This is a genomic window from Actinophytocola sp. (assembly GCF_036402745.1).
In the GTDB taxonomy this organism is placed as follows: domain Bacteria; phylum Actinomycetota; class Actinomycetes; order Mycobacteriales; family Pseudonocardiaceae; genus Actinophytocola.
The window spans coordinates 1-56,702 of the sequence record NZ_DASWSJ010000267.1 but is presented as its reverse complement, the minus strand read 5'-3'; the positions used below and the strand labels follow the sequence as shown (position 1 = coordinate 56,702).

The following is a 56,702-nucleotide window of genomic DNA, read 5'->3' as shown; positions in this document are numbered from 1 at the left end:
TCCGCCCACTTGTTGTAGACGCAGGTCATCCGGTCGGTGTCGTACACCCCGCACACCGACGCGGCCCGCACCAGGAACTGCCAGTCCTCGCACACGGTCAGCGTCTCGTCGAACGCGAAGCCCAGCTCGACCAGCGTCCGCGGGAAGGCGAAGCAGTGGAACGGCGTCTCGTTCTGCCGGATGTGGCGGACCAGGTCGAACCGGGTGGCGTAGGTGGGCGTGAGCGGGCTGGTGGCCAGGTGGTCGGCCAGCTCGTCGCCCCGGCCGTGCCGGCGCTGCTGCTCGGCGGCCCACCAGCGCACGATCATGCCGCGATGCGTGCGCGCGTTGGTGCGGATGTTCTCGACCCAGTCGGCGGTGACGAGATCGTCGTCGTCGACGAAGACGAGGTACTCCCCGGTGGCCTCGCGCAGCCCGACGTTGGCCGGCCGGCCGCGGGTGCCGCCGTCGCAGGACACCACCCGGACCCGGTGGGCGATGTTGGTCTCGAACTCGTCGACCAGCTCCCGCACCGGCGTGGCCATGGTCGAGTCGTGCACGACCAGCACCACCTCGAAGTCGAGGCAGGTCTGCGCGGCGAGGCAGCACAGCACGTCGGTGAGGGTCTCCGGGCGCCGGCCCTGGGTGCGCAGCACGATGCTGACGAACGGCGCGTCCCCGTCCGGCGCGGGCTCGACCCGCCGGGGCGAGCCGCGGTGGTAGCGGCGGACGAACTGGTTGACCGCGCCGAACCCGTCCGCGCCCCGCCGCACCTGGTCGAGGAACCCGCCCAGGTTGGTGGCCGGCTCGAACACCGGGTGGCCGGCGCGGTGCTGGTCGGACTCCTCGAGCGGGAAGTCCAGCCGGGCCGACTCGTACCAGCCGGTGCCGGCCATGAGCTCGGTGAGCGTGGTGTCGGTGAAGAACCGCAGGTGGGTGCGGTCCAGCAGGCCGGAGTCGGTGGTCTCCCACTCGCCGACGAGCAGCCGCCGGGCGATGTCGCGGTGGGCGATGTTGGGGATGCTCACCACCAGCTCGACGCCCGGATGGGCGCCGGTGACCTCGGCGAGCGCGGCCAGCACGAGCGCCGGCTCGGTGACGTGCTCGAGCACGTCCAGGCACAGCACCGCGGCCACCGGCCGGCCGGCGATGATCGTGCGCAGCGTGGCCGGGAGCGACCCGGCCGTCAGGTCGACCTGGTGGGCCTCGAAGCCCTGGTCGGCGAGCTTGGCGACGGAGTCGGCGTCGTAGTCCAGCCCGACGTAGTGCGCGCCGAGCCGGCCGATCGGGGTGGCCACCGCCGCCGAGCCGCAGCCGAGGTCGAGCACCACCTTGTCGTGCAGGTCGGTGTCACCGAGCAGCCGGACCGCGGCGCCGTACGGGCCGCGCTCGGTGAATTCGAACTCGTAGTTGCTCACCTGGTGGTCCTTAGAATCGGCGCCGGCCGTACTCGCCGTCGAGGAACTCGGCGACCCGGTCCGCGCCCGGCAGGGTGGCCGGCAGCTCGCAGTGCTTGCGACGGCGTTCGAACTCGGCCACCGCGCGCTGCTGCTCGGTGCTGCCGTGCGCACCCACCAGCTCGATCGTGTCCTCGACGACGTCGGTGCGCTCGTACCGGGTGGCCAGCAGCAGCCGGCCGAGCAGCCCCTCGTACAGCTCGATCTGGGTGGGCCGCACGCCGGCCCCGGCGACCAGCCGCTTGTCGTGGAACACCACGGCGTTGGGCTGGTGCACGACGCGCCCGCCGGCCAGCCGCAGCCGCCAGCTCAGGTCGACGTCGTTGACGTAGGACGGAAACGCGTCGGCGTCGAAGCCGCCGGCCTCGCGGAACCACGGGGTGCGCACCAGCAGGCAGGCGCCGCTGGCCCAGCTCTGCTCGCCCGTCACCGGGTCGAACCACTTCGGGTGCTCGCACGGGATCTGCCGCGCGTCGACCGCGGCCACCAGCGGGTCGCGCATGGCCGACAGCAGCCGGCCGATCATCCGCGGCGAGACGTAGCAGTCCGGGTTGAGGAACAGCAGCGCGTCCTCGGGGGCGTCCTTTGCCAGCGCGTTGCAGCCGGCGCTGTGCCCGAGGTTGCGGCCGAACCAGGTGTAGTCGACCTCCGCCCGGTGCTCGGCGAGCGAGCGCAGCGCGGCCAGATCGGCATCGGTGAGCATCGGGCCGCCGGAGCAGTCGCCGATGCCGATGGCGACCACGTTCGGCGCGACCGGCGAGTCCTCGCCGGCCCGCTCGATGCTGCGCACCAGCGACCGCAGGCAGCGCCACGTCTCGTCCAGCGCGTTCTCGTAGAGCACGACCGCCACCCGGACCGACGTGGGCGTCGCGTCGTCCACCGACCGTGCGGGCACCGCCGCCACCGTTTCCGACATCCGGCGCGGCTACTTCGGCGGGGTGAGCTCGAGCTGGGCCGCCAACGCGGCGTCGAACTGTGCCTTGGCCTTGGCCTGGTCGGGGTCGAACGCCTCCACCCGGATGACGTTGTCGCCGTCGCTGTAGTGCGCGCGGTAGACGTACACCGTGCGGCTCGCGCTCTTCTGCTCCGAGGAGTACACCTTGACGCCGTTCTGCGCGGCCTCCGGCGCCTCCTTGAACCCGAACCGGGCCTGGTCGGTGGTGATGGCGCCGACGAGCGCGGCCGGGTCGCCGGTGGCGAAGGACCACATGCTGATCGTGGTGGACTCGTTGACGACGATCACCGAGCGCGCCTCGCTGAGCCCGGCCTGCTTGAGCAGCACCAGGTCCGGCGTGGGCAGCGCCTTGGACGTCTCCAGCTCGGCGGCGGTGTAGGTCTTGCCGCCGGACGTGGTGCCGTCCGGGACGAAGAGCGGGCCGAACGGCTCCGGCTTCTGCGACGTGGACGGCGGCGCCTCGGAGGTCTGCTGCTGCTGGTCGTTGGGCTGGGCGGTGTTGTCCTTCTTCAGCACGGTGAGGTAAAGCACCCCGCCGGCGATGAGGAGCAGGAGCACGACCACGCCGATGATCGCGAACATCTTGCCCTTGCCGCTGGGCTTGTCGCTCTCGAACAGCTCCGAGCCCTGCGCCTGGTAGCCGGCCCACGGGGAGACCAGCTCGTCCTGGTCCTCCCACGGCGGCTGGTTCTGCTGCGGACCCCAGTGGCCGGGCGGGGGCGGCTGCTGCTGCGGCGGCCACTGCTGCACCGGCATGCCCGGCGGCGGCGAGACCGGCTGCACGACCTGGGTGCGGTCGCCGAAGCCAGGGCCGCCCTGCTGGTTCATGTCGACGATCTGGGTGCTGTCCGCGGAGTTCGAGACCACCTGGGTCTTGTCCGCGTTCGGCGTGTTCGGCACGGCCTGGGTGCGGTCCTCGCCACCGGCCTGCTGGGCGTTCTCGTTGGGCCGCTCGGTGGTCCACTTGAACGGCGGCGGGAACGCGCCCTGCCCGCGGTTCACCGGGGCAGGGGTGCCCTGGCCCGGTGTCTGTGGGCCCGGCGTCTGCGGCGTCTGCTGCGGCCCCTGCTGGGGCGCGCCACCGGTGGCCACGGCGAGGATCCGCTCTCGTTCGCGCCGGTAGTCGTCCGCCGAGATCTGGCCAGATGCGAGCGCACCGTCAAGCTGGCTCAGCTCCTCCTGCCAGGTCACCTGAACAGCCTCCTAGAGAAAGTTTCATAGGCACGGACGAACGCCTGCCCCCGTATGGCACGAGCGCCGGTGACTATCCTACTTTCGGTCTGCCGCCCGCAAGCAGGGCGGGAGGGGGGTACACATGGCCGATCGGGGCGCCAGTCATCGCGTGGACCCGGCACGCCGGACCGCGGACGGCTTCGGCACCCTGCGGCTCGTCATCGCGTGCGGGGTGATCGGCTTCCACGCCATGCCGATCACCGGTGACTACGACGGCTGGGGCTGGGGTCAGCACTGGTACCACTACGGCACGCTCACCGTCGCCGCGTTCATGGCGATGAGCGGGTTCTTCGTGATGAAGACCTGGGAGCGGGACCCGAACCTGGTCCGGTTCTGGGTGCGCCGGGCGCTGCGGATCATGCCGGGGCTCGTCGCGGTGCTGGTGCTGTGCGCGCTGGTGCTGGGCCCGCTGGTCACCACGCTGAGCCCGGGCGCGTACTTCACCGACCCGGGCACGTGGACCTTCCTCACCCACAACACGCTGCTGTTCCCCCAGCAGTACGTGCTGCCCGGCGTGTTCGCGGACAACCCGTACCCGGCGGCGGTCAACGGCTCGCTGTGGTGCCTGCCGGTCGAGGTCCTCGGCTACGCGATGGTCACCCTGGTCGGCCTGCTCGGCATCAACCGGCGGCGCTACCTGATCTTCCTGGTCGCGGTGCCCTTCGGGACGCTGCTCGTGCTCCACGTCAACGGCCTGGTGGACCTGCCGGTGACCATGCTGATGCTGCTCACCAACCCGCTGCTGCAGTACCTGGCGATCTACGCGATGGGCATCGCGGCGTGGCTCTACCGGGACAGGATCCCGCTGTCCTGGTGGGGCGTGGCGGCCTGCGTGGTGATCGAGGTCCTCGTGTACCCCGGCCCGATTGCGGACATCACCCGCGCGGTCACCGTGCCCTACGCGGTGCTGACGATCGGCACCAAGCTGCCGCGCTGGCTGTGCCTGCCGAACTGGCTCACCGTGGCGAGCTTCGGCGTGTTCCTCTACGGCTTCCCGGTCGAGCAGACCTTGGCCTACCTCGGCGTCGGCAACCCGTGGCAGGTCATCGGGCTGGGCGTGCCGATCGCGCTCGTGCTGGGCCTGGGGTCCTGGCACCTGGTGGAGAAGCACGGCCTGCGCCTGCGGACCGCGCTCACGGAACGCCGTTCCGGGTCCGAGCCGCGCACCGAGCGCATCCCGGTGGTGCCGGGATACGACCCGCCGACCGTGGAGCTGCCGGTGACCGCGCCCGGGGCGCCGGCGCCCGCGCGACCGCCGGTCGGCTAGCGCTGGCTTCCGAGTGGCCGGACGGCGCCGCCTATGCTACGGCGCGGCCGGCCTTCGTAGGTCGGCCCAGTCGGCAGGAGGAGCCCGGTAGATGACGACCGAGGGTGGTGGCCGGCGCGCGGCGCCGGACGGGGACACCAGTTCCGGCGGCAGAGCCGGCGCGAGATCCGGCGACGGCTACGGGACGCTGCGCCTGGTCTTCGCGTTCATCGTGGTGGCCGACCACACGCCGGTGCTCACCGGCATCGGCAACAGCTTCATGCCGGTCAAGTCCGGAGTGGACCTCGGCGCGGTGTCGGTGGGCGCGTTCATGGGCCTGTCCGGCTACTTCATCATGCGCAGCTGGCAGCGCGACCCCAACCTCTACCGGTTCTGGGTCCGCCGGCTGCTGCGGATCATGCCCGGGCTGGTGGTCGTGCTCGGCCTGTCCGCCCTCGTGCTCGGCCCGCTGGTGACCACCCTCGGCAAGCGCGCGTACCTGGCCCACCCGGCCACCTGGAGCTACCTCGGCGACAACCTGCTGCTGTTCCCGCAGCAGTACGTCCTGCCCGGCGTGTTCGCGGACAACCCGTACCCCTCGGCGATCAACGGGTCACTGTGGAGCCTGCCGGTCGAGTTCCTCGGCTACGCCCTGATCGCGGTGCTGGGCCTGCTCATCACGTTCAGCCGCTACCGGTTCGTCATGGTGGTGTTCGCGCTGGCGATGGCGGTGCTGCTGCAGCGGATGTCCATCAACCAGCTCACGTTGCCGCCGGTGCTGCTGATGGTGCCGATCTTCCCGCTGCTGCAGTACCTGGGGATGTACGCGGCCGGCGCGGCGATCTGGCTCTACCGCGACCGGATCCGGCTGAGCTGGTTCGGGGTGCTGCTGTGCGTGGGCATCGACTTCACGCTCTACTCCTCGGCGATGGTCGAGGTGGCGCGCATCTTCACGTTGCCCTACCTCGTGATCGCGATCGGCCACCTGCTGCCCCGCCGGCTGTGGCTGCCGGGCTGGCTCACCGTCGCCAACTACGGCGTCTACCTCTACGGGTTCGTGGTCCTGCAGACGTTGCTGTTCCTGGGGCTGCGGACGCCGTGGCTGGTGGCCGCGGCGGCCGTGCCGGTCGCGCTGGTGGCGGGGCTGGTGTCCTGGCACGTGGTGGAGAAGCAGGCGATGAAGCTGCGCCACGTGCTGATCAGGCGCCGCAAGCCCGCCGCCGTCCCCCGCGAGGAGCCCGCCGCGGGCGCGCCACCCGGTTCCGAGCCGACCGAGGAGCTGCCGGCGGTCGGCTCGCCGCAGCCGGCGCCCGCCACGAGCTGACCGGGTCAGGAGACCGGCAGGACCGCGGTCACCGTCGTCACCAGGGCCTCCAGGTCCTTGCGGAGCTGGCCGGGGTCGGCCTCGCGCTGGGCCACGCCGAGGCGCACGGTGTACCTGCCGGACGTGTAGACGACCCGGTACACGGTGCGGCCGTTGTCGCTGCGCTGCAGGATCTGCGGGCCGCCTGCCAGCTTGTCGCCGTCGGTGAACCCGCTGCGGCGCAGGAAGCCCCGCTCGGCGTCGGTCAGCTGGCCGGCCGTCCCCGCGTCCGGGGTGGTGAACACGAGCAGCGCGTTGCCCACGTTGCCGTTGGTGGAGCCGCGGAAGATCACGTCGCTGACGCGGTGGTCGGTGGCGAGCTTTACCTCGTCCAGGGCCACCAGCTTGAGCCCGCCGGCGCGCTGGGCGGTGATCGTGCCGCTGTTCGGGTCGGCCGCGCCGGGCAGGGGCTTGAGCGCGTCGGCCACCGCCGCTGGCGGTGCGTTGGGGTCGAGGCTCGGCTGCGTCTGGCTGGACGGCGCCTGGTTCGAGGGCGCCTGGTTCGAGGGAGCCTCGGACGGGCCCGGGTTCGGCGGGTTGTCCGACTGCTGGGCCTGCGGGGTGTCGGTGCGGAGCACGAATAACCAGACCGCACCGCCCGCGACGGCGAGCACCACCACGAGCGCCACGGCGATGAGCGCGGCGCGCGCGCCACCCCGGCGCGGCTTGGCGTCGGCGAAGACCTCCTCGCCGAGCACCTGCCCGGACCACGGCGCGGGTGGCTGCAGGCCGGTCGTGGGCGGGGGCGGGCCGGCCGGGGTCGGCCGCGGCGGGAAGGTGGGCAGCCGCTGGCCCGACGCGGCCACGGTCGCGGCGGACACGGTGGCGGTCTTGTCCGGGTCCTCGGCCGGTGGCTCGTTCCGGACGGTGGCCGCGTCGTCGGCGGCCGCCGTGCCGTTGGCGGAGACGTCGACGACCTGGGTGTCCTCGGTGGCGTTGGCCTCCGCCGCGGGAGCCGGCGCGGCCGGTGGCGCTGCCGGCGCTGCCGGAGCCGGTGGTGCTGCGGGTGGTGCGGCCGGCGCGGGAGCGTCCGGCCGGGCGCTGGCCCACAGCGAGCCCTTGCCCTGCGCGGGGGCGGAGGCCTCGGCGAGCAGCTCGTCGCGCCGCCGTCGGTAGTCTTGCGCGGAGATCTCGCCCTCGGAGAGTTCCTTGTCCAGCCGCCGCAGCTGGTCCTGCCAGTCCATGTGTACTCCCCGTGTCAGATGCCCTCGACGTAACAGGATGCCGCACGATGCGGAAGGAAATGATCGCAGCCGTCATGTCCGCCGAAATGACCGTCGAACGAATTCGTGATCGCTACCTCGATCTGCTGATCCGCGCGCTCACCAACACGATCTACGAGGATCCGAACGAGGCGCCCTGGGGACCGGCCGGCTTCGACGCCGGCGCCCGCGGCGACGGCTCCGACTGGCCGCGCACCGCGCACACCATGATCGGCCGCAAGCGCCTGGAGAACCTGCGGGACTGCGTCCGCACGGTGATCGCCGACGGCGTGCCCGGCGACCTCGTCGAGACCGGCGCCTGGCGCGGCGGCGCGTCCATCCTCATGCGGGGCGTGCTGGCCGCGCACGAGGAGACCGGCCGCACGGTCTGGGTCGCCGACTCGTTCGCCGGCCTGCCGCCGCCGGACGAGGAGCGCTACCCGGCCGACGCCGGCGACCAGCACCACGAGGTCGAGTTCCTCGCGGTGCCGCTCGAGCAGGTGCGGGCCAACTTCGCCAAGTACGACCTGCTCGACGACCACGTCCGCTTCCTGCCCGGCTGGTTCCGCGACACGCTCCCGGCCGCCCCCATCGAGCGGCTCGCGGTCCTGCGCCTCGACGGCGACATGTACGAGTCCACCTGGGACGCCCTGATCACGTTGGCGCCCAAGGTGTCCCCGGGCGGTTTCGTCATCGTGGACGACTACCACGCCGTCCCCGGCTGCAAGAAGGCCGTCGACGACTACCGCACCGAGCACGGCATCGACGCGCCGATCGAGACGATCGACTGGGCCGGTGTCTACTGGCGCATGCCTTAGGCGGAGGGCACCGGCTGCCCGTGCCGCCGGTTGCGGCGCGCGCGGACCAGGCCGTAGCGCAGCGCCAGCAGCATGTCGGCAAGCGTGTGGGCCACCCGCAGGATCACGCTGACCGTGGTGGCCGCGGCGACCCCCAGCAGCGGCGTGAGCGCGAGGATCAGCACCGCCTCGCGCGCGCCGACGCCGGCCGGGGCGATGAACACGACCAGCCCGACGATCCAGCCCAGCGCGAACGCGCCCGTGCACACCACGGCGAGCTGCAGGACCGAGTCGGTGAACGGGTCGGCCAGCAGGTAGCCCGCGGCGCCGTAGCCCAGCCACGCGGGGAGCATCCACGCCAGCGGCCGCACCAGGTGCGACCAGCGCAGCACCGGCGGCTCGACGCCGGAGCGGCCGGCGAGCTTGCGGGCCAGCAGGTTGACGACCTTCGGGTGCAGCAGCACCAGGGCCAGCGGGACGCACACGCCGGCCCAGCCGAATCGGTTCACCAGGTCGGGCTGGCTGATCAAGAGCAGCGCGCCGACGAGCACCGAGGTGACCGCGTGCACCACGAGGAACACCGAGCCGGCGAGCAGCGCGAGGCCGCCGGGAACGCCGTGCTCGCGGGCGAAGCGCATCTGCGCGAGGAACGGCCAGATCGAGCCCGGCAGGTACTTGCCGACCTGCGCGGGGAAGAAGATCTGCCGCGCGGCGTCGGACGTGACCTTCGAGCCGAGCGCGGCCAGGCAGTGCTTCCACACCTCGGCCGTGGCGAGCAGCCCGGCGACCACGCAGACCAGCGCCAGGACCGCGCGCCACCAGTCGATCCGGCCGACCGCGCCGAGCACGTCCGGCAGCTGCCCGCGCAGCGCCCAGCCGGCCAGGCCGACGGCGATCACCACGAAGACGATGGCCAGCAGGTCCGCCCGCCGGCTCGGCCTCGGCGGCCGGACCGGCTCCTCGGGCGACCCGGCCGGCGCGTCAGTCACGCCAGATCAGCCCGGTGGTGGTCGGGTAGGGCAGCGTGGGCGTGGCGCCCTTGAGCAGCTCGATGCGCAGGCCCGGCAGCGCGGACACGACGTCCCAGTAGCGCTTGCGCCTGATGTTGTCGAACACGATGACGCCGCCGTCGGCCAGGTGGTCCAGCGAACGGCGGAACGCGTCGTTGCGGGCCCGGCCGTCGACCACGATGACGTCGAACGCGCCGCCGACCTGGTCGATGGTGGCCACGTAGTCGGCGAAGTCGAGCTCGGTGTGGCCGACCCGCTCCGAGCGGACCACGGTCTCGGCCGTGGCCGGCGTGGCCGGCACGGCGTGCAGCTTGACCCCGGCGGTGTCGGCGAGCAGCTCGCGGACGTACTCGACCCACTCGTTGTCGTGCTCGACCGAGTCGACCTGGCCGGCGCGGCGGGCGAGCCACGCGGTGCTGGCGCCGGCGCCGTACTCGAAGACCCGCGCGCCCGGCCGGTCGGCGAGGAACGCCTCGACCCGCCGCATGGCCGGGTAGCTCCACCAGGCCAGGTCCATCTGGGCCAGGTCGCCGGCGTCGAAGATCGAGAACAGCGTGCGCAGGTGCCGCACCCGAGGCGACTCGCTGCGCTCCAGCCTGGCCAGCAGCCCGGCCTTGTCCGCCACCTTGCGAACGCTCTTCACGCCCGTCACGTAGGCGCCTCGGATCCCACTCACGACAGCTCCTCGCAGGCTCGGTGCTGCCGCTCGCGGTCGCCCTGTGTGTTTGATGATTCGCTCGCAAGCTCGCTCATGGCGCTCCCACCGAGGTCTTGGGCCCGGCCGCGTCGGCGGGCTCGAGCGTCTTCGTCCGTTCCGAGATCAGGTCCGTCGCCTCACGCCTGTTGGCCGTCCGGTGCAGCACGATCTCCGCGATCAACCCGATGGAGATCATCTGCACGCCGAGGATGACCAGCAGGATGCCCAGCATCAGCAGCGGCCGGTCGCCGATGGCCTGGCCGCCGAAGATCTTCACGATCGACAGGTAGGCCAGCGCGATGAAGCCGAGCAGGCCGCTGGCGAGCCCGAGGCCGCCGAACAGGTGCGCGGGACGCCGGCCGTACTTGGTGATCGTCATGACCGTGAGCAGGTCGATGGCGCCGCGCACGTAGCGCTCGAAGCCGTATTTCGACTTGCCGTGCTCGCGCGGCCGATGGTTGACCGCGAGCTCGCGCACCCGGTAGCCGCTCTGGTGGGCCAGCGCCGGGATGTAGCGGTGGAGCTCGCCGTAGAGCGGCACCCGCTGGTACACCTCGGTCCGGGCGGCCTTGAGCCCGCAGTTGTGGTCGTTGAGCTTGAGGCCGGTGATGACGCCGGTCATCTTGTTGAAGAGCTTCGACGGCAGCCGCTTGCCCAGCGGGTCCTTGCGGTCGGCCTTGTGGCCGGACACCAGGTCGGCGCCGTCGTCGAGCTCGGCCAGCAGCCGCGGCACCTCGGCCGGGTCGTCCTGCAGGTCGGCGTCCATCGTGACGATCCGCTCGCCGCGGGCCTCGTCGACCGCGGCGGCGAGCGCGGCGGCCTTGCCGAAGTTGCGCCGCAGCCGCAGCGCGCGGACGCGCTCGTTGGTGGCGGCCAACTCCCGCATGACCGTCCAGCTGGAGTCCACGCTGCCGTCGTCGACGAAGATCACTTCGTACTCGATCTCGGGCAGGGTCTCGAACATCTCGCCGATCTCGGTGACCAGCGTGGTGAGCGTCTTCTCCTCGTCCTTGACCGGGATCAGGACGCTGACCTGAACTGGGGGCACGGTCTCGATGCTCGCCTCGATGCTCACTGTGCGTCTCCGGTGTCGCTGACCTTCGCCGGCAGCCACCGCATGGCGCCGCTTTCGTAGACGACCACGATGCGTGTCTCGTCGGTGACCGGCCCGATGGCCTTGAAGCCTACGTCGGGCGGCAGACCCCAGTACCTGCCGGTGACGTCACTGCGCGTCAGCCGGCTCACGCCGGCCCCGACGACCGTGCCCTTCCCGTCGACGACCAGCGTGCAGCGCACCTGGTCGGCGCCCCGGCTGGTGCCCCCGGTGGCCCAGCCGGTGATCAGGGCGGCCTCGCCGCGCGGCTCGATCGAGTCGACCATGCCGGAGGGCTTGTCCGGGCTGCGCGTGCCGGGCTGGGGCAGCGCGGTGGCCTTCGCGAGGCTGATCGTGGAGCCGAGCTCCGGGCCGCCGCAGCCGAGGGAGAAGGTCCCGTTGAACGGGTAGTGGTGCAGCGCCACGAGGTCCGGCTGCAGCTCCTGCTCCTTGGGCAGCACCGGGCCGAGCGCGTCGCCGTAGCCGGCGCGGATAGCGATGCCCTCGAGCGGGTGCTCCTTGATCTGGCTGCGCAGGTCGGCCGCGGTGGGCAGGCCGAGGGTGAAGCCGATGACGCCGATGCCGATGGCGGTGACCGCGATCTTCATCGCGTTGCGCGGCACGCCCCGGTAGAGCACGGCGCTCATCAGGACCAGCAGCGGGATCGCGGCCATGACCGCGAGCGAGGAGTACCGGCTGGTGAGGCCGAAGTCGGTGCCGAAGTCGATGCGCGCGGTGGCGATCATGCCGCAGGCCAGCACGCCGTAGGCGCCCAGCGCCCACCAGAACCGGAGCTCCTTGTCGTGTGCGGCCTTGTTGGACATCAGAACCGCGTAGACGATCAGCATCAGCGCGCCGGCGACGACGGCGAAGCCCGCGTTGTTGGCCGTCCACATCTTCCCGACGATGGTGAGGAACGTGTACAGCAGCGAGCCGATGTCGTTGGCGGGCGTGCCGCCGACCCACGTGCTGGGCTTGAGGCCGTACCAGACGCCGACGATGACGACGCCGATGCCGAGCGGGACGAGCCGGGTCCGCCAGCGCTCCTTGTGCAGCGTGGCCAGTACGGCGAGCGCCGGCCAGAGGGCGAACGCGGTGCCGTAGGTCATGCTCGCGAGCACGCCGACGATCCAGGCGGGCACCCACTTGCGCTTGTTGGCCAGCAACAGCGAGCAGACGACGATGAGGTTGGCGGTGAGCCACGCGGAGCCGCTCATCGAGCGGACGAACATGTGCAGGCCCTGCAAGCTGAAGATCAGCGCGGCCGCGGCGACGACGAGGCCGGCCCGCAGCAGCGGCGGCATCGTCTTCGGGAGCGCGGCCCGCAGGAGCAGCACGGTGGCCGCGGCGACCACCACGACGAGGTAGCCGAGCACCCGGTTGTCACCGTCGGCGAGCCGCGCGTCGAGCCAGTACAGCAGCGACGGGATCATCAGCGGGTGCTCGTTCTGCGGCGTGAAGATGCCGCCGAGGTGGAACGAGCCGTCCGGGTTGGTGATCCGGACGAGGACGTACCAGTAGTCGAGCCACTGCAGCTTCCCGGCGCGGGACACCTCGAGCACGATGGCGATCGCCGGGACCAGCGCGAGCAGCTCCACGAGGCGGGCGATGGTGCGGTCGGTGAGCCGGCTCTTCAGCGAGGCGACCCACGCGTCGGCTCTCGAAGCCCGCTCGCCGTCCGGGGTCTCCTCGCTGCCCGGCTCAGGTGGCGGATCCGCCTCCGAATCCTTCTTCAAGACCGTGCTCGTCACCCGAATACCATGTCAAAGCCGTTTAGGCCACCCGCGAGCGGCCTCGGAAAGATGTTGGTCCGCCGGGCCTGATCACGACGAAGTCCCGCCGTCGAGCTTGCCGCCGGTGGTGTCGGTGATCGTCTCGGTGATCGTCTCGGTCTCGACCGTCGTGGTCTCGTCCCGGGTGCCCACGATCTGGGTCATCTCACCGGAGGGCGCCTCCCAAGCCGCGGAGACCGGGATGTGCACCTTCGGCGGGTCCGTGGCCGTCCCGGTGGCCGTCCCTGTGGGCTGGGTGTCCGCCGCTGCCTCGACGTCGGCCTCGGCGAGGATCTCCTCGCTGCGCGCCCGGTACTCGCCGGTGCTGATCTCCCCGGAGATCAGCAGGTCGCCGAGCTCCCGGAACCGGTCCTGCCACCCCATCGCCGCCGTGCCTCCTGTGTCGTCGTGCCGGTGCCGTCCGGCCGGGAAGTTGTTACCACGCGAGCGCGTTCTCTCCGAGTGAGAGCTACGTAGAGTGGAGGCATGGCGTTGTTCGGGCATGACAAGGCACGGATGATCGACCCGTCGCAGGCGTTGCCGGGCCGGGTGAACCGGATGCCGGTGGCCGCGGCCCACGCGGTGTTCACCGACCGGCCGATCGCCCCGCCGTTCCCGGAGGGTCTGCGGACCGCCGTGTTCGGGCTGGGTTGTTTCTGGGGTGCGGAGCGGGTGTTCTGGCAGACCCCGGGCGTCTACACGACGGCCGTCGGCTACGCGGGCGGGCACACCCCCAACCCCACGTACGAGGAGGTCTGCAGCGGCCTCACCGGGCACGCCGAGGTGGTCCTGGTCGTGTTCGACCCGGCGCGGATCTCCTTCGACGCGCTGCTGAAGGTGTTCTGGGAGGGCCACGACCCGACGCAGGGCATGCGCCAGGGCAACGACAGGGGCACCCAGTACCGCTCGACGGCGTACTACACCGACGAGTCCCAGCGCGCCGCCATCGAGGAGAGCCGCAAGTCCTACCAGGCGGCGCTGTCCCGCGGCGGCCACAGCGAGATCACCACGGAGATCGCCCCGCTCGGCGAGTTCTACTACGCCGAGGACTACCACCAGCAGTACCTGTCCGACGCCAAGAACCCGAACGGCTACTGCGGCCTGGGCGGCACCGGCGTCTCCTGCCCCATAGGCCTGCAGACCAAGGAAGCCTGACGAGCAACTGAAGGCTGGTCAACACCAGAGCGAACCACACGGGCCGGTCACACCAGAGCGAATCACAAAGGCTGGTCAACACCAGACGGAACCACGCCGGGTCGGGAGAAGCTCGCACCGTGGGGGCCTGGGGGCTCGGCCCCCAGAGACCAAAAAGGTGAGCGATCCCGGCCCGCGCCCTCCGCGGGCAGGTGACGCCCAATCGCGAGCGGACGACGGGATTCGAACCCGCGACCCTCACCTTGGCAAGGTGATGCGCTACCAGCTGCGCCACGTCCGCAATGCTCGCGGAGAAGTCTAGCCGACCGGTCGATCCGATACCGAACCGCCGCTCGCGGGGCCTTGTTGAGCCGATCAGCCTAATACCTTCGTAGGTATCGCCTTACCGTTCTAAACGTTTGCCGTCCACACCAAACGGTCCTGTGGCATGTTGAGCCAGATTCCCGTGGCGGCCGGGAGGAGGTGTCGGGTTCGATGACCGGCGAGGATACGAGATCAACCGGGGCGAGTAGGGCAGGACGAGCGGGCAGCGGAGACGGAGCCGAACACCAGGCGACCGGGGCAGAGGCGGAGGATCGGACGCTCCTCGAGCGGCTCCGAGCCGGTGAGGACGCGGCCTTCGGCGAGCTGTTCTCGCGGCACTCGACCGCGGTGTTCCGGCTCGCCCTCGGGCTGGTCAACGACCGGGCCGAGGCCGAGGACCTCACCGCGGAAGCGTTCTTCCGCGTCCTCCAGGCGATCCGGCGCGGCTCCGGACCCGTTGACAACGTGCGTGGCTACCTGCTCGTCGTCGCGCGCCGGGTGGCGTGGGAGTGGAGCCTGCGGCGCAAGGACGTCCCGGTCAGCGACGAGGAGCTGACCCACCGCGCGGCCTCGGACCCGGACACGTCGGGCCAGTTCACCGAGCGCAACCTCATCCGCAGGGCGTTCACCAGCCTGCCGGAGCGCTGGCGCAACGTGCTCTGGAAGATGGAGGTCGAGGGCGAGCGCCCGGCCGCCGTCGCCATCAACTTCGGGCTCAGCCCCAACGCCACCGCGGCGCTGGCCCGGCGCGCCCGGCAGGGCCTGCGGGCGGCCTACCTGCAGGCGCACCTCGCCGCGGACCGCAGTGCCACCGGCTGCCGCTCGGTCCTGGAGAAGCTCGGCGCGTACACCGCGGGCAGCACCTCGGGCATCGAGCGCCGGCGGATCCGCGCGCACCTGCAGACCTGCACCTCCTGCACGGCGATGTACGCCGAGCTGCGGGACGTCTGCTCGGGCCTGCGGGCGCACGCGTCCTTCGTCGCGGCGCCGCTCGCGCTGGTCGCGGGCGCCACGCTCGCCACCGAGGCGGGCGGGCTGGTCGCGGCCGTGAAGGGCGTCCTGCTCAGCACCAAGATCCAGGTCGGCATCGCGGCGGGCTCGGCCGCCGCGCTCGGCGTGCTCGGGTTGGTCGTCGCGCCGTGGGGCAGCGGCGGCGGCTCGTCGGCGCCGGTCGACCTCGCCGGCAAGCGGGGCGTGGAGCTGCACATCAGCGAGCCGCCCGCGCAGTCCTCCAGCGAGTCGTCGCTGCAGGTCACCGGGGGTGAGCTGACGACCCATCGGCAGGTGCCGCGGCCGAGCACCGGGAGGGCGGAGGACCCGGCGCGGGCGGCGACGCCCACCGACAGGGTCCCGCCATCGGCCACGACGACGACGGGTGGTGGCGGCCGCGCCGACTCACCGATGCTGACCAGCGACCCGGCGTTCGACGAGACCGCGCCGATCGTCTACCGGGAGACCACGGTCGAGCGGCACACGACGACCTACGAGAGCTACGTCGTGATCTGCGAGACGACGACGATCACCGAGGTCAACTCGCTGGACCAGACCCGGACCACGACCGAGACCACGAGCTACACGCAGCCACCGGACTCCTCGCCACCCCCGAGCGGGGGACAGCCGACCGCCCGAACGGCTGAACCTACTACGTCCTCCGCTGCGCCGGACGGCCCCTGACAGGTGCGTGAGGCCGCCGGGTTAGGCCATCATTAGTGGGATGTTCCCGACCATGCTCGGCGCCGGGAGGCCCCAATGACGCGCGTTGTGCGCGGCGCGGACGGACGGATGTGGACCCTGCGTAGCCAGCTGGAATGGCGGTCGCCGGCTACCGCGGACGACTTCGAGCACGACGTGAGCGTCGGCAACACCGCCGCGATCGTGCTGCTGGTCCTGGTGGTGGCGCTCAGCGGGGTCCTGATCATGTGGACGCCGGCGGACGTCGTCGTGCCGCTCTGGGTCGTCCTGCTCATCGTGCTGGTCATGCTTTTCTTCCCGGCTCGCTGGGCACTGCGCAGGCCGTGGACGGTGGTGGCCGAGACCGGTGACGACGGCGAGGGTGACCCGACCGAGAAGTGGGTCGGCACCGTGCGGGGCGTGTTCACCGTCCGGCAGCAGGTGAACCGGGTGGCCAAGAGCATCGCCCTCGACTCGGTGCCCGGCATCGAAGGTCCGCTGCAACCCGTGGCGTAATCGCCGAAATCCGGCAACACTGGCGAGGTGCCTGAACTCCCCGAGGTCGAGGCGCTCGCGCAGCACATCCGCGAGCACGGCGTCGGCCGCACCGTGGCCAGGGTCGACGTCGCGTCGCTGAGCGTCCTCAAGACGGTCACGCCGCCGTGGACCGAGCTGCACGGCCGGACCGTCACCGCGGCGGGCCGGCACGGCAAGTTCCTCGACCTCGACTGCGACGGCCTGCACCTGATCATCCATCTGGCCCGCGCGGGCTGGCTGCGCTGGGCGGAGAACATGTCCGCCGCGCCGCCCCGGCCGGGCAAGGGCCCGCTGGCGCTGCGCGTGCACCTCGGCCCGCCCGGCAAGGGCCCCGGCTTCGACCTCACCGAGGCAGGCACGAAGAAGGGCCTGGCGGCCTGGATCGTCGCCGACCCCACCGAGGTGCCGGGCATCGCCGCGCTCGGCCCGGACGCGATGGCGGTCAGCCGCGACGAGCTCGCCGCCGTCCTGGCCGGCCGCACCGAGCGGCTGAAGACCGTGCTGACCACGCAGAAGATGCTGGCCGGCGTGGGCAACGCCTACTCCGACGAGATCATGCACACGGCCAAGCTCTCCCCGTACGCCACCGCGGGCAAGCTCTCCGGCGACGCGGTCGACGAGCTGTACGCGGCCGTGCGCAAGGTGCTCTCCGACGCCGTCGGCCGGTCGGTCGGCCAGCACGCGGCGCTGCTCAAGGGCGAGAAACGGTCCGGGCTGCGGGTGCACGGCCGCACCGGCATGCCGTGCCCGGTGTGCGGCGACACGGTGCGCGAGGTGTCGTTCGCGGACAAGGCGTTCCAGTACTGCGCCACGTGCCAGACCGGCGGCAAACCGCTCGCGGACCGGCGGCTGTCGCGGCTGCTCAAGTAGGGCTCGCTTGCTTAGTGAGCCTCATACGGTCGAGCATTGACGGGTGACCGACCTGTTGACCGAGCGTGCCGTGATGGGTGCGTTGGCCATGCTCGTCGTCGGCGGCCTGTTCGCGCTCATCATCCGCAGGCGCAAGTCCGAGGGGTCGGTGGACGACGCGGTGCTCGACGCCGTGCAGCGGCTGTCGAAGGCGGCGCCGGCGATGCGCAGCGGGCTCACCGAGGAGGCGGCCGACCAGGCGGCGAAGCACCTGGTGGAGATGCTGAAGTGCGTGGCCATCGGGATCACCGACGCCTCCGGCCAGCTGCTGTCCTGGGACGGCGGGGCCAACGAGCACTACGAGGACCTCACCGGCGCGGTCGACGTCGCGGTCCGCAACGGCCAGCGGGCGCACATCCACCACACCAACCTCAACTGCGACCACCGGGGCCGCTGCCCCATGCGCACGGCGGTGATCGTGCCGCTGATCCCCGACGGGCACGTCGAGGGCACGCTCATCGTGGTCGGCGGGGTCAACTCGAAGCGGCTGATCCGGGCCGCGGACGAGGTGGCCAAGTTCGTCAGCATCCAGCTGGAGCTGGCCAAGCTCGACGAGTCCAAGCAGGCGCTGGCCAAGGCCGAGGTGCGGATGCTCCGCGCGCAGATCTCGCCGCACTTCCTCTACAACGCGCTGAACTCGATCTCCTCGCTGATCCGCACGGACCCCGAGCGGGCGCGTGACCTGCTCCAGGAGTTCGCCGACTTCACCCGCTACTCGTTCCGGACCTCCGGCCAGTTCACGACGCTGGCCGAGGAGCTGCGCAACATCGACCGGTACCTCACGATCCAGAGCCAGCGCTACGCCGACCGGCTGAACGTGCGGATCAAGATCGCGCCCGAGGTGCTGTCGGTGGTGGTGCCGTTCCTGGTGCTGCAGCCGCTGGTGGAGAACGCCGTGCAGCACGGCCTGTCCCCGAAGCCGGGTGGCGGCACGATCACGGTCGTCGCGCAGGACAACGGCAACGAGGCGCTGATCAGCGTCGAGGACGACGGCATCGGCATGGACGCGGACCGCCTGTTCGCCGACCTGCGGGACGCGCACAAGACGGGCTCGCACGTGGGCATCGGCAACATCAACCAGCGCATGCGCTCGGTCTTCGGCGACGAGTACGCGCTGATGGCCGAGACCGCCCCCGGCGCGGGCATGAAGGTGATCCTGCGGGTGCCCAAGTTCTTCCCCGGCGTGCGCCCCGACCTGCCCAAGTTCGGCGCGGACGACAGCGACATCACCGATACCCCGAAGGGCAACGTCGCGCCCACCCGCTGAGGCCGGCGCGCAGCCGGCCCCACCGCTGTCCCCGCCGCCGCCACCGTCCCCACCGCCGGCGCCGCACCCGCGCCGCGGCGAACACCCGCGAGTCCCAGTCCGCCGGGCTCATCGCTTACCGCCCGGCCGGCGCCAGCTGACCCGCCCGTCCACCAGGTCGGCGTCGAGCATCGCGCCCGCCACCACGTCCGGCGACCACCGCGGTCCCTGGTAGCGCCCCCGGTCGACAGAGCCGAACACCGACATCCCCGGCCGCGACCAGAGGCAGGCCGACGCCACCGTCGCCAGCCGGTCCTCCACCCACTCCCGCGCCGCCCGCAGGCAGTCGAACTCGGCCACGTCGATCTGGTCCATCCAGTCGGCGTCTCCCATGCCGAGCCACGCGCGCCAGGTCACCTCACCCGTTCGATCCATGGCAAACCCCCCGCCAATCAGGAGTCGCCGGCACCCGGGCTGGATACGACCGCGACGCATAGGGTTGGGAACCATGAGCGTCACCGAGAAGCTGGCCGCCAGGCTGCCCAAGAGCCGCGGCAGCAGCGGCCCGGTCGTGGCCGTCCTCAAGCTGCACGGCGTCATCACCCCGACGCCGTCCCCGCTGGCCCGCGGCACCATCAACATCAACACCGTCGAGTCCGCACTGACCAGGGCGTTCGACCACGACCGGCTCCAGGCGGTCGCGCTGGCGATCAACTCGCCGGGCGGCGCGCCCACCCAGTCCGCGCTCGTCGGCGAGCGGATCCGGGAGCTGGCCAAGCGCAAGAAGGTCCCGGTCATCGCGTTCTGCGAGGACGTCGCCGCGTCCGGCGGCTACTGGCTCGCCTGCGCGGCCGACGAGATCTACGCGCACTCCTCCTCGCTGGTCGGCTCGATCGGCGTGGTGACCGCCGGCTTCGGGCTCTCGGGTCTGCTCGACCGGGTCGGCGTCGAGCGCCGCGTCTACACCGCGGGCGCGCACAAGGTCCGCCTCGACCCCTTCCGTCCCGAGAAGGACGAGGACGTCGAGTGGCTCAAGAGCCTGCAGAGCCAGCTGCACGACCAGTTCGTCGGCTGGGTCAAGGATCGCCGCGGCGACCGGCTGGCCGCCGGCGAGGACGTGTTCACCGGCGAGATCTGGACCGGCGCCAAGGCCGTCGAGCTGGGCATCGTCGACGGTGTCGGCAACATGCGCGAGGTGCTCGCCGAGCGGTACCCGGACGCCGAGATCAGCGTCGCCGAGCCGAAGCGGCCGCTGCTGGCCCGGCTCGGCTTCGGCGGCGCCGCCGCGTCCTTCGCGCACGGGCCGGGCGACCGGGTCCTGGCCGCGGTGGAGGCGATGGAGATCCGCGCCACATGGTCCCGGTTCGGGCTATAGGCCCCCGATCCGGGGAGAATTAACGCTGCTCAGAGTTGTGTCCAGCCCGCAAGATCAACCCGCTGCTCACCCGGGCGGGGTAAGCAGGAGGTTGACCATGGACATTTGGTTCTTCCGATCGGCAAGATGCACCTCACCGTGAGTACCTCAGCGAACACCCCTGGTCTCGTCGTCCTGGCCGTTGACGACGAGAAGGACGGGATGGACCTACTGCTGGAACGGCTGGACGCGAACCGCTTCGTGCGGCGGGTCATCCCGGCGTTCGACGCGACCGAGGCGCTGCGCCAGCTGGCCGGCGACGACCCGGAGCTGTCCGCGCGCCGGAACTCGGGCCGCCCGATCGTCGACGCGGTCTTCTCCGACCTCAAGATGCCCGGCCTCACCGGCATGGAGATGGCGAAGGTGCTGGCCGGCTTCAAGCCGTCCCCGGTGCTGGTGTTCATCACCGGCCACGGCGAGGGCAACGACGCGGTCGAGGCGTTCGAGCTCGGCGCGGTCGACTTCATCCCCAAGCCGTGCGACCAGACCCGGATGGACCGCGCGGTGCATCGGGTGATCTCGAAGCTGCGCGGCGACGGCCTGGCCAGCGAGGCCACCGCGGCGGCCGGTCCGGAGCCCACCGACGACGAGGTCATTCCGGTCGAGCTGGCCGGCAACACCAAGCTGATCCCGCGCTCGTCGGTCCGCTGGGTGGAGGCGCAGGGCGACTACGCGCGCCTGTTCACCTCGGAGGGCTCGCACTTGGTGCGCATCCCGCTGGCCCAGCTCGAGGAGCGGTGGGAGAAGGCCGGCTTCGTCCGCATCCACCGGTCCTACCTCGTGCCGATCAACCTCATCACCGAGTTGCAGCTGGGCGGCAACGGCTACCACGTGGTGATCGGCGAGGAGGAGCGCAAGCTCCCGGTCAGCCGCCGCCACACCCGCGAGCTCAAGGACCGGATCACGAGACGCGGCGGCGCATGAGCGAGCTTGCGAGCGAATCATTGATACCGGGCGAGCTTGCGAGCGAATCATTGATACAGGGCGAGCTTGCGAGCGAATTAATGACGCAGGGCGAGCTTGCGAGCGAGTCGATGTCACCGAGCGAGCTTGCGAGCGAACTAATGTCGCGGGGCGAGCGCGAGCGGCGACACCGAGCCCTCGAGGGGCTGTCGTGAGCCGCCACTCCGCCGGTCCGGGTCCCGAGCGCAGGGTGTACCTGGACCCGCCGACCAAGCCGCGCCGCAAGCGGGTGGTGCTCGCCGACTCCCGCGCGCCGGTCACCGTCCTGCGCACGGTCGTCGAGCTGGAGGAGCAGACCAGCTACGGCGAGGAGCTGGTCAGCCAGTACATCCGCACCCAGTTCCGCACCGCGATCCGGTTCTGGGGCATCACGGTCCTCACGCTCGCGGTCATCCCGGCGACGTTCTTCCTTCTCCCCCCGCTCTCGGAGGTCAACTTCGCCGGTGTGCGGCTGCCGTGGCTCGTCATCGGCGTGCTGCCGTTCCCGTTGTTGTTCGGTGCCGGGTACTGGTACAACCTGGTGGTCGAGCGACAGGAGAAGGACTTCGTCGCGATGGTGGAGAAGTAGCCGGCTCTCGTTAGGACCCGAGGCACTCGGTGGACGCAAAGATTTGGGCGCTGGCCGGGATCTCGCTCGTCACGGTGGCGACGTTCTACATCGGCTTCCGGTCCTCCCGGATGGCCAGCACCACCCAGGACTTCCTGGTGGCGCGGCGCACCGTGCGCTCGCGCCGCAACGCCGCCGCGGTCTCCGGTGAGTACCTGTCCGCCGCGTCCTTCCTCGGCGTCGCGGGCCTCGTGCTCAAGGACGGCGCCGACGCCCTCTGGTACCCGGTCGGTTTCACCGCGGGCTACCTCGCGCTGATGCTGTTCGTCGCCGCGCCCCTGCGCCGCTCCGGTGCCTACACGCTGCCGGACTTCTGCGAGGCCCGACTCGGCTCGCGGGCGCTGCGCGGGCTCGCCGCCGCGTTCGTCGTGTTCATCGGGATCCTCTACGTCGTCCCGCAGCTGCAGGCCGCCGGGCTCTCGATTTCCAACATCCTGCCGGTGCCCAACTGGGTCGGCGCGTTGCTGGTCACGTGCGTGGTGATCGTCAACGTGTTCGGCGGCGGGATGCGCGCGATCACCGTCGTGCAGGCGTTCCAGTATTGGCTGAAGCTCTTCGCGATCGCCGCGCCGACGTTCGTCATGTGTGTGCTGTTCATCGGCAACGGCGGCCCGCGCGGCAGCGACGTCACCGGGCTCACCGAGCACCTGCCGCCCACGTTCACCACGGCCACCACGATCGACGTGCAGACCCCGGTGAAGCTGCAGGTCGAGGAGACCGTGTGGCTCAGTGCCCGCGGTTCGGTCAACGGCACCCCGGCGATGGGCACGGTGTACTGGTCGCCCGGCGTGTACGAGGTCGACGCCGGCACCGAGCTGCACTTCTCCAAGGGCTCGACGGTGCCCGTGGTGGCCGGCGCGCCGACCGACAACTCGAGCTGGCTGCGCCCGGCCGCCGACTCCGACGGCCTGTTCTCCACGTACTCGCTGATGCTGGCGCTGTTCCTCGGCACGATGGGCCTGCCGCACGTCCTGGTCCGCTTCTACACCAACCCGGACGGCAAGGCGGCCCGCCGCACGACCCTGCACGTGCTCCTGTTGCTGTCGCTGTTCTACCTGTTCCCGATCCTCATCGGCGCGATGTCCCGGCTGTACGTGCCGGAGCTGCTGGTCACCGGCAAGACCGACGCCGCGGTGCTCATGCTGCCGACGAAGATCGCGCCCGGGGTGCTCGGCCAGATCCTCGGCGCGATCACGACCGCGGGCGCGTTCGCGGCGTTCCTGTCGACGTCCTCGGGGCTCGTGGTGAGCGTGTCCGGGGTGCTCTCGACCGACGTGCTGCGCGGGCGGGTGCGGGACTTCCGGTTCGCCACGGGCATCGCCGGCGGCGCGCCGCTCGCGCTCGCGATCGTGCTGCGGCCGTCGGACATCTCGCTGTCCGTGGGCATGTCGTTCGCGCTCGCGGCGTCGACGTTCTGCCCGGTGCTGCTGCTGGGGGTGTGGTGGAAGCGGCTCACCTGGGTCGGCGCGGCGGCGGGCATGGTCGTGGGCGGCGGGCTCGTGATCTCGTCGCTGGTGATCAACACGGTCAGCGGGTTCACCGGGGGCTGGGCGCCCAGCGTGGCCGGCCAGCCGGCGCTGGTCACGGTGCCGATCGCGTTCCTGACCGTGATCCTGGTGAGCAAGGCGACGCAGAACAAGGTGCCGGCCGACGTCGCACAGATCCGGCTGCGGATGCACGCGCCGGACGGTCTCGGGTTCATCCGCGACCGGGCGATCGCGCGGTTCGGCACCGCGGAGGAACGTGCCCGGCTGGCCGACGGCCGGCACCGGAAATGACGGTCGGGGATCGGGCATTCCGGCCATTACCATTTACCCGAGCCCCGGTCGCCGATGATGGGAGCGCTGATGGCGGTGTCCGCCGACCGAGCGCCTGAGCCGGCGCCGGTCCGGTCCCGGATCGGCCTGCGACCGTGGGCCCGCACCGATCCGGTGGCCGTGCTGAGCATGGCGCGGCACATCGCCGGGGAGCTCAAGGACGGTCTCGGCGGGCCTGGTGTCCGGGCCGCGGCCCGCGGGGTGCGCCGGCTGCTGGACGTCGGCCGGGTGGGCTTGGCGGACCTGTCCGGGCGGCCGGTGTGGGCGCCCACGCCGCCGCCGGACGAGCGGCCTGCGGCCGAGCTGGTCGAGGAGGTCCTGCACACCGAGGGCAAGAGCGGGCGGCCGCCGCTGCTGGCGTTGCCGCTGCACGTCCACCACGAGCTGGCCGGGGTGCTGCTGGTCGAGGGCGCGGTGCGGCGGTCGGCGGCGCGGGAGGCGGCGGGCTGGATCGTCGAGGCGCTGGAGCGTGGCCGGCTGGAGGCGTCGGCCGAGCAGGCCGCGCAGGCGGAGCTGCGGGCGCTGCGGGCGGAGATCTCGCCGCACTTTGTTTACAACGCGCTGACCGTGATCGCCGCGCTGGTGAGCTCCGAGCCGGACCGGTCGCGCGAGCTGATGATCGACTTCGCCGACTACATCCGGTACAGCCTGGCCCGGCACGGCGAGTACACCACCGTCGCCGACGAGTTCCACGCGATCGAGACCTACCTCGCGCTGCAGCGGGCGGTGCTGGGCGAGCGGCTGCAGGTGCAGGTCCGGGTGGCGCCGGAGGTGCTGGCGGTGGCGCTGCCGTACCTGGTGCTGCAGCCGCTGGTGGAGAACGCGGTGCGGCACGGTATCGAGCCGCGCGCCGCAGCGGGGCACGTCATGGTGCGCGGCGAGGCCGAGGGCAACGACTGCGTGATCAGCGTCGAGGACGACGGGCTCGGCATGGACCCGTCGATCGCCGAGGAGATCCTGGCCGGGCGCGGCGGCACGGACAGCGTCGGTCTGGCCAATGTGGACAGACGGCTGCGCAACGTCTACGGCCCGTGGTTCGGCCTGGTCGTGGAGACGGCGCCGGGCGAGGGAACGCGCGTGGTCGTGCGGATCCCGCGGTTCCAGCCGGGGGTGATGCCCGGATGAGCGAGCTTGCGAGCGAACGGCTGACACAAGGCGACCGCGAGCGGCAGCACCGAGCCTGCGAGGTGAGGTCGTGACGGGGCTGTCGGTCCTCGCGGTGGACGACGTGCCGCCGGCGTTGGACGAGCTGTGCCGGCTGCTGCGGGAGTCGCCGGACGTCGCGGAGGTGGCCGGGGCGGGCGACCCGCTCTCGGCGCTGCGGATGATCCAGAGCGGCCGGTTCGACGCGGTGTTCCTGGACATCTCGATGCCCGGCCTGGACGGCTTGGAGCTGGCCTCGCTGCTGGCGAAGCTGTCCGACCCGCCGGCCATCGTGTTCGTCACCGCCTACGAGCAGCACGCGGTGGCGGCGTTCGGCATCGGCGCGCTGGACTACCTGCTCAAGCCCGTCCGCACGGAGCGCCTGGCCGACGCGCTGGCCCGGATCAACCGCGTGGTCCCGGGCGCGCGGCAGGCTCCCGAGCAGACGTCGCCGCTGCCGGACGCGATGGCCGCGCTGCCGGTCGAGAGCGCCGGCCGCACCCGGTACGTGCGCCGCGGCGAGGTGCTGTTCGTCGAGGCGCACGGCGACTACGTCCGGCTGCACGCGACGTCGGGCGTGCACGTGGTGCGGATGCCGATCTCGCGGCTGGAGGAGTACTGGGAGCCGGCCGGTTTCATCCGGGTGCACCGGGGCTTCCTGGTGGCGCTGGACGCGGTGCGCGAGCTGCGCAGCGACTCGATGGGCGGGCTGCTCGCGCACACGGATCTCGGCGACGTGCCGGTGAGCCGCCGGCACGCCCGCGACCTGCGTGAGCGCCTGCTGTCGGCGGCCCGGAGCGGCCGGCTTGACCGCTCCGAGCGGCGGGTCTGATGCCAGGCCACAAGCGGGTTGCGGTGATGAGCCCGCAGACCCGCCTGGCGCATTCCCGCCGGAGGCTGCGTGGCCGCTGGCGGGTGCCGAAGCTGGACCCGGCGGGCGCCGAGCGGGCGGCCGAGCTGTACCGGGCGCAACGCCGGCTCGCGGTCGCGCCGCTCGTCCTGCTGTTCGTGGGGATCCTGGGCCTGCCGCTCGTCTTCGCGCTGTTCCCGGGCCTGGACTCGGTGCGGCTGCTGGGCATCCCGGTCTCGTGGCTGGCACTGGCCGTGCTCCCGTACCCCGCGCTGTCGCTGCTGGCCGGCTGGCAGCTCAAGCGGGCCGAGCACGCCGAGGACGAGACGCCGTGACCACGAGCGGAGCGGGCCTCGGGTGATCATCGCGTTCGCGGTGGCGCCCGTCGTCCTCGTCACCCTCCTCATCGGACTTCGCGGCGTCGCGGCCATGCGGACCACGTCGGACTTCCTCGTCGCGTCCCGCCGGGTCTCACCGCTGCTCAACTCCGCCGCCGTCTCCGGGGAGTACCTCTCCGCCGCCTCCTTCCTCGGCGTCGCCGGGCTCGTGGTGAAGGACGGCATCGGCTCGCTCTGGTATCCCGTCGGGTTCACGGCCGGCTACATCGCCATGCTCGTCCTCGTCGCCGCGCCCATGCGCCGCTCCGGCGCCCTCACCGTCCCCGACTTCGCCGAGGCCCGGCTCGCCTCGCCGGCGCTGCGCCGGGTCACGGCGGTCGTCATCCTCGTCATCGGCGGGCTCTACCTCGTGCCGCAGTTCCGCACGGCGGGCCTCGTCCTGTCCGCGGTGAGCAACAGCCCGTACTGGGTCGGCGTCGTCGTCGCGGGCGCGGGCGTCGCGATCACGCTGGCGCTGGGCGGCATGCGGGCCGCCACCTACGTCCAGGCGTTCCAGTTCGTCCTCAAGCTCGTGCTGTTCATCGTCCCGGCCGTCTGGCTGCTGATCCAGGTCGGCCCGCAGGTCCGCGACGAGGCCGTGCACCCGGTCGAGTTCACCCGGTTCGACCACGACACCCGGGTGGTGTTCCGGGTCGGCACGACGCTCACGATCCCCGAGCCCACCACCGTCCACATAGGAGCCGCCGAGCGGACGGTGGACGGCTCGTGGGACGTTCCCCAGGGCAGCACCGTCGTCTTCCCCAAGGGCGCGCACGTCCCCGAGGTCACCGGCGAGGCCCGGCCCGGAGGCACCGGCTGGGAGCGCCCGCTGCTCGACCTGCAGGGCGCCGGCCACCCGCTGCTCGGCACCTGGGCGCTCGTCGTCGCGCTCGCGCTGGGCACCATGGGGCTGCCGCACGTGATCATGCGCTTCCACACCAGCCCGGACGGCCGCGCCGCCCGCCGCACGGCCGCGCTCACCGTCGGCCTGCTCAGCGTCTTCTACCTCTTTCCGGGCATCTACGGCGTCCTCGGCCGCGTCCTCGTCCCGCAGCTCTACCTCTCCGGGGCCACCGACATCGCCGTCGTCGCGCTGCCCGCCCAGGTCGACGCCGGCTGGCCGGGCAGCACGTTCACCGCGCTGCTCACCGCCGGCGCGTTCGCCGCCTTCCTCGCCACCTCGCTGGGCCTGGTCCTCGTCGTCTCCGGGGCGATCTCCTACGACCTGCTCCCCGGCGGCCTCGGTCAGCTGAGGTTCACCGTGGTCGCCGCGTCGGCGGCCGTCGTCCTCCTTGCCCTGCAGGCGATCCGGCTCGACGCGGGGGTGCTCGTCACCTGGGGCTTCACCGTCGCCGCGTCCACGTTCTGCCCGCTGCTCGTGCTCGGCATCTGGTGGTCGCGGCTCACCGTCGCGGGCGCGATGACGGGTGTGCTCGTCGGGCTTTTCGCCTCCTCCGGTGCGATCGCCGGCACCCTGCTCGGCCTCCCGGTCACCGGCTGGCTCGCGATCCTGGTCGCCCAGCCCGCGCCGTGGTCGGTCCCGCTCGCGTTCACGACGATGATCGCCGTCTCGCTGCGTGGCCGGCCGCCGTCATGGGCCCGCACCGCGATGTTGCGGCTGCACCTGAACGAGGACCGCCTCGAGACCCCGGCCGACCGCCTGCGGGCCCTCCGCGAAGCCACCCGAACGAGCGAAACTAGAACGTGACGTAGGCCACTCGACGCGTCAGGTGTGCCGTTGGTCAACCGTTCGTCGCAGCTCGGCGCGGTTTACCGGCTGACGATTTTGCCCAGACTGGCATCTTCCTAGGGTCATTAGAACGAATTTCACTTCTTCTTGGGCCCCCCAGGAGGCACCGTGAGTAGCACCGAACAGGACCCACCACCGACGCCGGGTCCCGATTGGGTGAAGATCGAGCAGAGCGCCGAGTTCACCGAGCTGCGGCGCCGGTTCCGCGGCTTCGTGTTCCCGATGACCGTGGCGTTCCTCGCCTGGTACCTGCTGTACGTGCTGCTGTCCGACTACGCGCACGGCTTCATGGACACCAAGGTCCTCGGCAACATCAACATCGGCCTCATCTTCGGCCTGCTGCAGTTCGTGTCCACCTTCGTGATCACCAGCCTGTACGTCCGGCACGCCAACCGGAAGCTCGACCCGCTGGCGGACAAGATCCGTACCGACGTCGAGGGCGGCGCCGTCACCGGCACGGACACCGACGTCGAGGGAGGCGTGCGATGAGCCTGAACCTGGCGGCGGGCGTCGAGGGCAGCAACCCCGCGCTCAACATCAGCATCTTCGCCGTGTTCGTCGTGATCACCCTGGTGATCGTGTTCCGCGCGAGCCGCTCCAACAAGACGGCGGTCGACTACTACGCCGCGGGCCACTCGTTCACCGGTGCGCAGAACGGCATCGCGATCTCCGGTGACTACCTGTCGGCGGCGTCGTTCCTGGGCATCGCCGGCGCCATCGCGGTCAACGGCTACGACGGGTTCCTCTACTCGATCGGCTTCCTGGTGGCGTGGCTGATCGCGCTGCTACTGGTGGCCGAGCTCCTGCGCAACACCGGCAAGTACACGATGGGCGACATGCTGAGCTTCCGGATGCGCCAGCGTCCGGTCCGCGCGGCGGCGGCGACGTCCACGCTCGTCGTGTCGTTCTTCTACCTGCTGGCCCAGATGGCCGGCGCGGGTGGCCTGGTGGCGCTGCTGCTGGGTATCGAGAACAAGGCCGGCCAGGCGCTGGTGATCGCGGTCGTCGGCGTCATCATGATCGTCTACGTGATCATCGGCGGCATGCGCGGCACCACCTGGGTGCAGATCATCAAGGCCACGCTGCTGATCATCGGCGCGGGCGCGATGACGGTATGGGTGCTCGGCAAGTACGGCTTCAACCTCTCGAGCCTGCTCGGCGACGCGGTCGCCCGGGTCGGCGAGGGCGGCGAGAAGCTGCTGAACCCCGGCGCGCAGTACGGCCTCACCGGCACCACCAAGATCGACTTCGTGTCCCTGGCGCTGGCGCTCGTGCTCGGCACCGCGGGCCTGCCGCACATCCTCATGCGGTTCTACACGGTGCCCACGGCCAAGGAGGCGCGGAAGTCGGTCGTCTGGGCGATCTGGCTGATCGGCATCTTCTACCTGTTCACCCTGGTGCTCGGCTACGGCGCGGGCGCGCTGGTGGGCGCGGAGACGATCACCAAGGCACCCGGCGCGACGAACTCGGCGGCACCCCTGCTCGCCTACGCCCTGGGCGGCACGGTGCTCCTGGGCATCATCGCGGCGGTGGCGTTCGCGACGATCCTCGCCGTGGTCGCCGGCCTGACGATCACCGCGTCGGCGTCGTTCGCGCACGACATCTATGCCAACGTCATCAAGAAGGGCGCCGTCGACGACAAGGCGCAGGAGGTCCGGGTCGCCCGCATCACCGCCCTGGTGATCGGCGCGGTGGCCATCCTGGGCGGCATCGTCGCGAACGGGCAGAACATCGCGTTCCTCGTGGCGCTGGCGTTCGCGGTGGCGGCCTCGGCGAACCTGCCGACGATCCTCTACTCGCTGTTCTGGAAGCGGTTCAACACCGCGGGTGCGCTGTGGAGCATCTACGGCGGTCTGTTCGTCTGCCTGGTGCTGATCATCTTCTCGCCGGCGGTGTCCGGGAAGCCCGTGAACCCGACGACCGGCAAGAGCCCGTCGATGCTGCAGAACGTGGACTTCCACTGGTTCCCCCTGGACAACCCCGGGCTCGTGTCGATCCCGGTCGCGTTCCTGCTGGGCTACCTCGGGACGGTCCTCTCCAAGGAGCGCAACGAGGCGAAGTATGCGGAGATGGAGGTGCGCGCACTGACCGGGGCGCACGCCGAGAAGGCGGTGGTCCACTAACGACCCCGCCGGAGTGTGGCCCCCGATCCCGAACAGGGGACCGGGGGCCGCACTCGTCCCAGCCCTCGTCCCAGCTGTGGCAGCCCCGCGCGACGGGTGCCGGAAACCAGCGCCGGCCTCGGCATCTCGCCCCGCCTCGCTCGAATGTCGTCCGCCTCGAACCGGGCACCCGAGTGATGCGCCACAAGATCAACGATGTTCGCCGGCCACCCAGCGTCCCGCAGGTAGCGAGCGCCGTCGAGCGGTGGAATCCTGAGCGATCAACCTCGGGTGCGTAGCCGATATCGTGCAGCCAGGCAGCGGCGATCAACGTGTCGCGATCACCTGCGGCGACCGTCGACGACAGCTCCCCAGCGCGCCGCGCTACCGCCTGAACATGCAGCCATCTGCCCGCGCGTGCGCGGGTACGAGTCGCGTTCGAGCACGTGAGGTTCGGTAGGGACTCAGCGGGGCGCCAGGGTGTTCTGCCGGGCCGCTATGCGCCAGCGGTCGTTGTCCTTCACCAGGACGTACAAGGCCACCATCGTGTGGTCGAGGTCGATCAGGTCGCCGGTCGAGGTCGTCGCCCGGGCCTCCTTGTACGCGAGGGCCACGTCCGGGCGCAGGAACCTGACGTCGGTCACGTCGTAGCGGGCGTACTGGTCGCGCAGGAAACCCGCCAGGCCCTCGCGGTTCGCGGCCAGCAGGGCGTCCCAGCCGGTGACCCGCTCGCCCATCGCCGTCACCGCCGTGGCGTCCTTGGCGAAGTGCTCGGTCATCAGGTCGGCGTCGTTGGTGTTGAACGCTGCCTGTACGTCGGCGATGATCCGGCGGATCGCGGCCTCGTCCTGGTCGGTGCTCACCCGGCCAGCGTCCTACCTCGAGTTAGGTCGAGGTCAACGGCCGAACGAGAACCGGCGGACCAGCGGCAGCCACTCCCGGTAGGCGGTCAGCGAGTCGGGCATCCCGCCGATCCTCGACAGGGTGCGGCAGAGCGCCTCGACGTCGTCGTCCTCGCGGTAGCGGTCCAGCAGGCCGTGCCACGACGCCAGCCCCGAGCCCGCCGCGTCGATGCGGGCGAACAAGCCGTGCGCCGCCGCGGGGTCGCCCGCGTGGACGGCCAGCAGCGCCAGCGCCGCCCGCGAGCCGTCGCCCTCGACGAACTCGTCGAGATCGTCGCCGGACAGCCGGGCCCGCAGCAGCCGGTAGAGGTTGATCAGCCGCTTCGCCGCGCGGGGCGAGGACACGAGCGGGGCCAGCCGGTCGAGGAACGCCAGCTCCCCGGCGGAGATGTCGAGCTGCTTGGGCCGCAGGGTGGCCGCGATCATCGCCGGGCCGAGCTCCGTGGTGTCCGCCGTCGGGTCGATGGGCGGGGTCACGCCGGTGGCCCGCGGCGGCCCGGAACCGGCCAGCTCGCGCACCAGGTCCGCGAACCCGTCCTCGTCCATGCCGGACAGCTGGAACGGGATCTGGAAGATCTTCTCGACGTAGTCCGCCGGCGTCAGCACGTCGTCGGGCAGCATGTCGGCGTAGTGCTGCCGGATCGCCTGCAGCAGCCACCGCGAGTCCGCCGCGACCACGACGACGAACACCGGCAGCGCCACGAGCAGGTGGATCGCCTCGAGCATCTTGACGACGACATCGGGCGGGCACCGGTCGAGATCGTCGATGTAGAGCACGATCCGCTCGAGCCCGCCGTCGGCCTCGCGCTCCCTGTCGAGGATCGCCGCGAACGTCTCCAGGTCCCGCCGCAGCAACGACACCACGCCGAGGTGCTGGCGGTAGTCGTCCTGGCGGGACTGGGCGAACGCCGTCGCGTCGTGGCCCGGCGCGAGCTCCGCGACCGCCCGCTCCAGCCGCGCGGTCTCCGCGTCCAGCTCGGCGAGCCGCTGCCCGGTGGCCGCCTGCGCGGTCTGCGCGGCCCGGTTGATCCGCGTCGTGGCCTCCCGCACCTTCGTGATCACGGGTGTCGCGGCCACGATCGCCGACACGACGGCGGTGACCACCGGCCACGCCGGGCTCTGCACCACGAACGCGAGGACCCCGGCCAGGATCAGCCCGGCGCCGAGGGTCACCCACGCGAACGGGCTGCTCTTGAACAGCGAGCCGGCCTGCTTGGTCGCGGCCTTGACGCCGCCGACCTCCTCGGCGAAGCGCCGCACGTCGGCGATCGTCGCGGCGGGTACGCCGAGCTCCTTGGCCACCCACGCGTAGTCGTCCCCAGTGAGGTCGACCGCGACCGGCTGTCGCTGGTGCTGGGCGGCGATCATCATCCGTTCGAGCCGGACGGCACTCAGCTGGGTGAGCAGGGACTGCTCGTTCCTGCGCAACTCGCCCAGCTGGTCGGCTCTTCGTCTCAGGTCGTCCTCGGAGCCACCGGCCGCGAGGTTGTCGAAGATGTGCGCGGCGAGGCTCGCCCACAGGTTGGCCTCGACGTAGTGCCAGGCGTTGAACGTGATCTGCCGGACCGACGAGCAGTACGACGAGACCGCCCGCCCCCGCTGCCGGGCCGCGATCTCCTCGGCGGCGGCCGCGTCGGCGAGCACCCGGACCCGCTCGCGCAGCTGCCGCATGAAGAAGCTCTTGCCCGACCCCCAGTTCCCGAACAGCCCGATCGACAGCGGCGGCTTGATCAGCCGCGACGCCACGAGGTCGGCCAGCATGTCGACGTCGGGCGAGGTGGCGAGCTGGTCGGTGCCGGCGTCGGTGTCGGCCTGGTAGCCCGGCGCGTGCCGCTGGCCGTCGAGCCGGATCACGTGGTGCGGCAGGTCCGCCAGGTCGATGAGCAGCTCCCGGACGGTCCCGGCGTCGCCGCAGCTGACCACCGTGTTCGGCAGCCGCTGGAAGAGCTGGTCGAGCGGGCTCATCCGCTTCGCGCGGGTCAGCAGCTCCTGGGTCTCCGCGGGATCCAGCAGGAACACCGCGTCGTGGTCGTGCCCGGCGAGGTCGTCGGTGGAGATGGGCGCCTCGCCGGTGAACAGGGCGCAGTCCGGGCGGATCCGGCCCAGCGATTCGCGGATGGCGAGCTCGGCCTCGGTCGCCGTGTCGTGGACCACCACCACGAACCCCGGCGAGCCGAGCGCCTTGTCGAGCGGCGCGTTGTGGTCGACCTCGGGCCCCAGTGTGAGAGTCACGCGCACACCTTCTCGCACCGTGCAACCGCAGGGAAGACTTCGGCGTAGATGGGCGGAGGTGGTTGCGGGTGGGGAAGGCACTGGCCGCGCCGGGCAAGTGAGCCGGCGGGCTCACGGGCGCCTGACGGGGGAGCGTGGCAGCATCTTCGGTGTGATGCCATCACAGGTGCCCACCGTGACCGTGCCCGAGCTGCCCGCCGAGCTGCCGCAGGACGTCACCCTGCTCGACGTGCGGGAGCAGGACGAGTGGGACGCCGGCCACGCGCCGCGGGCCCAGCACATCCCCATGAGCGAGCTGGCCGGACGCCTCGGCGAGCTGCCCGCCGACCAGGAGGTGCTCGTCGTCTGCCGCAGCGGCGGCCGGTCCGCGCGGGTCACCGCCTACCTCAACGCCAACGGCTGGGACGCGCGCAACGTCGACGGCGGCATGCAGTCCTGGCACGCCGCCGGCCGCGACCTCGCCTGCGACCAGGGGGAGCCGCAGGTCATATGACCAGGTGGGTGGCCACGAGCCCGCGGACCACGCGTGAGAGGCAGCCGAGACGCCGGCTGCCCTACCTCGGCCCGCCCGCCTACCGCGCCACCCCGCGCTGGGGCTTCCCGCCGCTCGCGTGGCGCTGGCCCACCACCGTCCCCGGCACCCGCACCGGCGAGCAGGAGCCGGTCACCGTCGACCGCGTCCGCGCGGTGGGCGGGCACGCCGCCGCGATGATGTGGACGCTGGCCGCCCTCGCCCTCATGGCCGCCGCCGGGGAGATCTGGCGCTACGTCCTGCTCCTGCGCAGCCGCGAGGGCGCGCTCTCCGACCGGCTCGTCGCCACCTCCGACGCCGTCGTCACCATCGGCTCGGTCCTGGCGCTCGCGTTCGCCGTCCTGGCCGCCACCGTCACGATCTCGTGGTTGCACCTGGCCCGCCACGCCGCCGCCGAGGCCGCCGACCAGACCCTGGGCCGCCGCGACTGGCAGGTGCTCGCCTACCTGCTCATCCCGGGCGTCAACCTGGCCATGGCCGGTGTCCTGCTCACCGAGCTCGAGCACCACGTCCTGCGCCGCCCGGCCGACGAGCGCCCCACCCCGTCCCGCGCCACCACGATCTGGTGGGCGGTCTGGGTTGTCGGCGGCCTCCTCTTCGGCGCCACGATCCTGTGGCGCTTCCGCTCCGGCGTCCAGGCCCAGGCCGACGGCGTGATCCTCAGCGCCCTCACCGACCTGGCCGCGGTCGCGGTCGCCGTCCTCACCGCGCTCACCGTCCGCCGCCTGTCGACGCTGCTGGCCCCGCTGGACCCGCGCAAGGTCCGCTTCATGCGCGTCATCCGCGTCGAGGACGCCCCGGACCCCGAGCTCCGCCCGGTCCGCCTGGCCCACTCCAAGCGCTAGCCGTATCGCCGGGGGACGGTGGTCACCGGGAGCGTGCGCAGGCCGCGGATCACGAACTCCCCGCGGCGCGTGGGCTCGTCGGCCAGTCGCAGATCCGGCAGCTGGGTGACCAGCGCCGACAACGCGGCCGCCACCTCCACCCGGGCCAGCGGCGCGCCAACGCAGTAGTGGATCCCCGCGCCGAAGCCCAGGTGCGGGTTGGGTGAGCGGCCGACGTCCAGCGCGGCGGGCCGGTCGAACACCAGGGGATCGCGCGCGGCGGCACCCAGCAGCGCCGCGACCCGCTCGCCGGGTGCCAGGTCGTAGCCCGCGATCGTGGTCGGCGCGGTGGCGGTCCGCTCGAACAGCTGCAGCGGCGCGTCGTAGCGGATCAGCTCCTCCACCGCGGTCGGCAGCAGCGCCGGCGACGCGACCAGCCGCTCCCACTCCGACCGGTTGCGCAGCAACGCGAGCACGCCGTTGCCGATCACGTTCACCGTCGCCTCGTGGCCGGCCATCAGCAGCAGCACCGCGGTCCCGACCAGCTCGTCGTCGGTCAGCCGGTCCGAGCCGTCGCGCACCGACACGAGGTCGCTGACGAGGTCGTCGCCCGGCGCGGTGGCGCGGGTGGCGGCCAGCGAGCGCAGGTAGGCGACGAACTCGGCGGCGGCGGACTCCGCGGCGGCCGCGAGCGGGGGCGCCAGGTCGTACTCGTACATCTTCACGATCGCGTTCGACCACGGCTGGAGGCGGTGCCGGTCGGCCGCCGGCACGCCGAGCAGCTCCGCGATCACCTCCACCGGCAGCGGCGCGGCGACGTGCGCCAGCAGGTCCGCCGACCCGTCCGCCGCGATCGCGGCGGCCAGCGACGACACCAGCGACGAGGCCACCGACGCCACCCACGGCGACAGCCGGGCCGTGTGGCCGCGGGCGAACGCCGCCGAGATCAGCCGGCGCAGCCGGGTGTGCCGCGGCGGCTCGTTCTCCAGCAGCGAGTTCTGGTGCAGCAGGTTGAACGCCGCGAACGACTCGACCGGCGTGCGGTCGGTCCACAGCCGCCCGGCCGAGCGGTCCCGCAGCACCGCCGAGCACGCCGCGTGCGACACCGCCACCGCCAGCCCGAGCCCCTCGTGCCACCGCACCTCGCCGCCGGCCCGCAGCGAGTCGAACACCGGATAGGGATCGGCGAGAAACGCCTCGTCCCGAGGATCGAACAGCACACGGCGACGGTATCCGTTCTGTGCGATGATCCGCGCCGTGCAGCCCGCAGTCGTGGCACACCGGGGAGCTTCCGCACACCGGGCGGAGCACACGGTCGCCGCCTACGCACTCGCCCTCGAACAGGGCGCCGACGGACTCGAATGCGATGTCCGGCTGACCCGCGACGGTCACCTCGTGTGCGTCCACGACCGCAGGGTCGACCGCACGTCGACCGGCCGCGGCGTGGTCAGCACGCTCACCCTGGAGCGAATGTCCGAACTGGACTACGGCCGCTACGACGCGGCGATGCCGGACAGCGCCGACGACCTGGTGCGCGAGCCCGTGTGGACGCCCGACCCGAACGACTACGGCGTGCTCACCCTGGAGTCGCTGCTCGACCTCGTCGCGGACTCGCCGGGCACCACGCTGTTCGTCGAGACCAAGCACCCGGTCCGCTACGGCGGCCTCGTCGAGGCGAAGCTGGTCGCCCTGCTCAGCCGCTACCGCCTCGCCAACCCGAAGTCCAAAGAGGACTCACCGGTCGTGATGATGTCGTTCTCCGCCATGGCCGTGCGCCGGATCCGCCAGCACTCGGCGCGGCTGCCCACGGTCCTGCTGCTGAACCAGCTCTCCGCGGTGCGCTGGGACGGCACGCTGCCCCGCTCCGCCGACTACACCGGACCCGGCGTGCACCTGCTGCGCACCGACCCGGACTACGTGGCCCGCGCGGCCGCGGCCGGCCACCCCACCTACACCTGGACGGTCGACGATCCGGCCGACCTCGAGCTGTGCCGCCGCCTCGGCGTTCGCTACGTCGCGACGAACTCCCCGGCCACCACCCGGTCACTGCTCAACCGGTAGCGTCGTGCCCATGGCCAAGCGATCCGCCGTGAAGCAGCGCACCGACGGCATCAACCCGCGCCAGCCCTGCCCGTGCGGCTCCGGCAAGCGGTACAAGGCATGCCACGGCAGCTCCGGCGGCCCGGTCGAGCTGCCTGTCGCCCGCCCGCTCGGGGGTCTCGCCGGGGAGTGCGAGCTCATCGCGCTGCGCGAGTTCGTCCCGTCGGCCACCGCGCCGCTCGCGCTCGCGAAGCCGGCGGAGCGCGAGGTCACGCTGGCCACCGTGCTGCCGATGGCGTCCGCGGCGCTCGTCCGCGCGGACGGGACGGCCCTGGTGGGCCTGCAGGTGCAGACCCGCTCCAGCGACGTCAGCCGGGACATGGCCCGCGCGCTGCGCTGGGCGCTGGAGGCCGAGGCGGGCGCCGTGCTGCCGGTCATCGGCCCGGAGACCGACGAGTCGGCCGACCGCGAGCGCTTCCAGGACCTGGTCGACGTCGAGCAGGTCCTCGAGCCGGCCGTGCACACGGACTTCACGTGGTGGATGCCCGAGGGCGAGGAGCCGACCGGCGAGGTCGCGCTGTCGCTGGAGCGGGCCAACGCCGCGATCATGCCCACCGAGCGGATCGGCCCGGCCGCCTACTGGGTCGACGCCGGCGACCGCTGCCACCTGCGCTGGGTCCGCCCGGAGTCGGAGGAGCAGCTGCTGTTCGCGCTGGCCCGGCTGTCCGCCCGCGGCGAGCTCGGCCTCGGCGAGGGTTCCCGCTACGCGGGCTCCTTCCGCGCGCACGGCCTGCTGGTCCCGGTGTGGGACCTCGACAGCGAGAAGCACGCCCGCGAGTGGACCGAGCCGGCCGAGCAGCTCGGCGAGCGGCTCGCCGCCGCGCTCGCGTCCCTCGGCGACGAGCCGCTCACCAGCGAGGAACGCCGCGCCCGCGACGGTCTCGTCGGCCGCCAGATCACCATCCGCTGACGTGATCCTGCACATCACCACCCGCGGCGCCTGGCACCCCGACGCGCCCTACCGCGCCGACTCGCTGGACACCGAGGGCTTCGTCCACTGCTCGGACTTCGGCACCGTGCACCTGCCGGCCAACCGCCTCTACGCCGGCCGCACCGACCTGGCCCTGCTGGAGATCGACCCGGCCAGGCTGGACGTCCCGCTGCGCTGGGAGCCCGGCGCCCCACCGGACCCGAACGGCGCCTGGTTCCCCCACGTCTACGGCCCGATCCCGCCCGCCGCGGTCGTCGCCGTGCACGACTTCCCACCCGGCCCTGACGGCCGCTTCCAGCTCCCGGCCGCGCTGGCCCGTTAGGTCACGGTTCGCCAGCTGGCGCCCGGGTACGCGAACCCGTGGCACGAGAACGCCGCCCCGGGCCACGCGGTCCGGGGCGGCGTTCGTCTGGTCGTCAGTCGGTGGTTGTCAGTCGGTGGTCGTCAGATCCGGCCGCCGGCCGTGCGTGGGGCCAGCGGGTCGTCGCCGGACTCGCCGACGGACTCGCGGGCGAGGAAGTTCTCCACGTCGAACAGGTTGCCGCCGGCTCGTCGAACCACGTTGAGCAACGTGGTCATCTGCGCCACCTCCTCGACCTGCTCCTTGAGGAACCACTGCATGAACTGCTCGCCCTTGTAGTCGTCCTCGTCGCGGGCGATCTTGGCGAGGTTGATGATCTCCTCGGTGACGTTCTTCTCCTGCTGGAGCGCCAGGGACACCAGGTCGGCCGCCTCGGAGAAATCGGTCCGCACATTGTCGATGCCGGGAATGATAGGCGCGGCGTCATTGTCGAGCAGGTATTGCACGATCATCATCGCGTGGTTCCGCTCCTCCAGCGACTGCCGGTAGAAGTGCTTGGCGAGCCGCGGCAGGTCCTGGCCGTCGAACCAGACAGCCAGGGCCACGTACTGCTGCGACGCGGTGAACTCGTGCCGCACCTGCTCCTGCAGCATGGAGAGGAACTTCGAGAGGTTGCCTGTCTTCGACATGAATTCGATAATACGCAGAGCCTGATTCCCGCGCCAGGCGGCAGCCTTGCCTGACAATTTCCACACAATTAGGCAAGCCTATGGAAACGCAATTCAGGTAAGGCATTCCTAATCGCGCCCCGGTGTCGTACGCTCGTGACGTTTCTCCTCCACTCATGTTCGGATCTGTCCGAAAATGAGCAACCACGACAGATGGGAGCGAGATCATGACAGCCTTACGTCGGTCCGTGCTGATCACCTCGATGGTCGGCACGATCCTGCTGGCCGGCGGGGCCACCGCGAGCGCGGACAGCGAGCGGTGCACCTCGGGCAGCGGATGCGCCGGCCGGGTCACCTTCCAGTCCTACGGGGAGGTGTTCAAGGTCTACGACCAGGCCGGGGACGGCCACTCGGCGGTCGCCCTCTACTGGCTGCCCGACGGCAGCGGCCCGCACCTGGTGTGGAACGCGAACGGCAACGGCACGAACGTCACGGCGGACCTCGAGTTCGCCGAGGGCAGCTGGGTCACCTACCGCGCGTGCCTCGGCGAGTACGGGACCAGGGCAGTTCTCCAGAGCACCTGCGGCGCCACCATCACCGACATCGCCTAGGAGGCCGGCATGACCAAGCTCAACCGACGCCTGTTCCTCGTGGCCGGCCTGGCCGCCGCCGGTGGTGCGGTCGCGCTGCCCGGCCTGGCGGGCGCGTCCGGCCCGCGGGCCGTCGCGGGGGACCCGTTCCAGCTCGGCGTGGCCTCCGGCGACCCGCGGCCGGACGGGATGGTGCTGTGGACCCGGCTCGCGGCCAAGCCGCTGGACATCGGCGGGGGCATGGGGACCGCCAACGTGGCCGTGGACTGGGAGATCGCCACCGACGAGGCGTTCGCCACCGTCGTCCAGCGCGGCACCGAGACCGCCATCGCCGGCGAGGGGCACAGCGTGCACGCCGAGCCGCGCGGGCTGCCGGCCGGTGCGGAGTTCTTCTACCGGTTCAGGAGCGGCACGTTCATCTCACCGGTCGGGCGTACCCGGACCGCGCCCGCCGCGGGCAGCGACCCGGGCTCGGTGAAGGTGGCGATGGCGTCGTGTCAGCACTTCGAGGAGGGCTGGTACCACGCGCACCGGTTCATGGCCGCCGACGAGCCCGACCTGATCCTGTTCCTCGGCGACTACATGTACGAGAAGCAGTCCGGCCTGGGCACCAAGGTGCGCGGGTACGTCGACTTCGACGAGGTGGACAACCTCGACGAGTACCGGCTGCGCTACGCCCAGACCAAGCTCGACCCCGGGCTCAAGGCCGCGCACGCGGTGGCGCCGTGGCTCGCGGTGTTCGACGACCACGAGCTCGCGAACAACTGGTGGGGCAACGGCACGGGCTGGCCCGCGGCGCGCAAGCAGGCGTCGTTCCAGGCGTACTGGGAGAACCTGCCGCTGCCGAGGTCGATGAAGCCGACCGGGCCCGCCATCCCGCTGTACCGGCGGGTGCCGTGGGGGACGCTGGCGCGCTTCCACATGATGGACACCCGGCAGTACCGCTGGCAGCAGGCGCCGAACAACAACTGCACCGAGATCCGCCGGACCGACCGCACGCTCACCGGTGCGGCGCAGGAGAAGTGGCTGCTCGACGGGCTGGCCGCCGGCGGCTCGAAGTGGGACCTGCTGGGCCAGCAGGTGTTCTTCGCGGGCCGCGACGTCGACGGCGCCACCGGCACCTGCGACGTCAGCGAGGACGCGTGGGACGGGTACGACGCGTCGCGCAAGCGGATCACCCAGGGCTGGATCGACCGGCGGGTGCGCAACCCGGTCGTGCTGACCGGCGACGTGCACCGGCACTGGGCCAACGACCTGCGGCTCAACTACTTCGACCACGCGTCGGCCATCGTCGGGACGGAGCTGGTGACGTCGTCGATCACCTCCGGCGGCAACCCGGGCAGCAGTGACCCGCCGCCGGCGGAGGTGGCGAAGAACCCGCACGTGCACTACGTGGGTAACCAGCGTGGGTACGTGCGGGCCACGGTCACCGGCACGGAGCTGACCGCGGAGTTCACGAAGGTGTCCTCGATCGTCGAGCCGGATCCGGCGAAGGTGACGATGGCGGTGAGTCGCCGGTTCGTGGTGCAGGACGGGCGGCCGGGCCTGCAGGCAGGGTAACCACGTTGCACGCGAGGGTGCCGGCCGTCGACCATGGGCGGATGGCCGGCACCTTTCCCGATGACGTTCCCACGCTCACCGACGGCGTGGTCACCCTGCGCGCCCACGAGCCGTCCGATGTGGACGCGATGGTCGAGCAGTGCACCGACCCGCTGTCGATCGAGTGGACCAACGTCCCCGTGCCGTTCGCGCGTGCGGACGCGGTCCACTACGCCACCGAGTTCATGCCGGCCGGCTGGCGTTCGGGCAGCGAGTACGGCTTCGCGATCGAGGCCGAACACCCCTGCGGCGAGCCGCGGTTCGCCGGCTCGGTCAGCCTGCGCACGCTCGCCGGCGGGGTGGCCGAACTCGCCTACGGCCTGCACCCGGCGGTGCGTGGCCGCGGGGTGTGCGGTCGCGCGGTGACTTTGCTGCTGGACTGGGGCTTCGAGGCGCGGGGCTTCGACGTCGTCGTCTGGTACGCGCGGGTCGGCAACTGGGCCTCCCGCCGGGTGGCGTGGGCGAACGGCTTCAGCTTCGACGGGACGGTGGCCAAGTTCCTGCTGCATCGCGGCGTCCGGCACGACGCGTGGCTGGGCTCGCTGCGTGCCGGCGACACCCGCGAGCCGAAGAGCAGGTGGAACGTGGAGCCGGTCCTCGAGTCGGAGCGGCTGCGCCTGCGCCCCAACCGCGAGTCCGACGCCACCCGGTTCGGCGAGATGTTCGCCGACCCGCGGAGCCGCCACTTCAACGGCCGCGTGAAGGCCGTTCGCGACGTGCCCGACGGGGCGGCGCTGATCCGGCGCAACCTGGAGGGCTCGGCCCGCGGTGATCGCTACAACTGGTGCATCGCCGACCGGGACACCGATCTCATGGTCGGCCACATCCAGCTGTTCGACCTCGAGGGCCTGGACGACACGGAGGCCAAGCTGGGCTACGCGGTCCACCCGGACGCCCGCGGCCGCGGCGTGCTCACCGAGGCGCTGCGGTCGGTGGTCGAGTGGTCCTTCCGCCCGGCGGCCGACGGCGGCCTGGGCAAGCGCCGCCTGAGCCTCACCACCGCGGCGAGCAACAAGGCCTCCCGCCACGCGGTCGAGCAGGTCGGCTTCATCCACATAGGAACCGAACCGAAGTCCTTCACGACAGGCGAGTCGGACTTCGACGACATGGCGATCTACCACCGCCTGAACCCGGCCTGGAACCCGTGATCGCGCTCCACGGCTGAGGCGGCGCGGTGCTCGACACGAAGGTCAGCTACGACCGCGGTCGGGCGATGAGCCAACTCCCCGCCAGGGTTCACCTCCGTTGCCTCAGAGCGAGTCCCGGGTGATCGGGCACGACATGCAGCGCGGGCCGCCCCGGCCGCTGCCCAGCTCCGAGCCGCGGATTCGCAGCACCTCGATGCCCGCGGCCTCCAGGCGCTCGTTCGTCTCCACGTTGCGCTCGTAGGCCACCACGACCCCGGGCGCGACGGCGAGGGTGTTGTTGCCGTCGTCCCACTGTTCGCGTTCCGCGGTGACCGGGTCCAGGCCCGTGTCGATCACCCGCAGCCGGTCGATGCCCATCGCCTCCGCGGCCGCGGTGAGGAACGGCACCGGGCCGGACACGACGACGCCCTTGCCGTCATCGGGCCGCAGCGGGTACGCGACCAGCGTGTCGCGCACCGCCGGGTACATCACCACCGCGTCCCGGTCGACCATCGTGCACACCGTGTCCAGGTGCATCGTCGCCCGGTCCTGGGCGATCGGCACCGCCAGCACCGTGTGCGCGAGCCCGTCGGCGAACGCGGAGCGGGCCAGCGACTCCGCCCCGGCCGGCGTGGTCCGCTCACCGACGCCGATGGCCAGCACCCCGGGCGCGAGCAGCAGCACGTCCCCGCCCTCGACCGGCGCCGAGTGCGCGCCGTACGCGCGCCCGGCGGCGCGGAACCGGGGGTGGTAGGCGTAGATCAGGTCCAGCAGCGCGGTCTCCCGGTCGCGCGCGGGCATCGCGAGCGACGCGATCGCCACCCGGTTGCCGATCCACACCGACGAGTCGCGGGTGAACAGCAGGTTCGGCAGCGGATCGACCACGAAGTCGTGCGGGTGGTGCATCTTGCGCACCAGCGACGCGCCCTCCGCGGCCGGCAGCTCCTCGAACGTCATGCCGGCCATCAGCACGTCCGCGAGCTCGTTGTTGTCCATCGTGGACAGGTGCGAGCTCAGCGCGTCGGCGAGCTCGTGCCCGACCCGGCGCCGGTCGACGGCCGTGTCCGCGGCCGCGGCGTGCGCCCGCTCGTCGCTCAGCGCGGTCACCAGCGCGTCGGCGAGCAGCAGCACCTCGACCTCGCGCGAGACGAGCGTCTCGGCGAACGCGTCGTGCTCCTCCTGGGCGCGGTCGACCCACGGGATGCTGTCGAACAGCAGCTGGTCGTTGTTGCGCGGGGTCAGCCGCTTGAGCTCGGCGCCCGGCCGGTGCAGCAGCACCGCACGCAGCGGGCCGACCTCGCTGTCGACCCTCGGCGTCGGCTGCTCGTGCACGGCCAGGTCGGATGCTGGTTGAGCGGTCACTCAGCGAGCGTAATGACTCGGTAAGGAGGTTGTCGCGACCAGTCCCGCCACGTTGGGCCCTTGAAAGGCCCGCAGAGCGCCGTCATCTGGTGCGACCGCGTCGACATCGCCTTCGGCTCGGCCCCGCTGGCGGCTCAGAGCTCTGGCAGAGCCGGGCGGTCCTTCGTGAGCAGTGGCTCCAGCAGGTCCCCGAGGTCGTCCACGCGGTCCAGGACGTCGTCGGCGGTGAAGGTCAGGTCGTTCGGGTGGCGGCAGCTCTCCACCTCCGCCCACGTCAGCGGCGTCGACACGGTGGGGGAGGGGCGGCCGCGCAGGGAGTACGGGGAGATCGTCGTCTTGTACTGGTTGTTCTGGCTCCAGTCGATGAACACCTTGCGCGGCCGCAGGTTCTTCGCCATCCGCGCCACGATCAGGCCGGGCTGCTCCCTCGCCAGCTCCTCGGCCACCGCCTTCGCGTACGCCGACGTGTGCTCCGCCGCCGTCGTCGTGATCGGCGCGTACAGCTGCATCCCCTTCGAGCCGCTCGTCTTCGCGAACGACAGCAGGCCGTGCGACGCCAGCAACGTGCGCAGCCGCAGCGCCACCTCGCAACACTCCACGATCGTCGCCGGCGGGCCCGGGTCCAGGTCGAACACGAGCAGGTCCGGCGTGCGGCGCTCGCCCGACGCGTCGACCTTCCACTGGGGCAGGTGCAGCTCCAGCGCGGCCATGTTCGCCGCCCACACCAGCGACGGCAGGTCGTTCAGCACCACGAAGTCGAGCGTCTCGTAACCCCGCGTGCTGCCCGGCGTCTCCACCCGCACCGTGCGGATCCACTCCGGCGCGTGCCGGGAGGCGTTCTTCTCGTAGAACGGCTGCCCGGTCACCCCGTCCGGCCACCGGCGCAGCGTCACCGCCCGGTCGGCCAGGTGCGGCAGCAGCACCGGCGCCACCCGGCTGTAGTAGTTGATCACCTGGCCCTTGGTGAAGCCGGTCTCGGGATACAGCACCTTGTCCAAGTTGGACAGCCGCAGCCGCCGGCCGCCGACCTCGACCAGCACGTTCTGCGGCGCGGGCTCGGCCGCCGGCTCCTCGGGCGAGGCGTACGGCTCGCCGGGGTCCGCCGGCTCGGCGTCCGGCGCCACCTCCACCTCGAGATCCGCCGGGTCCTTGTCCGACCGCAACCCCCGCCACGACGGCGCCCGCAGCCGCCCGTCCGGCGTCCAGTTCCGGAACTCGACCTCACCGACCAGCGTCGGCGACGTCCAGTGCGCCCCCTTCGCCCGGTCCGCCGGCAGCTCGTTGACGAACGGGGAGGTCTTGCGTTCCAACGGTTTCAGCTGCTCGCCGAGCTCGGCCAGCGCCTTGTCGGTGAACCCGGTGCCGACCTGGCCGACGTACCGCAGCCCGCCCTCGGTCGGCACGCCGAGCATCAGCGAGCCGATCGCGCCCGAGCGCCGGCCCTCGCCCGGCCGCCAGCCGCCGATCACCACCTCGATCGTGAGCACCTCGGTGATCTTGACCCAGTCCGCGCTGCGCCGGCCGGGGAAGTACCGCGACGACAGCCGCTTGGCGATGACGCCCTCGAGCTCCTGCTCCCGCGCGGTCTCGACCATCGCCGCCCCGTCGGCGGTGTAGCTGGGCGAGGTGTTCCAGTGCGGCCCGCGCACCTCCAGCCCCTCCAGCAGCTGGCGCCGCTCGCTGTAGGGAAGGTCCACACAGGAATTGCCGTCGAGGTAGAGCACGTCGAACACGAGGTAGGTGACCGGCACGGCGTTGGCGAGGTTGCGGGCCTGCCGGTCGTTCTGGACGTGCATGCGCTGCTGCAGCGCGGAGAAGCTCGGCCGGCCGTTCTCCATGGCGACGATCTCGCCGTCGAGCCACACCTGCGTCGAGCCGAGCTCCTCCCCGAGCTCGCGCAGCTCCGGGTAGGTCACCGTGATGTCGTTGCCCTTGCGGGAGTGCAGCCGCAGCCGACCGCCCTCGACCCGGGCCAGCGCCCGCACGCCGTCCCACTTGAACTCGTAGGCCCACTCGTCGTCCTGGTCCGCCGGCGGCAGCGTGCCCGGCGAGGCGAGCATCGGCTCGATGAGCTCGGGCAGCCGGGTGAAGCCGGGCTCCCGCGGCGGCTCCGAGCGGCGGACCATCCAGTCCTTGGCGTCCTTGCCGCTGCGGAAGAACGTGTACCGGCCCTTGGCGCGCTCGCCGTCGAACACGACCGCGACCTCGCGGTCGGACCACTTCAGCGTCTCGTAGTGGCCGCGGTCCCAGATGAACATCCGCCCGCCGCCGTACTCGCCCCTGGGGATCTCGCCGGAGAACGTCGCGTACTCCATCGGGTGGTCCTCGGTGTGCACGGCGAGCCGGATGTCACCCGGCACGTCCGGCAGGCCCTTCGGCACCGCCCACGACACGAGCACGCCGTCGCGCTCGAGCCGCACGTCCCAGTGCAGCCGGCTGGCGTGGTGCTCCTGGATGACGAACGTGTCGTTGTTGCCGGTGGGCAGCGCGCCGTCGGCCGGCACCGGCTCCGGGGTGCGGGCCGGGTCACGCTTCTTGCGGTACTCGCCGAGGTCGCCCATCGGGGTCCATTGTGCCCGCTACGACAGCCAGGACACCTTCCCGCGCAGCAGCGCGTAGCCGACGAACGCGACGACGTCGAGCAGCGTGTGCGCGATGACCAGCGGCCAGAGCCGGTTGGTGCGCTGCCAGACCCGGCCGAACACCAGGCCCATGGCGACGTTGCCGAGGAACCCGCCGAACCCCTGGTAGAGGTGGTAGGACCCGCGCAGCACGGCGGCGGTCAGCAGCGACTTGTTCTCGTGCAGGCCCAGCTGGCGCAGGCGGGTGATCAGGTAGCCGACCACCAGCACCTCCTCGGCCCACGCGTTGGCCGCCGCGGCGATCGTGAGCACGATCGGCCGCCACCACGTGTCGCCCAAGGTGGACGGCAGGACGGTGAGGTTGGCGCCGAGCGCGCGGGCGAGGAAGTAGAGCCCCAGGCCGGGGATGCCGATGAGCGCGGCCAGTCCCACCCCGCCGAGCGCGTCCTTGCCCAGCCTGGCTCGGTCGAGGCCGATGGCCTTCAGACCGACGCCGGCCCGCCACAGCAGGTAGAGCCCGAGCGCGCCCCAGGCGAACAGCTGCGTGGCGGACAGCAGCTGGCGCAGCAGGTCGATGAGGCCGACGGTGGCCTGCGGGACGTTGATCGCGACCTGCTGCTGGGCGAGCGGCTCGGGGCGCAGCAGCGCGTCGAGCAGGGAGAGCAGGCTGCGCAGCCCGGACATGCCGAGCGTCACCGCGAACACGATGACGACCTCGACGACGACCGCGCGGCGCTCGCCGGGGTCGGCGATCAGGTCCGTCCGGCGCTCCGGCGCGAGCCAGGCTCTCAATGACACGCCGAAACGCTACCGTTAGCCGCGTGCCAAGGATCGCTACCTCGGACCGGGTCGACGCCGACGCCCTGTCCGACTTCATCCGTCCACGCCACCACGCCGTCCTGGTCACCACCAGGTCCGACGGTGGCCCGCAGCTCTCCCCGGTCACGTGCGGCCTCGACACGGAGGGGCGGATCGTGATCTCGACCTACCCCTCGCGCGCCAAGGTCGTCAACGCCCGGCGCGACCCGCGCGTGTCGGTCCTCGTGCTGTCCGACGACTGGAACGACGCTTGGGTCCAGGTCGACGGCACCGCGGAGGTCCTCGACCTGCCCGACGCGCTCGAGCCGCTGGTGGACTATTTCCGGGTGATCTCCGGCGAGCACCCCGACTGGGACGAGTACCGCGCGGCGATGCGGCGTCAGGGCAAGAGCCTGATCCGCGTCACGATCGACCGCTGGGGCCCCATCGCGACCGGCGGCTTCCCGCCGGAGCCGGCCTGACGGCGGCTAGTCCGCCTCCCCGGGATTCAAAGTGTGCGTCGCGTCCCGGCGAATAGTGCGGGTATCGAGGTGGATGGTGGCTGGGTGCCGTCACGGTCCCCTGAGGTTCCGGTGGTCGGCGCAGGACTAGTCTGCCGGCTCCTCGCCGGTCAGGGTGAACGAGGAGATCATCTCGGTCAGCACGTGCTCGTCGATGTCGGCGCGTTCGGTGAGGCAGCTGCCGACGAGGGCGTACACGCTGCGCACGCCGGCCGGGGAGCGGTCCGTCCCCTCGGTGGTGACCGCGAGCTGGCGGACCATCCTGCCCTCCAGCACGAGGTCGGTCCGCCGCGCCGCGCTGGGCAGCTGCTCGTCGCTGTCCGCGCCGTCCACGCCGATCGCCACGATCTCGGTGGCGCCGGCGTTCAACAGCGCCTCCTCGGCGAGCTCACCGAGATCCCTGTCCGTGGGGACGCGTTCGCCGAACACGACGAGGTTCACCCGGAAGCCGTCCCGGGGCGGGGCGAGGAAGGCGATCAGGCCGCCGGTCGGCTCGGTCGCCGACCAGTCCGACGGCACGTCGATCCGGAAGGCGCCGACGCCGGGGGAGACCGAGTTCGGCCATCCCACGTTCCGCATCGACTCGCTCATCGCCGCCAGCCTAATCGTGGAGACGCAGGCCAAGGCAGGTCACCGGGCCCGCGGCCGGGACCGGGATACGGCGGCCCGGCCCGGCGGCCGGTACGAGCGGATCACAGGGCGGTGAGGACGACCGGACCCGCCTCGGTGACGGCGATCGTGTGCTCGATGTGCGCGGCCCGGCTCCCGTCCGGCGTGCGCAGTGCCCAGCCGTCCGGGTCGGTCACGTACCGGTCCCGGCCGCCGGCCATGAACATCGGCTCGAGCGCGATCACCAGGCCCGGGCGCAGCGGCAGGCCACGACCGGGCCGGCCCTCGTTGGGCACCGACGGGTCCTCGTGCATCGCGCGCCCGACGCCGTGGCCGCCGAAGTCCGCCGGGATGCCGTAGCCCGCCGACCGCCCGATCCGGCCGATCGCGTGCCCGACGTCGCCCAGCCGCGCGCCGACCACGGCCGCCGCGATGCCCGCGTCCAGCGCGGCCTGGGTTTCGGCGATCAGCGTCAGGTCCGCCGGCCGCGGCGTGCCCACCGGGAAGCTGACCGCCGCGTCGCCGTGGAAGCCGTCGACGCACGCGCCGAAGTCGATGCTCACCAGATCGCCGTCGCGCAGCCGGTAGTCCGACGGGATGCCGTGCACGATCACGTCGTTCACCGACGCGCAGATCACCGCGGGGAACGGCGTCGGCGCGAAGTGCGGGTGGTAGTGCTGGAACGACGACTTCGCGCCGGCCGCGGCCAGGACCCCGGCCGCCACCTCGTCCAGCTCCCACAGCGACACCCCGACCGCCGCCTCCGCCCGCACCGCCGCAAGCGCTTGCGCCACCACCCGGCCGGCCTCGCGCATCACGGCCAGCTCGGCGTCCGTCTTCAACTCGACCACTGGAAACCTCCAATAACTATCCCGGTATTCATATCACGGTATTAGTATCGGAGTCATGGTGCGACCACCGTTGAGCCAGGAGGACCGGGACCGCGGCATCCGTCTCGGCGAGATCCTGCGTGCCGCGCGCGGCGAGCGCACCAGCGTCGAGGTGGCCCAGGCCGCCGGCGTCTCGGTCGAGACGCTGCGCAAGATCGAGCACGGCCGGGTGCCCACCCCGGCGTTCTTCACCGTGGTCGCGATCGCGCGCGTGGTCGGCCTCCCGATCGAGGCCCTCTGCGTCGACGTCGAGCCGCTACCGGCCTGACCCCAGCGCCAGGAACGGGCAGCCCACCATCCGCCGCAGCTCCGCGGACAGCTCGTCCAGCGTGCTGATCGGCCGCTCGAACGCCAGCCGCACGTCGTGGTCGCCCTCGACCGCCTCCACCCGCAGCCGCAGGCCGTAGCGGTCGAGCCCGAGCGGCCGCACGTACCCGCCGCGCAGGTGGTCGGGCAGGTGCCGGCGCAGCGTGTGGATCACGTCGGTGTGCGACACGTCGAGGTGCCGCAGCCAGCCGGCCTCCTGGTGGCAGAACGGGTCCTCGCCGGCCTGGGCGAACTCCTCGGGGGTGAGCGGGTGGGTGCCGTCGGCGTCCGCGATCACCATCGACACCGGCGCCAGGCGCACCATCGCGGCGCCGTACCCGAGGTCGAGCAGCCGCGGGTCCGGCCGCTCCTCGGCCAGTTCGAGCGCGATGTCGCGGGCGGTCCCGAGGCCGACGGCGTGCAGCCGGCCGGTGATCCACAGCAGCCCGCGCACCGGCTCCCGCAGCGGGACGGGCGCGACGTCGACGACCTCGACCATGGTGGTGACCGTCGCGGACCCGGCGAGCTCGTGGTCGTCGGGCAGCAGAAGGGTCACCGTGCCGTCGTCGTGCACGTGGTGCAGCAGCGGCGCGATCCGGTCCGACTGGCGCTCGGCGGCGACCGGCGGCAGGGTGGGCGGCGGCGGCAGCAGGGTCGCCGGGCCTCGCGCGGCGATGGTCCTGGCGCGCTCACCCGGTCCGGGAATCGGCGGTCGGTCACTCACGCTAGTTAGGCTAACCTAAGTTGAGGGAAAAGTGGTAGCCCGTCGTGGGTAGCCTGACCGGGTGACCGTGACCCAGCTGCTGGCCCTCGGAGGCGTGATCCTCCTCGCCGCGATGTCGCCCGGCCCCGACTTCGTGATCGTCACCCGCAACGCCATGCTCTCCGGCCGCCGCGCCGGCATGGCCTGCGCGGCCGGGATCGCCGCCGGTGTCTTCGTCTGGGCAACGGTGACCGCGCTCGGCATCGCCGGCCTGCTCGCCGCGTCGGCGGTCGCGTTCACCGTGGTCAAGCTCGCCGGCGCGGCGTACCTCGTGCTGCTGGGCATCCGCGCGCTGCTCGCCGCCCGCCGCGGTGGCTACGACACCCTGGAGGTCGCCGAGGGCCGGTCCGCGGGCGCACCCGCGGCGTTCCGCCAGGGCCTGGTGACGAACCTGCTCAACCCCAAGGTGGCCGTGTTCTTCACCGCGCTGCTGCCCCAGTTCCTGCCGACGTCCGCGACCGCGCTGGACCACCTGGCGCTGGCCGGCGTCGCCGCCACCGTGTCGCTCGGGTGGTTCGTCGTGCTCACCAACGTGGTCAGCGCCCTGCGCCGCTTCCTCACCGCGACCCGCGTCCGCCGGGCCATCGACGCGGTGATGGGCACGCTGCTGGTCGGCCTGGGCGTCCGCATAGCGGTCCAGTAGCGACCTGGAAGGGGCCCGGCGCGGTTCCGCACAGTCCCGCGCCGGGCCCCAGGTCACCACGCGGCTAGCAGGTGAACAGGCAGAGCTGGTAGTTCGCCCGGTACGTCGCCGCCGTGGCGGGGGCCACGACGTTGTGGCTCTGCGCCCCGCCGTCCGACCAGCTCGCGTACCGGTACTGCAGGCCCAGCGTCAGGTTCTGCCGGCTCGGCGCGCTGATCGAGTTGTTCGACCCCACGATCACCGTCCGGGTGAACGGCGCCACCTGCGTCACCGTGCCCACCGTCAGCTGCGCGCCGCTCGGGTTCGACTGGAACGTCAGCACCACGGTCCGCGGGTTCAGCCGCACCGTCGTCGAGCCCGTGTTGCCGTCCGAGTCCGTCGCCGTGAGGGTGAGGTCCAAATAGGACGGATACGGGTGGTCCGGGGCGACGAAGCTGCCCGACGCCACCCCGGGGAAGGACTGCACGTTGTGCGCGTGGCAGCTCGTCGACGTGGTGCAGTGCTGCAACGTCAGCTGCCACGTCAGCGCGGACGCCGGCAGCGTCCCGTCCTGCGGGTCGGACGCCCGGCCCGCGAACGGGACGTTCTGCCCGACGCTCCACTGCAGCGCCGCGGTCGGGTTGTCGATCGTGACCACGGGGTTCACGCTCGGCGGGTTGTCCACCGCGATGGCCACGGTCGCCGTGTCGGACAGTCCACCCGGGTCGGTCACCCGCAGCCGCGCGGTCACCGCCTGCTGCGTGAGATACGTCCACTGTGGATTGTCGAGCGTCGAGTCGTCGTAGGCGCCGTCGCCGTCGAGGTCCCACGCGTAGGACAGCGTCGTGCCGAGGTCGGGGTCCGACGAGCCGGAGCCGGTGAACTGCACGGTGAGCGGTGCCGCGCCGGACGTCGGGTTGGCCGTCGCCACCGCGGTCGGCGCGTGGTTGGTGCCGGTCGGGTAGCTCACCCGGCGCAGCTGGCCCGCGCCGAGCGCGAGGTAGAACAGGTCGCCGCCGGGGCCGATCGTGAGGTACACGGGAACGTTCGCCCCGGTCACGAGCGGCACGATCTGCGTCGGGTCCGGCTGGCCGTTCGCGCCCTGGCGCATGGCCCAGATGCAGCCGCGCGAGCTGTCCGCGAAGAACAGCGCGCCGTCGTAGGCGGCCGGGTAGGTGCTGGTCGTCTCGAACGCGATGCCGCTGATCGACGAGCCGCCGGTCGGGCAGCCGTCGCCCGGCGCGACGTTCGCGCTGTGGTTGTACGCGTGGTACGGCGCGGTCTGCCCGGCGCCGGTGTAGAGCGTCTCGCACACGTTCAGGTTCGCGCCGTCGTAGCCGGACTGCCGCGCCGCGCCCTCGTAGCAGGGCCAGCCGAAGTTCTCCGCCACCGCGTCGGTGGCGTTCGGGATCCGGTTGATCTCCTCCCACGTGTTCCAGCCGACGTCGCCCGCCCACAGCTCGTTGGTGCCGGGCCGGAAGCCGAACCGGAACTCGTTGCGCATGCCGTAGGCGATGATCCTGCGGGCGTTGAGGTTCGCGCTGGCGGCGAACGGGTTGCCGGGCATGCCGGCCCCGGTGTCCGGGTTGACCCGCACGATCGAGCCGTCGAGGGTGACCGGCTCGCCGGCCGGCCGGCGCACCGACTGCGCGCGCAGCGCCCCGCCCTCCGCGGTGGGCGGGGACAGGTTCACCCCGGCCGGGCTCGGCGGGTCGGCACACGGGTTGCCGCGCTGGCCCCAGTCGGCGAAGTTGAAGCTCGCGCCGTCGCCGCCGCCGACGTAGAGCGCGCCGTCCGGGCCGAACGTCACGGACCCGATGGAGTGCGACGGGTACTGCTGGCACCAGTCGGTGAGCAGCACCTGCTCCGCGCCGGTCGCCACGCCGCTCGCGTCGAGCGTCAGCCGGGACAGCCGCCCGGTGATCACGCAGCCGTCCTCGGTCGCGCCGGGCGGGGTCGGGCAGGCGTCGCCCCAGCGCGGCGCGGTGCCGCCGGGTGCCGCGTCGAAGCTGTAGAGCACGTAGAGGTAGGGCCGGGCGGGGTACTGCGGGTCGATGGTCATGCCGAGCAGGCCGCGGTCCCAGAAGTCCTGCACCGCGGTCCGCAGGTCGACGGCCACCGTCGCGGAGGTGTCGGCGAGCGAGTCGAAGGTCTTGACGATGCCGCTCTTCTCGCCGATGAACACCCGCCCGTCGGGCGCGAACGCGGCCACCGTCGGGTTGGTCAGCCCGCTGATCGCCACCGTGTCGGTGAACCCGGTGGGCACGGCGGCCGCCGCGGTGCTGGTCGTGGCCGCGGTGGTGAGGGTGGCCGCGGCGAGCGAGACCGCGAGGAAACCGGCCAGCCGGCCTGATTTTGGACGCGCGGAAGCGTGAGAGTGGCGCACGGACCGACCCCATTCCTGACAGTGACGACCTGTCGCGCCCCTAACACGATCAGGTGACTTGCCAGAGGCATCGGCCGAGGTGGCCGGTCCGTTTCATGAAGTTAGTTCGACTATGACAAACGCTGGGCGGGTGATCAGCCACCTGGCCCACGGCCGGACCACGACCACGCGTACGCGGGGTCCTCGCAGTCGGCCGCGGCCGCACCGAGCTCCAGCGGGCGGAAGGTGTCGACCATGACCGCGGTCTCGTCGAAGTAGTCCGCGCCGATCGACGCCTCGGCCGCGCCCGGCTGCGGGCCGTGGGTGAAGCCGGACGGGTGCAGGGACAGCGAGCCGAGGCCGATGCCGGAGCCCTTGCGCGCCTCGTAGTTGCCGCCGACGTAGAACATCAGCTCGTCGGAGTCCACGTTGGCGTGGTTGTAGGGCACCGGGATCGAGTCCGGGTGGTAGTCGACCTTGCGCGGGCAGAACGAGCAGACCACGAAGTTCGGCCCCTCGAACGTCTGGTGCACCGGCGGCGGCTGGTGGACCCGGCCGGTGATCGGCTCGAAGTCGCGGATGTTGAACACCCACGGGTACAGGCAGCCGTCCCAGCCGACGACGTCGAACGGGTGGTTGGCGTAGGTGAGCCGGGTCAGCCCGGCGCGGTGCCGCACGAGCACCGGCACGTCGGTGCCGTCGGCCTGCAGCGGCTCACCCGGCCCGCGCAGGTCGCGCTCGCAGTACGGCGAGTGCTCGAGGAACTGGCCCTTGGCCGACAGGTAGCGCCTGGGCGGTCCGACGTGGCCGGTCGCCTCGAGGACGTAGAGCCGGGTCTCGCCGTGCGGCAGCACCCGGTAGGTCGTCGATGTGGGCAGCACGACGTAGTCGCCGTCGGCCACGTCCAGCGCGCCGTAGCTCGTCTCCACGGTCGCCGAGCCGGCCTGCACGTAGATCAGCTCGTCGCCGGCGGCGTTGCGGTAGAGCGGGCTCGGCGCGGTGGCGATGGCGAACCCGATCGTCACGTCGCCGTTGCCGAACAGGGTGCGCCGGCCGGTGACCGCGTCGACCTCCTGCTGGCTCTGCGACTTGAGATCCTGGGTGCGGAAGTGCCGCGGCAGCAACGGATGGTTCGGTGTGAGCGGGCCGCGATGGTCGGCCACGACCTCGGCGTTCACGATCGCGGTGGGCAGGTGCCGGTGGTAGAGCAGGGCCGAGTCGGAGGAGAATCCCTCGACGCCCATGAGCTCCTCGGCGTACAGCCCGCCCTCCGGGGAACGGAACTGTGTGTGCCGCTTTCGGGGGATCTCCCCGACGCTGCGGTAGTAAGGCATTACTCCCTCCGGAGTGTCCGCATGTCGAACGTCTTTGTTCAGTTGCCGATACGCTACTAGCGTGTCAGCCGTGTCAAGCGCCGCACCCGTGCCTCCGCCAGGTCAACGCGATGTCCCGCCCCTGCTAGCTCGCCTCGTCGACGACGCCGCCCTGTTCCCACCGGGCAACGCCGCCATGCCCGACGCGGTCCGCCGGCATCTGGACGGCCGAACCAACGATCGGGCCGATCTCGTCGGGCTGTTCCTCTGTCCGGCCTCCCGGCTGCCCGAGCTCATCACCGACCTGATCAAGGTCAAGCCGCCCAGACCCGTGGAGCTCTCCCTGGTCATCGACACCGGGTTGGGCGGTGTGCCGAAGGCGCTGTCGATCGTCGAGTCCCGTGCCGAGATGCTCGCGCTGCGCATGGTCGAGATGCCCGCACCGTCCGATGTGGACGAGGTATGGCTCGAGCGCGTGTCGGAGTTCGTGCCCGAGGACGTGATCCGGGTGATCGAGCCGCGGCGTGGGGGCGCCGGCTGGCTGGACGGCATCCAGCGGGTCATCGAGCACGGCAGCTGGCCCAAGATCCGCTGCGGCGGGCTGTCCGAGCAGAACTTCCCGAGCATCGGGGAGGTCGCCGAGTTCCTGTCGGTGATCAACGCCGGGAACTCGTCGTTCAAGGCCACCGCGGGACTGCACAACGCGGTCCGGCACACCGACCCCGAGACCGGGTTCACCCACCACGGGTTCCTCAACCTGCTGGTCGCGACCGCGCGGCTGATCGCGGGCGGAGCCGGTGCCGGAGCCGTCGACGAGTCCGTGCACGAGGCGCTCGGGTCGACCGACGGCAAGGCGCTGGCCACGGAGGCGCAGGCGCTCACCGAGCACGAGGCGCTGGCGGTGCGTGGCGTGTTCGCCTCCTACGGCTCGTGCTCGCTGACCGACCCGGTGGCCGACCTCGAAGAGCTGGGCCTGCTGTGAGCTGGGTCCGCGACCCGGAGTTCGACCGGAAGAAGCCGTTCGGGCCGCAAACGCTTCCCTACGGCGTTGTCGACGCCGGTGCCGGGCCGCAGGTCGCGGTCCGGGCCGGCGACCACGCGCTGCTCCTGCGCTCGGTCGCCGGCGAGCTGGGCCGGCTCGCCGACCTGGTGTCCGGCACCTCGCTGGACCCGCTGCTGGCCGCGACCCGCGCGGAGTGGAGTGCCCTGCGGGCGCGGCTGACCGACCTGGTGACCGGCACCGGCAGGCCGGCCGGCGCGGTGCTGGTGCCGCTGGCCGATGTGCGTGCCCTGCTGCCGTTCACCGTCGGCGACTACGTGGACTTCTACTGCTCGCGCTACCACGCGGAGAACGTCGGCCGGATCATGCGGCCCGGCGCCGAGCCGCTGCTGCCGAACTGGACCCACCTGCCGGTCGGCTACCACGGCCGGTCCGGCACGGTGGTCGTCTCCGGCACCGACGTCGTCCGCCCGCACGGCCAGCGCAAGGGCTCGCCGCTGCCCCAGTTCGGCCCGAGCGGCCGGCTGGACGTGGAGGCCGAGGTGGGCTTCGTGTGCGGCGGCCCGGTGGCGCGCCGGGTGCCGACGTCCGGCGTGGCCGACCACATCTTCGGCGTCGTGCTGGTCAACGACTGGTCCGCGCGCGACATCCAGGGCTGGGAGTACCAGCCGCTGGGCCCGTTCCTCGGCAAGTCCTTCGCGACGTCGGTCTCGGCGTGGGTGACCCCGCTCGAGGCGCTGGCGGTCGCCCGGATCCCCGTGCCCGACCCCGGCCACCCGCGGCTGCCCTACCTGGTCGAGGACTCGCCGTGGGGGCTGGACCTGCGGCTGACGCTGTCCTGGAACGGCACGGTGGTGTCGCGCCCGCAGTTCTCCGACATGTCCTACTCGTGCGCGCAGCAGCTCGCGCACATGACCGTCAACGGCGCCACCGTGCGGCCGGGCGACCTGTTCGCGTCCGGCACGGTCTCCGGGCCGGACGTCGGCCAGCGCGGCTGCTTCCTGGAGCTGTCCTGGGGCGGCCGGGAGAAGATCACCCTGGCCGACGGCTCGACCCGGACCTTCCTCGAGGACGGCGACACGGTGGTGATCACGGCGACCGCGCCCGGCGAGGACGGTTCCGTGGTCGGCCTGGCCGAGGTCGCGGGCACGGTCCTGCCGGCCGAGGACTGACGTGGCCCGCCCGATCCGCCCGATCTCCGGCCCGGCGTCCCAGCCGGCCCGGACGCCGGGCGCGGCGGGCGGACGGGAGAGTTCGTTGACCCTCGACCGGGGCCTGGCCCTGCTGCAGGCGGTGGCCGACGCCGAGTCCGAGGCGCCGACGATCAGCGAGCTGGCGACGGCCATCGGGGCCAGCCGCGCGGCGATCTACCGGCTGCTGGTGCCGCTGCAGCAACGCGGCCTGGTCCGCCGGGACGGCTCGAAGGTCCGGCTGGGGCTGGGCCTGCTCCGGCTGGCCGCGAAGGTCACCCCGCAGCTGCGCCTGGCCGCGCTGCCGGCGTTGCGCGAGCTGGCCGAGGGTGTCGGCGCGACCGCCCACCTCACGGTCGCCGACGGCGAGGAGGCCCAGGCGATCGCGGTGATCGAGCCCTCGTGGACGACCTACCACGTCGCCTACCGGGTCGGCACGCGCCACTCGCTGGGCCGGGGCGCGGCCGGCAAGGCGATCGGCCTGCGCGACGAGGTCCCCGGCTGGATCGCGACGAGCGGCGAGCTCCAGACGGGCGCGTCGGGCATCGCGGCCCCGGTCCGCGGCGTGCCCGGCCTACGCGCGAGCGTCGGCGTGATCACCTTCCACGAGCTTGACGGCGAGGTCGTCGGCCCGCAGGTCCTGCGAGCCGCCCAGTCCGTGGCCGACGCCCTGCGCTGACCGACCGAGCTCGTCGACCGGGCGAGTTGTCCACAACCCGTCCGGTTATCCACAGCGATCGCCGCCGAGCCCTTCCCCCGACCCTGAGCCGATAGACTTGACCCAATCGGGGTGCCCCCGGAGAGGGTCAGGGTTCCGTCAAAGTCGGTTGTTGCTGGTCATGTGTGGATTCCGAGCAGTGTGAGTGGTCGTGTGGTGTCTCGGGTCATGTGGCGGAGGGCTTGGGCGATGTTGGTGGCGCCGGCGTG

54 protein-coding genes and 1 tRNA gene (1 of these 55 running past the window's edge) are annotated in these 56,702 nt (G+C 71.9%); 32 read left to right on the top strand and 23 right to left on the bottom strand.

The window, feature by feature from the left end; genetic code table 11:
- The 3 genes in view from VGD70_RS25365 to VGD70_RS25355 are tightly spaced (at most 10 nt apart) and all read right to left on the bottom strand, a layout consistent with a single transcriptional unit that may run on beyond the window.
- On the bottom strand, positions 1-1,397 hold the 5' portion of the coding sequence (locus VGD70_RS25365) for a methyltransferase domain-containing protein (protein WP_331085534.1). Its footprint begins 340 nt before the window's first position; 1,397 of the gene's 1,737 nt are visible here — the first part of the coding sequence; the start codon lies at positions 1,395-1,397; its stop codon lies beyond the left edge, outside the window.
- Positions 1,398-1,407: 10 nt separating this feature from the next.
- Positions 1,408-2,352, bottom strand: coding sequence for a glycosyltransferase (locus tag VGD70_RS25360; protein WP_331085532.1), 945 nt, complete (start codon positions 2,350-2,352; stop codon positions 1,408-1,410).
- 9 nt (positions 2,353-2,361) lie between these two features.
- A complete protein-coding gene (locus VGD70_RS25355; RefSeq protein ID WP_331085530.1) occupies positions 2,362-3,582 on the bottom strand; it encodes a hypothetical protein in 1,221 nt (406 codons plus the stop codon).
- A gap of 124 nt (positions 3,583-3,706) precedes the next feature.
- On the opposite strand from VGD70_RS25355, the gene VGD70_RS25350 reads away from it, so the two are divergent.
- Positions 3,707-4,891 carry an acyltransferase gene (locus VGD70_RS25350; protein ID WP_331085528.1) on the top strand — a complete coding sequence of 395 codons (1,185 nt, stop codon included), beginning with the start codon at positions 3,707-3,709 and terminating at the stop codon, positions 4,889-4,891.
- Positions 4,892-4,982: 91 nt separating this feature from the next.
- The gene (locus VGD70_RS25345; protein ID WP_331085526.1) at positions 4,983-6,194 is read left to right on the top strand and encodes an acyltransferase; all 1,212 of its coding nucleotides are present in this window, start codon (positions 4,983-4,985) and stop codon (positions 6,192-6,194) included.
- Positions 6,195-6,199: 5 nt separating this feature from the next.
- Here the strand turns inward: VGD70_RS25345 and VGD70_RS25340 are convergent, their stop codons facing one another.
- Positions 6,200-7,417, bottom strand: a complete 1,218-nt coding sequence (locus VGD70_RS25340; RefSeq protein WP_331085524.1) for a hypothetical protein — start codon at positions 7,415-7,417, stop codon at positions 6,200-6,202.
- 74 nt (positions 7,418-7,491) lie between these two features.
- Between VGD70_RS25340 and VGD70_RS25335 the strand changes: the two genes are divergently transcribed.
- Positions 7,492-8,253, top strand: a complete 762-nt coding sequence (locus VGD70_RS25335) for a TylF/MycF family methyltransferase (protein WP_331085522.1) — start codon at positions 7,492-7,494, stop codon at positions 8,251-8,253.
- Here VGD70_RS25335 and VGD70_RS25330 read toward each other — a convergent pair.
- The 5 genes from VGD70_RS25330 to VGD70_RS25310 all read right to left on the bottom strand — a co-directional run bounded on the left by VGD70_RS25330 (position 8,250) and on the right by VGD70_RS25310 (position 13,188).
- Positions 8,250-9,221 carry a lysylphosphatidylglycerol synthase domain-containing protein gene (locus VGD70_RS25330; protein ID WP_331085520.1) on the bottom strand — a complete coding sequence of 324 codons (972 nt, stop codon included), beginning with the start codon at positions 9,219-9,221 and terminating at the stop codon, positions 8,250-8,252. The two genes, VGD70_RS25335 and VGD70_RS25330, sit on opposite strands and share 4 nt — an antisense overlap.
- Positions 9,214-9,918 carry a class I SAM-dependent methyltransferase gene (locus VGD70_RS25325; protein WP_331085518.1) on the bottom strand — a complete coding sequence of 235 codons (705 nt, stop codon included), beginning with the start codon at positions 9,916-9,918 and terminating at the stop codon, positions 9,214-9,216. The genes VGD70_RS25330 and VGD70_RS25325 overlap by 8 nt, the downstream gene beginning before the upstream one ends.
- A 73-nt stretch (positions 9,919-9,991) precedes the next feature.
- Positions 9,992-11,014, bottom strand: coding sequence for a glycosyltransferase family 2 protein (locus VGD70_RS25320; RefSeq protein WP_331085516.1), 1,023 nt, complete (start codon positions 11,012-11,014; stop codon positions 9,992-9,994).
- Positions 11,011-12,783, bottom strand: coding sequence for a hypothetical protein (locus VGD70_RS25315; RefSeq protein WP_331085514.1), 1,773 nt, complete (start codon positions 12,781-12,783; stop codon positions 11,011-11,013). Before VGD70_RS25315 ends, VGD70_RS25320 begins: the two co-directional genes overlap by 4 nt.
- Before the next feature lie 72 nt (positions 12,784-12,855).
- Entirely contained in the window at positions 12,856-13,188 is a 333-nt protein-coding gene (locus VGD70_RS25310) for a hypothetical protein (protein WP_331085512.1), read from the bottom strand.
- Between the two features lie 102 nt (positions 13,189-13,290).
- On the opposite strand from VGD70_RS25310, the gene msrA reads away from it, so the two are divergent.
- On the top strand, positions 13,291-13,959 hold the full coding sequence (msrA, locus tag VGD70_RS25305) for a peptide-methionine (S)-S-oxide reductase MsrA (RefSeq protein WP_331085510.1): 669 nt from the start codon (positions 13,291-13,293) through the stop codon (positions 13,957-13,959).
- Positions 13,960-14,166: 207 nt separating this feature from the next.
- Here the strand turns inward: msrA and VGD70_RS25300 are convergent.
- A tRNA-Gly gene (locus tag VGD70_RS25300) sits at positions 14,167-14,239 on the bottom strand.
- Between the two features lie 194 nt (positions 14,240-14,433).
- On the opposite strand from VGD70_RS25300, the gene VGD70_RS25295 reads away from it, so the two are divergent.
- The 4 genes from VGD70_RS25295 (at position 14,434) to VGD70_RS25280 (ending at position 18,646) form a co-directional block, all read left to right on the top strand.
- Positions 14,434-15,936: a sigma-70 family RNA polymerase sigma factor gene (locus VGD70_RS25295; RefSeq protein ID WP_331085508.1), complete on the top strand. Its 1,503-nt coding sequence runs from the start codon at positions 14,434-14,436 to the stop codon at positions 15,934-15,936.
- A 75-nt stretch (positions 15,937-16,011) separates the two neighbouring features.
- Positions 16,012-16,449 carry a DUF983 domain-containing protein gene (locus VGD70_RS25290; protein WP_331085506.1) on the top strand — a complete coding sequence of 146 codons (438 nt, stop codon included), beginning with the start codon at positions 16,012-16,014 and terminating at the stop codon, positions 16,447-16,449.
- 27 nt (positions 16,450-16,476) lie between these two features.
- On the top strand, positions 16,477-17,340 hold the full coding sequence (locus VGD70_RS25285; RefSeq protein WP_331085504.1) for a DNA-formamidopyrimidine glycosylase family protein: 864 nt from the start codon (positions 16,477-16,479) through the stop codon (positions 17,338-17,340).
- Between the two features lie 73 nt (positions 17,341-17,413).
- Positions 17,414-18,646 (top strand): GAF domain-containing sensor histidine kinase, encoded by a 1,233-nt coding sequence (locus VGD70_RS25280; protein WP_331085547.1) that lies wholly within the window; start codon positions 17,414-17,416, stop codon positions 18,644-18,646.
- Between the two features lie 108 nt (positions 18,647-18,754).
- On the opposite strand, the gene VGD70_RS25275 is transcribed toward VGD70_RS25280, so the two are convergent.
- On the bottom strand, positions 18,755-19,060 hold the full coding sequence (locus tag VGD70_RS25275; RefSeq protein ID WP_331085503.1) for a hypothetical protein: 306 nt from the start codon (positions 19,058-19,060) through the stop codon (positions 18,755-18,757).
- A gap of 73 nt (positions 19,061-19,133) precedes the next feature.
- On the opposite strand from VGD70_RS25275, the gene VGD70_RS25270 reads away from it, so the two are divergent.
- From VGD70_RS25270 to VGD70_RS25225, 10 genes are all read left to right on the top strand, one after another.
- The gene (locus tag VGD70_RS25270) at positions 19,134-20,000 is read left to right on the top strand and encodes a S49 family peptidase (RefSeq protein WP_331085501.1); all 867 of its coding nucleotides are present in this window, start codon (positions 19,134-19,136) and stop codon (positions 19,998-20,000) included.
- 126 nt (positions 20,001-20,126) lie between these two features.
- A complete protein-coding gene (locus VGD70_RS25265; RefSeq protein ID WP_331085546.1) occupies positions 20,127-20,963 on the top strand; it encodes a response regulator transcription factor in 837 nt (278 codons plus the stop codon).
- A 190-nt stretch (positions 20,964-21,153) separates the two neighbouring features.
- Positions 21,154-21,570 carry a hypothetical protein gene (locus VGD70_RS25260; protein ID WP_331085499.1) on the top strand — a complete coding sequence of 139 codons (417 nt, stop codon included), beginning with the start codon at positions 21,154-21,156 and terminating at the stop codon, positions 21,568-21,570.
- Positions 21,571-21,599: 29 nt separating this feature from the next.
- Entirely contained in the window at positions 21,600-23,387 is a 1,788-nt protein-coding gene (locus VGD70_RS25255; RefSeq protein ID WP_331085497.1) for a cation acetate symporter, read from the top strand.
- 69 nt (positions 23,388-23,456) lie between these two features.
- The gene (locus VGD70_RS25250; RefSeq protein ID WP_414638050.1) at positions 23,457-24,551 is read left to right on the top strand and encodes a sensor histidine kinase; all 1,095 of its coding nucleotides are present in this window, start codon (positions 23,457-23,459) and stop codon (positions 24,549-24,551) included.
- A 70-nt stretch (positions 24,552-24,621) separates the two neighbouring features.
- Positions 24,622-25,401, top strand: a complete 780-nt coding sequence (locus VGD70_RS25245) for a LytTR family DNA-binding domain-containing protein (protein ID WP_331085496.1) — start codon at positions 24,622-24,624, stop codon at positions 25,399-25,401.
- A gap of 26 nt (positions 25,402-25,427) precedes the next feature.
- Positions 25,428-25,754, top strand: coding sequence for a hypothetical protein (locus tag VGD70_RS25240; protein WP_414638049.1), 327 nt, complete (start codon positions 25,428-25,430; stop codon positions 25,752-25,754).
- A gap of 22 nt (positions 25,755-25,776) precedes the next feature.
- Positions 25,777-27,504 (top strand): cation acetate symporter, encoded by a 1,728-nt coding sequence (locus VGD70_RS25235; protein ID WP_331085492.1) that lies wholly within the window; start codon positions 25,777-25,779, stop codon positions 27,502-27,504.
- A gap of 150 nt (positions 27,505-27,654) precedes the next feature.
- The gene (locus VGD70_RS25230; RefSeq protein WP_331085490.1) at positions 27,655-28,035 is read left to right on the top strand and encodes a DUF485 domain-containing protein; all 381 of its coding nucleotides are present in this window, start codon (positions 27,655-27,657) and stop codon (positions 28,033-28,035) included.
- On the top strand, positions 28,032-29,669 hold the full coding sequence (locus tag VGD70_RS25225; RefSeq protein ID WP_331085488.1) for a cation acetate symporter: 1,638 nt from the start codon (positions 28,032-28,034) through the stop codon (positions 29,667-29,669). Before VGD70_RS25230 ends, VGD70_RS25225 begins: the two co-directional genes overlap by 4 nt.
- Positions 29,670-30,112: 443 nt before the next feature.
- Here the strand turns inward: VGD70_RS25225 and VGD70_RS25220 are convergent, their stop codons facing one another.
- Together VGD70_RS25220 and VGD70_RS25215 are read right to left on the bottom strand one after the other, a co-directional pair.
- Positions 30,113-30,511: an SgcJ/EcaC family oxidoreductase gene (locus tag VGD70_RS25220; RefSeq protein WP_331085486.1), complete on the bottom strand. Its 399-nt coding sequence runs from the start codon at positions 30,509-30,511 to the stop codon at positions 30,113-30,115.
- Positions 30,512-30,544: 33 nt separating this feature from the next.
- Positions 30,545-32,782 carry a P-loop NTPase fold protein gene (locus tag VGD70_RS25215; protein ID WP_331085484.1) on the bottom strand — a complete coding sequence of 746 codons (2,238 nt, stop codon included), beginning with the start codon at positions 32,780-32,782 and terminating at the stop codon, positions 30,545-30,547.
- Positions 32,783-32,936: 154 nt separating this feature from the next.
- On the opposite strand from VGD70_RS25215, the gene VGD70_RS25210 reads away from it, so the two are divergent.
- Complete coding sequence (locus VGD70_RS25210) at positions 32,937-33,275, top strand: rhodanese-like domain-containing protein (protein ID WP_331085482.1); 339 nt, start codon at positions 32,937-32,939, stop codon at positions 33,273-33,275.
- Positions 33,272-34,159 (top strand): DUF4328 domain-containing protein, encoded by an 888-nt coding sequence (locus VGD70_RS25205; RefSeq protein ID WP_331085480.1) that lies wholly within the window; start codon positions 33,272-33,274, stop codon positions 34,157-34,159. Before VGD70_RS25210 ends, VGD70_RS25205 begins: the two co-directional genes overlap by 4 nt.
- Here VGD70_RS25205 and VGD70_RS25200 read toward each other — a convergent pair.
- Positions 34,156-35,355, bottom strand: a complete 1,200-nt coding sequence (locus VGD70_RS25200; RefSeq protein WP_331085542.1) for a cytochrome P450 — start codon at positions 35,353-35,355, stop codon at positions 34,156-34,158. The two genes, VGD70_RS25205 and VGD70_RS25200, sit on opposite strands and share 4 nt — an antisense overlap.
- 40 nt (positions 35,356-35,395) lie before the next feature.
- On the opposite strand from VGD70_RS25200, the gene VGD70_RS25195 reads away from it, so the two are divergent.
- From VGD70_RS25195 to VGD70_RS25185, 3 genes are read left to right on the top strand one after another with little or no spacing between them, the layout of a single operon-like run.
- Entirely contained in the window at positions 35,396-36,199 is an 804-nt protein-coding gene (locus VGD70_RS25195; RefSeq protein WP_331085477.1) for a glycerophosphodiester phosphodiesterase, read from the top strand.
- A gap of 10 nt (positions 36,200-36,209) precedes the next feature.
- Positions 36,210-37,148 carry a DUF5926 family protein gene (locus VGD70_RS25190; protein ID WP_331085475.1) on the top strand — a complete coding sequence of 313 codons (939 nt, stop codon included), beginning with the start codon at positions 36,210-36,212 and terminating at the stop codon, positions 37,146-37,148.
- Position 37,149: 1 nt separating this feature from the next.
- Positions 37,150-37,491, top strand: a complete 342-nt coding sequence (locus VGD70_RS25185) for a DUF952 domain-containing protein (RefSeq protein ID WP_331085473.1) — start codon at positions 37,150-37,152, stop codon at positions 37,489-37,491.
- Between the two features lie 122 nt (positions 37,492-37,613).
- Here VGD70_RS25185 and VGD70_RS25180 read toward each other — a convergent pair whose 3' ends face one another.
- A complete protein-coding gene (locus tag VGD70_RS25180) occupies positions 37,614-38,159 on the bottom strand; it encodes a ferritin (RefSeq protein ID WP_331085471.1) in 546 nt (181 codons plus the stop codon).
- 206 nt (positions 38,160-38,365) lie between these two features.
- Between VGD70_RS25180 and VGD70_RS25175 the strand changes: the two genes are divergently transcribed.
- Genes VGD70_RS25175 through VGD70_RS25165 form a run of 3 tightly spaced genes read left to right on the top strand, consistent with a single transcriptional unit; the run spans position 38,366 to position 41,475 of the window.
- On the top strand, positions 38,366-38,749 hold the full coding sequence (locus VGD70_RS25175) for a hypothetical protein (protein ID WP_331085468.1): 384 nt from the start codon (positions 38,366-38,368) through the stop codon (positions 38,747-38,749).
- 9 nt (positions 38,750-38,758) lie between these two features.
- Positions 38,759-40,288 carry an alkaline phosphatase D family protein gene (locus tag VGD70_RS25170; protein ID WP_331085466.1) on the top strand — a complete coding sequence of 510 codons (1,530 nt, stop codon included), beginning with the start codon at positions 38,759-38,761 and terminating at the stop codon, positions 40,286-40,288.
- A gap of 41 nt (positions 40,289-40,329) precedes the next feature.
- Positions 40,330-41,475: a GNAT family N-acetyltransferase gene (locus tag VGD70_RS25165; RefSeq protein WP_331085465.1), complete on the top strand. Its 1,146-nt coding sequence runs from the start codon at positions 40,330-40,332 to the stop codon at positions 41,473-41,475.
- Positions 41,476-41,577: 102 nt separating this feature from the next.
- Here the strand turns inward: VGD70_RS25165 and VGD70_RS25160 are convergent, their stop codons facing one another.
- The 3 genes from VGD70_RS25160 to VGD70_RS25150 form a co-directional block, all read right to left on the bottom strand.
- Positions 41,578-42,816 carry an arginine deiminase gene (locus tag VGD70_RS25160; protein ID WP_331085463.1) on the bottom strand — a complete coding sequence of 413 codons (1,239 nt, stop codon included), beginning with the start codon at positions 42,814-42,816 and terminating at the stop codon, positions 41,578-41,580.
- Between the two features lie 134 nt (positions 42,817-42,950).
- Entirely contained in the window at positions 42,951-45,377 is a 2,427-nt protein-coding gene (gene ligD / locus VGD70_RS25155; protein WP_331085461.1) for a DNA ligase D, read from the bottom strand.
- Between the two features lie 18 nt (positions 45,378-45,395).
- The gene (locus VGD70_RS25150; protein ID WP_331085459.1) at positions 45,396-46,196 is read right to left on the bottom strand and encodes a type II CAAX endopeptidase family protein; all 801 of its coding nucleotides are present in this window, start codon (positions 46,194-46,196) and stop codon (positions 45,396-45,398) included.
- Positions 46,197-46,219: 23 nt separating this feature from the next.
- Here VGD70_RS25150 and VGD70_RS25145 point away from each other — a divergent pair, with 23 nt between their 5' ends.
- Positions 46,220-46,678, top strand: a complete 459-nt coding sequence (locus tag VGD70_RS25145; protein WP_331085457.1) for a PPOX class F420-dependent oxidoreductase — start codon at positions 46,220-46,222, stop codon at positions 46,676-46,678.
- Between the two features lie 126 nt (positions 46,679-46,804).
- Here the strand turns inward: VGD70_RS25145 and VGD70_RS25140 are convergent, their stop codons facing one another.
- Together VGD70_RS25140 and map are read right to left on the bottom strand one after the other, a co-directional pair.
- Positions 46,805-47,308, bottom strand: coding sequence for a hypothetical protein (locus VGD70_RS25140; RefSeq protein WP_331085455.1), 504 nt, complete (start codon positions 47,306-47,308; stop codon positions 46,805-46,807).
- Between the two features lie 101 nt (positions 47,309-47,409).
- Positions 47,410-48,177, bottom strand: coding sequence for a type I methionyl aminopeptidase (gene map / locus VGD70_RS25135; protein ID WP_331085453.1), 768 nt, complete (start codon positions 48,175-48,177; stop codon positions 47,410-47,412).
- A 55-nt stretch (positions 48,178-48,232) separates the two neighbouring features.
- Between map and VGD70_RS25130 the strand changes: the two genes are divergently transcribed.
- The gene (locus VGD70_RS25130; protein ID WP_331085450.1) at positions 48,233-48,484 is read left to right on the top strand and encodes a helix-turn-helix transcriptional regulator; all 252 of its coding nucleotides are present in this window, start codon (positions 48,233-48,235) and stop codon (positions 48,482-48,484) included.
- On the opposite strand, the gene VGD70_RS25125 is transcribed toward VGD70_RS25130, so the two are convergent.
- Positions 48,473-49,246 (bottom strand): DUF2470 domain-containing protein, encoded by a 774-nt coding sequence (locus VGD70_RS25125; RefSeq protein WP_331085448.1) that lies wholly within the window; start codon positions 49,244-49,246, stop codon positions 48,473-48,475. The genes VGD70_RS25130 and VGD70_RS25125 overlap by 12 nt on opposite strands.
- Before the next feature lie 61 nt (positions 49,247-49,307).
- Between VGD70_RS25125 and VGD70_RS25120 the strand changes: the two genes are divergently transcribed.
- Positions 49,308-49,928 (top strand): LysE family translocator, encoded by a 621-nt coding sequence (locus VGD70_RS25120; protein ID WP_331085446.1) that lies wholly within the window; start codon positions 49,308-49,310, stop codon positions 49,926-49,928.
- A gap of 64 nt (positions 49,929-49,992) precedes the next feature.
- On the opposite strand, the gene VGD70_RS25115 is transcribed toward VGD70_RS25120, so the two are convergent.
- Together VGD70_RS25115 and VGD70_RS25110 are read right to left on the bottom strand one after the other, a co-directional pair.
- Entirely contained in the window at positions 49,993-52,293 is a 2,301-nt protein-coding gene (locus VGD70_RS25115) for a PQQ-dependent sugar dehydrogenase (protein WP_331085444.1), read from the bottom strand.
- Positions 52,294-52,427: 134 nt separating this feature from the next.
- Entirely contained in the window at positions 52,428-53,606 is a 1,179-nt protein-coding gene (locus tag VGD70_RS25110; RefSeq protein WP_331085442.1) for a homogentisate 1,2-dioxygenase, read from the bottom strand.
- 70 nt (positions 53,607-53,676) lie between these two features.
- Here VGD70_RS25110 and VGD70_RS25105 point away from each other — a divergent pair, with 70 nt between their 5' ends.
- The 3 genes from VGD70_RS25105 to VGD70_RS25095 are packed head-to-tail and all read left to right on the top strand — an operon-like array spanning position 53,677 to position 56,454.
- Positions 53,677-54,567: a hypothetical protein gene (locus VGD70_RS25105; protein WP_331085540.1), complete on the top strand. Its 891-nt coding sequence runs from the start codon at positions 53,677-53,679 to the stop codon at positions 54,565-54,567.
- Entirely contained in the window at positions 54,564-55,757 is a 1,194-nt protein-coding gene (fahA, locus tag VGD70_RS25100) for a fumarylacetoacetase (protein WP_331085440.1), read from the top strand. The genes VGD70_RS25105 and fahA overlap by 4 nt, the downstream gene beginning before the upstream one ends.
- A 22-nt stretch (positions 55,758-55,779) precedes the next feature.
- Positions 55,780-56,454 (top strand): helix-turn-helix domain-containing protein, encoded by a 675-nt coding sequence (locus VGD70_RS25095; protein WP_331085538.1) that lies wholly within the window; start codon positions 55,780-55,782, stop codon positions 56,452-56,454.
- Positions 56,455-56,702: the final 248 nt, after the last annotated feature.

Coding starts and splice junctions, on each gene's coding strand:
- VGD70_RS25360 (WP_331085532.1), bottom strand. CDS start 2,352: ATGTCGGAAACGGTGGCGGCGGTGCCCGCACGGTCGGTGGACGACGCG.
- VGD70_RS25350 (WP_331085528.1), top strand. CDS start 3,707: ATGGCCGATCGGGGCGCCAGTCATCGCGTGGACCCGGCACGCCGGACC.
- VGD70_RS25345 (WP_331085526.1), top strand. CDS start 4,983: ATGACGACCGAGGGTGGTGGCCGGCGCGCGGCGCCGGACGGGGACACC.
- VGD70_RS25340 (WP_331085524.1), bottom strand. CDS start 7,417: ATGGACTGGCAGGACCAGCTGCGGCGGCTGGACAAGGAACTCTCCGAG.
- VGD70_RS25335 (WP_331085522.1), top strand. CDS start 7,492: ATGTCCGCCGAAATGACCGTCGAACGAATTCGTGATCGCTACCTCGAT.
- VGD70_RS25310 (WP_331085512.1), bottom strand. CDS start 13,188: ATGGGGTGGCAGGACCGGTTCCGGGAGCTCGGCGACCTGCTGATCTCC.
- msrA (WP_331085510.1), top strand. CDS start 13,291: ATGGCGTTGTTCGGGCATGACAAGGCACGGATGATCGACCCGTCGCAG.
- VGD70_RS25295 (WP_331085508.1), top strand. CDS start 14,434: ATGACCGGCGAGGATACGAGATCAACCGGGGCGAGTAGGGCAGGACGA.
- VGD70_RS25290 (WP_331085506.1), top strand. CDS start 16,012: ATGACGCGCGTTGTGCGCGGCGCGGACGGACGGATGTGGACCCTGCGT.
- VGD70_RS25280 (WP_331085547.1), top strand. CDS start 17,414: ATGGGTGCGTTGGCCATGCTCGTCGTCGGCGGCCTGTTCGCGCTCATC.
- VGD70_RS25275 (WP_331085503.1), bottom strand. CDS start 19,060: ATGGATCGAACGGGTGAGGTGACCTGGCGCGCGTGGCTCGGCATGGGA.
- VGD70_RS25270 (WP_331085501.1), top strand. CDS start 19,134: ATGAGCGTCACCGAGAAGCTGGCCGCCAGGCTGCCCAAGAGCCGCGGC.
- VGD70_RS25265 (WP_331085546.1), top strand. CDS start 20,127: ATGCACCTCACCGTGAGTACCTCAGCGAACACCCCTGGTCTCGTCGTC.
- VGD70_RS25250 (WP_414638050.1), top strand. CDS start 23,457: ATGGCGGTGTCCGCCGACCGAGCGCCTGAGCCGGCGCCGGTCCGGTCC.
- VGD70_RS25240 (WP_414638049.1), top strand. CDS start 25,428: ATGAGCCCGCAGACCCGCCTGGCGCATTCCCGCCGGAGGCTGCGTGGC.
- VGD70_RS25225 (WP_331085488.1), top strand. CDS start 28,032: ATGAGCCTGAACCTGGCGGCGGGCGTCGAGGGCAGCAACCCCGCGCTC.
- VGD70_RS25210 (WP_331085482.1), top strand. CDS start 32,937: ATGCCATCACAGGTGCCCACCGTGACCGTGCCCGAGCTGCCCGCCGAG.
- VGD70_RS25205 (WP_331085480.1), top strand. CDS start 33,272: ATGACCAGGTGGGTGGCCACGAGCCCGCGGACCACGCGTGAGAGGCAG.
- VGD70_RS25190 (WP_331085475.1), top strand. CDS start 36,210: ATGGCCAAGCGATCCGCCGTGAAGCAGCGCACCGACGGCATCAACCCG.
- VGD70_RS25180 (WP_331085471.1), bottom strand. CDS start 38,159: ATGTCGAAGACAGGCAACCTCTCGAAGTTCCTCTCCATGCTGCAGGAG.
- VGD70_RS25175 (WP_331085468.1), top strand. CDS start 38,366: ATGACAGCCTTACGTCGGTCCGTGCTGATCACCTCGATGGTCGGCACG.
- VGD70_RS25170 (WP_331085466.1), top strand. CDS start 38,759: ATGACCAAGCTCAACCGACGCCTGTTCCTCGTGGCCGGCCTGGCCGCC.
- VGD70_RS25165 (WP_331085465.1), top strand. CDS start 40,330: ATGGCCGGCACCTTTCCCGATGACGTTCCCACGCTCACCGACGGCGTG.
- ligD (WP_331085461.1), bottom strand. CDS start 45,377: ATGGGCGACCTCGGCGAGTACCGCAAGAAGCGTGACCCGGCCCGCACC.
- VGD70_RS25140 (WP_331085455.1), bottom strand. CDS start 47,308: ATGAGCGAGTCGATGCGGAACGTGGGATGGCCGAACTCGGTCTCCCCC.
- VGD70_RS25130 (WP_331085450.1), top strand. CDS start 48,233: ATGGTGCGACCACCGTTGAGCCAGGAGGACCGGGACCGCGGCATCCGT.
- VGD70_RS25110 (WP_331085442.1), bottom strand. CDS start 53,606: ATGCCTTACTACCGCAGCGTCGGGGAGATCCCCCGAAAGCGGCACACA.